Source organism: Mizugakiibacter sediminis (assembly GCF_000953855.2).
Lineage (GTDB): Bacteria > Pseudomonadota > Gammaproteobacteria > Xanthomonadales > Rhodanobacteraceae > Mizugakiibacter > Mizugakiibacter sediminis.
This window is the reverse complement of sequence record NZ_DF970155.1, coordinates 1-55,458: the sequence shown is the minus strand read 5'-3', so window position 1 is coordinate 55,458 and position 55,458 is coordinate 1. Positions and strand designations below refer to the sequence as shown.

Below are 55,458 nucleotides of genomic sequence, written 5' to 3'. Positions count from 1 at the left end.
GGGCATGGATGCGTTCTATATAAGAATGTAGGCGGATCGCAGCAGCTTCCGTGCCAGGCGTGGCGGCATCAGCCGTCCTCGTCGGACCACGGCGCCGCCGGCGGACGCTGCGTGCGCTCGTCGGCCTGCGCCTGCTCGCGGCGCTCGTCGGCGCGGCGGTCGGCGTCCTGGAAACGCCGCGCGACGCTCTCCAGCGCCTTGGCGCGGCTGCGCGCGGCCAGCCAGCGGATGCGCTCCTGCTCCAGCGCCTCGCGCTGGCGCTGCACGACGCCGCGCTGGTGTTCGATCGCCTCGTTGATGCGCTGCAGGAACTGGCGGTGGTTGAGCAGCGCGCGCACGTCGACGCCGCCCTGCAGGGTGCCGGCGTACTCGTCGCGGAAGTGCTCGAGCTCGCGCAGCTGCGCCTCGCCGCTGGCCAGCAGCCGCTGCTGCTCGGCCAGGCGGCGGCCGGCGCTGCCGGCGCGCTCGCCGGCCAGCTCGGCGGCCTTGCCCATGCTGTCGGCGCGGCGGCTCACGCGGCGGCTCCGTCGGGCTCGAGCGCCGCGCCCAGCGCGGCGATCGCCTCGCGCAGCGCGGTCGGTTCGTCGACGTCCTGCTGCAGGAACGCGCTCAGCCGCGGCCACAGCGCGATCGCCTCGTCGACGCGCGGGTCGCTGCCCTTCTGGTAGGCGCCCACCGCGATCAGGTCGCGCTGCTGGCGATAGGCCGAATAGACCTGGCGGAAGCGGCGCGCGGCGTCGAGGTGCGGCTTCGCCACCACCGCCGGCATCACGCGGCTGATCGAGGCTTCGATGTCGATGGCCGGATAGTGCCCCGCTTCGGCCAGATCGCGCGACAGCACGATGTGGCCGTCGAGGATCGCGCGCGCGGCGTCGGCGATCGGGTCGTGGCGGTAGTCGTCGCCCTCGGTCAGCACGGTGTAGAAGGCGGTGATCGAGCCGCCGCCGTCGGCGCCGTTGCCGGCGCGCTCGACCAGCGCCGGCAGGCGCGCGAACACGCTGGGCGGATAGCCTTTGGTCGCCGGCGGCTCGCCGATCGCCAGCGCGATCTCGCGCTGCGCCTGCGCGAAGCGCGTCAGCGAATCCATCAGCAGCAGCACCTTCAGGCCGCGGTCGCGGAAGTGCTCGGCGATCGCCGTGGCGAGCTGCGCGCCGCGCAGGCGGCTGAGCGGCGGGCTGTCGGCGGGCGCGGCCACCACCACGGCGCGGCGGCGGCCGGCGGCGCCGAGGATGTGGTCGACGAATTCCTTGACCTCGCGGCCGCGCTCGCCGATCAGGCCGACCACGATCACGTCGGCGTCGGTGAAGCGCGTCATCATGCCGAGCAGGGTCGACTTGCCGACGCCGGAGCCGGCGAACAGGCCCATGCGCTGGCCGCGGCCGACGGTCAGCAGCGCGTTGATCGCGCGCACGCCGACGTCCAGCGGTTCGTCGATCGGGTGGCGCGCCATCGGGTTGATCGGCGCGCCGTTCAGGCGCGCGTGTTCGCTGCAGCGCAGCGGGCCGCCGCCGTCCAGCGGCGTGCCGCCGGCGTCGATCACGCGGCCGAGCAGCGCGTCGCCGACCGGAATCTCCGAGGCGGCATCGCAGGGCACCACGCGCGCGTTCGGCAGGATGCCGTGCATCTCGCCGGTGGGCATCAGGAACAGGCGCTCGCCGGCGAAGCCGACCACTTCGGTCTCGATGCGCGCGCCGTCGGCGCCGTCGACCAGGCAGCGTCCGCCCAACGGCGCCTCGCAGCCGACCGCCTCCAGGGTCAGGCCGACCACGCGCCGCAGCATGCCCTCGGCGAGCAGCGGCCGCGGTTGTGCGGCGGCCTCGCGGCGCAGCGCCAGGCGCTCGCGCAGGCGCGCGGCGCGCGCCTGCTGCAGGCGGGCGAGGCGCGCGCTCACGCGCCGCCCTCCTGCGCCGCGCCGGCATCGAGGTCGCCGCTGCGGCCCTCGCCCAGCACCGCGCCGATCACCGCGCCGAGACGCGTCTCCAGGCGCGCGTCGACGCGCGAGACCTCGCTGGCGACGCGGCAGCCGCCGCGGGTCAGCAGCGGATCCTCGACGATCTCCCAGGCGCGCCCGCTTTCCGGCGCGGCCAGGTGCTCGCGCACCAGGCGCGCGTCGTCGGGATGGAGGTGCACGCGCACGTGCCGCGTCGACGACGGCAGCGCGGTCAGCGCCGCACGCACCACGCCGATCACCTCGTCGGGGTGCTGGCGCAGCTCGCGCCGCACCAGCTGGCGCGCGATCGCCACCGCGAGCTGCGCCAGCTCGCGCTCGGCGGCCTCGTCCAGCGGCGCGAACGCGGGCGCCAGCGCGTCCAGCAGCGCCTCCAGCTCGCGCACGCGCGCCTCCTGCTCGCGGCGCGCGGCGGCGCGGCCTTCCTCGAGGCCGCGCGCGTAGCCTTCGGCGCGCGCCTCCGCCTCCAGGCTTTCCAGCTTGCGCAGGGTCTGCGGCGGCTGCGCGCGCGCCGGCCCCATCTCCGGCAACTCCCAGCGCTGCGCGCAATCGACCTGCTCGCGGGCCAGCACGCCGCTCAAGTTCATCGCTACACTCCCCTGTCCGCGCACACGACGCGGCGCCGCTTACACATAGTCATCGCCGCCCGCGCCGAGGCTGATCTGGCCGGCGTCGGCCAGCCGCCGCGCCGCCGCCAGGATCTCCTTCTGCGCGGCGTCGACCTCGCTCAGCTTGACCGGCCCCTTCACCTCGAGGTCGTCGCGCAGCATGTCGGCGGCGCGCTTGGACATGTTGGCGAAGATCTTCTCGCGCACGTTCGGCTCGCTGCCCTTCAGCGCGATCACCAGGCGGTCGGTGGAGATCTCGCGCAGCAGCGTCTGCATGCTGCGGTCGTCCAGCCCGGCGAGGTCGTCGAACACGAACATCAGGTCCTGGATGCGCTGGGCGAGATTGGCGTCGACCTTGGTGATCGCCTCGATCAATTCGGTCTCGCGCGCCGTCTCCATCGCGTTGAGGATGTTGGCCGCGGCCTTGTGACCGCCCACCGTGGACGACTTGAACTTGGCGGTGTTGCCGGAGAACTGCTTCTCCATGATCTCGTCCAGCTCGTGCAGCGCGTGCGGCTGGATGCCGTCGAGGGTGGCGATGCGCATCACCACGTCGGCGCGCACGCGCTGCGGCAGGAAGCCCAGCACTTCCGCCGCCTGGTCGGGGTCGAGGTGCGCCAGCACGATGGCGATGATCTGCGGATGCTCCTGGCCGATCATCTCGGCGACCGCGCGGCTCTCCATCCACTTCAGCGATTCCAGGCCCTTGGTGCTGCGGCCGAGCAGGATGCGGTCGATCAGGCTGGAGGCCTTGTCCTCGCCGAGCGCGTTGACCAGGATCTTGCGGATGTATTCCTCGGTGCCGACGCCGATCGAGGTCTGCTGCTCGATGGTGCGCGTGAAGCTGTCCAGCACCGCGTCGGCCTGCTCGCGCGAGACGTTCTTCAGCGCCGCCATCGCGGTGCCGACGTTCTGCACGTCGCGCGCGCCGAGATGCTTCAGCACCTCGGCGGCATCCTGTTCGCCCAGCGTCAGCAGCAGCACGGCCGCGCGCTGCGCGCCGGAAAGCTTGCTCAGATGATCAGCCGCCATCCTCGGCCACCCAGCTCTTCACCACCTGCGCCACCTGCTTCGGGTCCTGGCTGACCATGCGCTTGGCCAGCGTCACCTTCTGGTCGTAGTCGAGCGGCGCCTGCGCCGCGGCCGGCGCCGCGCCCAGCGTCAGCCGGTCCGGCGCCGGTTCCGCCGCCGGCAGCGCCGGCGCCGGCGCGGCGCGGCGCGGCGCCGCCGGGCCGACCAGGCTGCGGAACAGCGGCCGCAGCACGCCGAACATCAGCACCAGCAGCACCAGCGCGCCGAGGCCCTGCTTGATCACGTCGCGCACGCCCGGCCGCGACAGCAGCGGCGTGCCCGGCACGTCCGCGGCCGGTTCGGTGTGGAACGGCACGTTGACCACGGACACGCTGTCGCCGCGCGCGGCGTCGAAGCCGACCGCGTTCTTCACCAGCTCCGTCATCTGCGCCAGCTCGGCCTTGCCGATCGGCACGCTCTTGCTGGCGCCCTGGGCGTCGACCGCCTGCTTGTTGTCCACCACCACCGCCACGCTCAGCCGGCGGATCGCGCCGACCGGCGCGCGCGTGTGGCTGATGGTGCGGTCGAGCTCGTAGTTGCGCGTGGCGGCGCTGGAACTTTCGGTGGGCGCGGCCGCCGCCTGCGTCGCCGCCGCGGCGGGCTGCGCGGCGGCGCCGGCCGCCGGGTTGGCCGCGGTCGGCTGCGCCGGGGTCGACGGCGGCTGGTTGCTCAACGCGCCGGGAATGCCCTGCGCCTCGCCGCCGCCGTCGCGGCGCTGCTCGCTGCTGACCTGCTCGCTGCGCAGCGCCGGCTTGTCGTGGTCGAAGGTCTCGCTGGTCTTCTCGGTCTCGGTGAAGTCCATGTCGGCGACCACCTGCGCGCGCACGCGGCCGGCGCCGACCAGCGGCGTCAGCAGCTCCTCGACGCGCGCGGCGTAGGCGTCCTCGACGCTCTGCATCAGGCGGAAGCGGGCGTCGGCGACGTCGGCCGCGCTGCCGCCGTCGCCGGCGGTGAGCAGCTGGCCCTGCTGGTCGATCACCGAGACCTGGCGCGGGTCGAGGTCGGGCACGCTGGAAGCGACCAGGTGCACGATCGCGCCGACCTGCGAGGGATCGAGGCGGCGGCCGGGATACAGCGTCACCACCACCGAGGCGCTGGCCGGCCGGCGGTCGCGGATGAAGGCCGAGGCCTTCGGCAGCGCGAGGTGCACGCGCGCGCTCTTCACCGACTGCAGGCTGGCGATGGTGTTGGCGAGGTCGTTTTCCAGGCCCTGCTGGTAGCGCGCCTTCTCGGCGAAGTCGCTCATGCCGAACGGCGAGTCGGCGGCGGCGGCCGCGCTCTCGGCGCTGCCGCGCGGCAGCCCCTGCGCGGCCAGCTTCAGGCGCAGCGAGGTGACGTCGGCGGACGGCACGAACACCGAACCGCCGCTGCCGCCGAGCTGGTACGGCTCGCCGGCGGCCTGCAGCGCCTGCACCACCTGCGCGGCGTCCTTCTCGTCGAGGTTGGCGTACAGCAGCGCGTAGCTCGGCGAGCGCGACCACAGCACGATCGCCACGCCGACCGCGACCGCGGCGGCGATGCCGACCAGCAGCAGCAGCTGGCGCGCGCCGGGCAGCTGCGCGAGGTTGATGCGCGCGGCGGCGCGCTGCGGAACGGCGTTGCTGGCGGTGGCGAGGTTGGTCATGGCGTGGGCGTCCCGGCGGCGGCGCTCACATCGGCATGTTCATGATGTCCTTGTAGGCATCGACCAGCTTGTTGCGCACCTCGGTCATGGCGCGGAACGAGAGGTCGGCCTTCTGCAGCGCGACCATCACCTGCCCGAGGTCGGCGCGCGGATCGCCGCGCTCGAAGGCGTCGGCGAGCCGGCCGGCGCTGCGTTGCGTCTCCTCGACGCCGCCGACCGCCTGCTTCAGCAGCGCGCCGAAGTCCTGGCGGCCCGGCGCGGCCGCGTCCGCCTGCGTCGTGCCGGCGGCGGCGAACGGGCCGCCCGCCTGCGCGGCCAGGCTGCGCATCTGCGCCAGCAGGCCGTTGATGTCGATCTGGCTCATCGTGGATGTCCTTTGCGGGCGCCGGCGTTCCGACGCTGCTCACAGGGATGCACAGGCCGTGCCGACCGGCAGCGCCACGCCCGATTCGCGCAGCCGCTGCAGCTTGTGGCGCAGCGTGCGCGGGCTGATGCCGAGCCGCTCTGCCGCGGCCTTGCGGCTGCCGTTGCCGGCGCGCAGGGCCTCGAAGATCAGCGCCTGCTCGGAACGGCGCAGCGTGCTGTCCAGCGCCGTGGCGCCGTCGGCCGCCGCCGCGGGCGTCGGTATTTCGTCGCTCTCGAAGCGCAGCGCGTCGACGCCGAGGGTGTCGCCGGCGGCGAGCACCAGCGCGCGCAGCAGCAGGTTGTCCAGCTCGCGCACGTTGCCCGGCCAGCGGTGCGCCAGCAGGCGCGCCTCGGCGGCGGCGTCCAGCGCGGGCCCGGCGCGGCCGCGGCAATGGCGTGCCAGCAGGCGGCGCGCCAGCGGCAGGATGTCGCCGGGACGCTCGCGCAACGGCGGCAGGTGCAGCGGAAACACGTTCAACCGGTAGAACAAGTCCTCGCGGAAGCGGCCGGCGGCCACCTCCTCGCGCAGGCGGCGGTTGCTGGTGGCGATCACGCGCACGTCCAGCGCGATCGGGGCCCGGCCGCCGAGGCGCTCGACCTCGCGCTCCTGCAGCACGCGCAGCAGCTTGGCCTGCAGGCCGAGGCCCATCTCGGAGATCTCGTCCAGCAGCAGCGTGCCGCCCTGCGCCTGCTCGAACTTGCCGGCATGCGCGGCCTGCGCGCCGGTGTAGGCGCCCTTCTCGTGGCCGAACAGCACGGCCTCCAGCATGTTCTCCGGGATCGCCGCGCAGTTGATCGCGACGAACGGCCCGGCGGCGCGCGGCGAGTGCGCGTGGATGGCGCGTGCGTACACCTCCTTGCCGGTGCCGCTGTCGCCGCCGATCAGCACGGTGGCCTCGCTGGCGGCGACGCGGCGCGCCAGTGCCAGCAGCTCGCGCGAGCGCGGATCGACGGCGACCGGATCCTCGGCGCTGCCGCCGGCGTCGTGCAGGTGACGGCGCGCCAGCCGCACCAGTTGCGCGGCGTCGAACGGCTTGACCAGGTAGTCGGCGGCGCCCTCGCGCATCGCCTCGACCGCCTGCGCCACCGTGGCGAACGCGGTCATCATCACCACCGGCACGTGCGGGTGCGCGTGGCGCAGCCGCTTCAGCAGCGCGCGCCCGTCCAGCGGCCACATCTGCACGTCGCTGACGACCAGGCCGACCGGGCGCTCCGCCAGCAGCGCCAGCGCCCGCTCGCCGTCGGCGGCCTCGGCGACCGGCACGGCGGCCAGCTCCAGCGTCTCGCGCAGCGCCTCGCGCAGGTCGGCGTCGTCCTCGACGATCAGCACGCAGGGTTCGTTCATGGCATCGGTGTCCTCGTGTTCGCGACGGCGGCGGCGGACAGCGCGCGTCCGGCGTCCGCTTCCGGCAGCGACACCGTGAAGGTGGCGCCGGCGCCGGGCGCGCCGTGCACGGCGATCTCGCCGTCGTGCGCGGCGACCACCGCGCGCGCGACGGCGAGGCCGAGGCCGGTGCCGCCGCTGCGCGTGGTGAAGAAGGGTTCGAAGATGCGCTCGGCCAGCTCCGCGGGGATGCCGGGGCCATCGTCGCGGATGGCGATGCGGACGCGCCCGTCGGCGCGCCCGGCCTCGATGCGCACGAAGCCGCCGGCGCCGGCGGCCTGCAGCGCGTTGACGACGAGGTTGGTCAGCGCGCTGGCCAGCAGCTCGCGCTGCCCGCGCAGCGCGGCGCCGCCGCTCGCGTCCGCGCATTCGAGGCGCGCGCCGGGCGCGCGCTGCGGCTCGGCCGCGCGCACGATCTCGTCGAGCAGCGCGTCCACCGCGATGCGCTCGGCGCCGGCGCCGTCGCCGCGCGCGAACGCCAGCATGTCGGCGATCAGCCGTTCCAGATGGCGCAGCCGGGCCTGGATCCTGCCGCCGAGGCGCTGCGCGGTGGTCGCGTCGAGGCCGCCCTCGGCGAGCCGCGAGGCGTACAGCAGCGCCGCCGCCAGCGGCGTGCGCAACTGGTGCGCCAGCCGCGCGCTCATCTCGCCCATCGCCGACAGCCGTTCACGGCGCTCCAGCTTCGCCTGCAACGCGCGCGCCTCGCTGACGTCGGTGAACAGCCGCACCTCGCCGCCGCCGGGCAGGCGCCGCGTCGACAGCGCCAGGCTGCGGCCGTCGGCGAGGCGCAACGTGCCGCCGTCGGCGCCGGCGCCGACGGCGCGCGCGGCGATCGCCGGCCAAGGCTCGCCCGGGGACATCGGCCCGAAGAGCTCGCGCGCGCCGGCGTTGCATTCCTGCACGCGGCCGTCGCCGTCCAGCACCACCACGCCGCCGGGCAGCGCCTCGAGCAGGCCGTGCAGGCGTTCGGCGAGGCGCGCGCGCGCCTGCGATTCGCGCTCGCGCGCCGCGTCGGCGGCGGCGAGCTGCGTGCGCAGCAGCGCGACCTGCTGCTCCAGCTCGCGGTAGGACTCGGCGAGCACGCGCGAGGTGTCGTTGAACAGGGCGAAGGCCCGCTCGAGTTCGCTGGCCCGCTGTTCGGCGCTGGCGTTCATGCATGCTCCGGGGAGACTTCCGCGCGGAGGCGTCGCAACGATCGTGCCAGGCGGCGGAACGCTGCCGCCTCAACGGGTTGCGCGCGCCGCCGCGCGGCGGCGTCAAGATCCCGACAGCTGCAGGCCGCCCTGCATCCCGTACTTGCGCAGCTTTTCCACCAGCGTGGTGCGCTGCAGGTGCAGCAGCTTGGCGGCCTGGGCGACGATGCCGTCGGAGGCCTGCAGCGCCTGGCGGATCAACGCCATCTCGATGCCGGCGAGATGATCCTTGAGGTCGATGCCGGAGCGCGGCAGCAGCATGCAGCTCTCCAGCGCGCTGACGCCGCCCGTCTGGCCCGCCGCCAGCGCGTCGATGTCGTGCTCGACCTCGACACCGCTGCGGTACTTGGCCGGCAGGTCGGCGGCCGCGACCGAGCCGCGCGGATACAGGATCGCCAGCCGCTCGATCAGGTTGGCCAGCTCGCGCACGTTGCCCGGCCAGGCGTAGCGCGCCAGCGCGCGCAGCGCGCTCTCCTGCAGCATCACGCTCTCCAGGCCGCGCCGCGCCATGCGCGCGCCGAACTCGGCGATCAGCTCGGGCAGGTCGCCGAGGCGCTCGCGCAGCGGCGGCATCTCGATCGGGAACACGCTCAGGCGGTAGTACAGATCCTCGCGGAACTGGCCGCGCGCGATCGCTTCCTCGAGGTTGCGGTGGGTGGCGGCGATGATGCGCACGTCGCAGCGCTGCGAGCGGTTGCTGCCGACGCGCTCGTAGACGCGCTCCTGCAGCACGCGCAACAGCTTGACCTGCATCGGCAGGCTCATGTCGCCGATCTCGTCGAGGAACAGCGTGCCGCCCTCGGCGATCTCGAAGCGCCCCTTGCGGGTGTTGATCGCGCCGGTGAAGGCGCCCTTCTCGTGGCCGAACAGCTCGCTCTCCAGCAGCTCGGCGGGGATCGCGCCGCAGTTGATCGGCACGAACGGCTTGTCGCGGCGCGGCGAGGATTCGTGGATGGTGCGCGCGACCAATTCCTTGCCGGTGCCGGACTCGCCGAGGATCAGCACGCTGGAATCGAACGGCGCGACCTGGCGGATCAGCGCGTTGACGCGGCGCATCGGCGCGCTGCTGCCGACGAAGCGCGTCGTCGGGGCCGCCGGCTCGCCGCGGCGGTGGCGCAGTTGCGCCAGCAGCTCGGAGAGCTGCGTCTCGCGCAGCGGCACGTCGACCAGGTGGTATTCGCGGCGCGCCTCGCGCGCCAGCCGCTCCACCGCCGGCGAGTCCGCCGCCACCAGCAGCGGCATCGCCTCGCTGCGCTTCTCGATCAGCGCCAGCTCGCGCTCCAGCGCCTCGCCGCTGACGCCGCCGACGTAGGCCGCGCGCGGGCGCGCGTCGCCGGCATCGTCAGGCTGTCTCCCCCCGGCTCCATGGATGCACGCGCGATAGCCGAGGCTGTCCAGGACCGCGGCGACCACCCGCGCGCGGTCCCGGTCCGGTTCGATCACGTAAATGGATGAGTACGGCACGGCCCTCTTGCCCCCTGTGGCAATGCGGAGCCATGGCGGCGCACACGAAACGGCGCCAAACCACGCTCCCGTTCCGGCGACCCCGTCGCCGCGCGCTCGACCGGCGGCGTGCGACCGGATGCCCGTGGTCGCCCGTCTTCGCCATCGTCTCGTCACGCATGCACGCACGTCGTGACGGACGATGATCGGACGGGCGATCGCAGCTTATCGATGCGCCATCGCGCCGCCAGAGCGGCGCGTCAAACAACTGTGAAGTCACTGTGACGCCGTTGGCATTTCGCTTCCCCACCTTCGGCGCATGTCGCGCAGTGTCAGTCGGACTGCCGCAAAGCGGCAGTTCGCGCATGGTGGAAATTGCGGCAATTTCATCCGGCGCCCGCGCGGCACGCTGCGCCGGCGCCGCGCAGTGTCGCGGCCGGCGCTACGGCGCGTCGCCGCGCGCGGCGTGGCGCGCCTCGGCGATGCGGCGGCGGTGATCGCGGAACACCAGGCGCTCCAGCGCTTCCCGCAGCGGCGCGGGCAGTTCGTGGAACAGCACGACGCAGCGGCGCTCGTGCGGCGCGCGCGGCGCCACCCGTCCCGGCAGGCGCAGCGGCACCGCCGGGCAGGCGTCGAGGTGCAGCGCGACGATGCCGTGCGCGCCGGACGGCGGCGGCGCGGCGTCCTCCCAGGCGACGCCGTGGGAGTTCAGGCGCAGCGCGCGCGGCGGCGGCGGCGTCCGCTCGCGCGCCAGCAACGCGCCGACCAGTTCCAGCAGCAGGTTGAGCTTGGCGTCGATCCATGCCAGCTCGGGCGAGGGCACACCGTCCTCGGCGGCTTCGGCGCGATGGCGCTCGTCGCGCGCCGCGACCACGCCGAGCACGGTGAGATCGGTCTCGAACAAGCGCGCCAGTTCGGCGCCGGCGGGCGCTTGCGCCTGCGGCGTCCAGGCGAGCGGCAGCGCGCCCTCGTAGGCGATGTGTTCCTCGAACCGGCGCAGCGCTTCGTGATCCATGCTTGCTCCCCCGCGGGCGCGGCACGCGCCTAGCGCGGCGGGCGCGCCGCCTGCAGGTAGGCGTCGGTGCCCTGCCGGCCGCGACGGGCGGCGTCCCACTCCCGCGCCGCGGCGTCGCGCGCCGCGCTGACGCAAGCGTCCAGTTCGGCGTTCACCGCCAACAGCTCGCGCAGCAGCGGCGCCGCCTCGGCGGGCAGCGCGCCGTCGTGGCGCAGCAGGCGCGCGCGCTCGGCCTGCAGCTCGGCGAGGCGCGCCCAGTCGCCGCCACGCGCCAGCGCCAGCATGGCGCGGCTGAGCCGCAGCCCGCCGTCGAGGTCGCGCAGCGCGTCCGCGCTCATGCGCCCGCTCCCGCCGCGCCGGGGCGCAGCGCCAGCGCCTGCGGCCGGATCGCGTCCCACGCCGACTTGATCTCGCGCAGCAGGCCGGCCACTTCCTCCAGCATGCCGGCGTCGTCGGCGGCGTTGGCCTGCAGCAGGCGCCGGCCCATGTACTCGTAGAGCGCCTCGAGATTGCCGGCCAGCGCGCCGCCGGCCTCGAAGTCGAGACTGCCGCGCAGGCCTTCGACGATGGCGATGGCGCGCGAGATGCATTCGCCCTTGCGCGCCACCTCGCCGCGCCGCATGTGGCCGATGGCGGCGGTGATGCGTTCCAGCGCGCCTTCCATCAGCATCGCGGTCAGGCGGTGCGGATCGGCCTGCTCGACGCTGCCGCGGGTACCGACCTGGCGGTATTGGGCAATGGCGCTGGAGCCGTTGGGAAATGCCATGGCGATGGTTCCTCGTTGTGGGCGCGCGCGCCCGCCTACTTGTTCGACTGGCCCGGCAGCGGCATGTTGGCGAGCTGCTGGGTCAGGAAGCTGCTGGTGGTCTTCATGCTGCTGAGCAGCGTGTCCAGCGCGGTGAACTGCGCGCGGTACATCGCTTCTTCCGCGCTCATGCGCGCGTCCAGCGCGGCCTGCTGGTCGTCGAGATCCTTGGAGCGGTCGTTCAGGCTCTGCGTGCGGCTGTCGAGGATGCCGTTGCTGTCGAGGTAGCCGTCGAGCAGGCTGTTCAACGAAGCGCCGTAACCGCCGCTGCCGGTGAACAGGCCGGCCACCTGCGCCGGATTGGCGGCAAGCGCGTTGTTCAGCGCCGTGCCGTCGAGCTTGAGCGTGCCGTCCACCTGGAAGCTGATGCCGATGTCGCCGAGCGCGCGATAGGTGTCGCCGCTCGCGCCCACCACCGCGCCGAGCCGCTGCGCGAGCTGGTTGGAAATGCTGAGCAGGGTCGAGTCGCCGAGCAGCGGTCCCGACTGCCCCGAGGCCGCGTCGTAGGACGCCAACTGCTTGGCGCCGGTGACGAAAGCGTTGTAGCTGGCGACGAATGCGTTGATCGTGCCGGTGATCGAGGCCGTATCCTGGGCGACGGTGAGGGTGTGCGTGTTGCCGACGTCGGCCGCGGCCAGGTTGAGGGTGACGCCGTCGATCGCGCCGGTCACGGTGTTGGTGGCGCTGGTCACGGCGAGCCCGTCGATCTTGAGGCTGGCGTCCTTGGCGGCGGTCACCACCGTCAGATTGTTGACGCCGTTGCCCGGATCGTAGCCCAGCGCGGCGAGGCCGCCATCGCCGCCGCCGGCGGTGACGGTGAAGGCGTTGGCGACGCCGGTCTTGGTCGCGGTCAGCACCAGGTGCGCGCCGTCGCTGCCGTTGACGATGGTGGCGCTGACGCCGGGATTGCCGCTCGCCTTGTTGATCGCGTCGCGGATGCCCGCGAGCGTGTTGTTCGTGCTGTCGATGTTGATGGCGACCGAACTGCCGCCGACGGCGAGCGTGAGCGTGCCCGTGCCGACGACGGTATCGCTGGCGGCGTACGCCCCCGACTGCAGCTTCTGCGCGGCGGCGAGGCCGTCGACTTCGACGGCGTAGCTGCCGGCGACCGCGGTCGAGGTGGCGCTGGCGGTGAAAGTCGAGGTGCTGTCGGAGCCGGCGACGCGCTTGCCGAACACGCTGCCGTCGGCCAGGGTGGACAGCGCGGTCTGCATCGACGACAGCAGCGACTTCAGCGTGCCGATCGCGGAGAGCTGCGACTGCACGCTGCCGCGCTGGCTGTCGATCTGGCCCTGCAGCGGCTGCTTGTCGGCGGCGACCAGCTGGCTGACCAGGCTGTTGACGTCGAGGCCGGAGCCGATGCCGGGGGAGGTGATGGCTGCCATGCGCTGTACCCTCGTCGGGGATGCCGTATGCGCACCGCGACGGTGCGCGCCTGCGCGTCGAGCAAGTTGCGTACCAAGACGCGCGGTCCGCGGCGGACGCCGCTCTGCGCGTTCTCGCCGCGATGCCGCCGCCCGGATTCCGCCGGCCGGCGGCAAGATCGTGCCGGCTTCCTTGCCGGGGTCCGGGCGGACGACCGTCCGCCCGGACCGTTACCGCGTGCGCCGGATCAGCCCAGCAGCTTCAGCACCGTCTGCGGCATCGAGTTGGCCTGCGCCAGCACCGAGACGCCGGCCTGCTGCAGGATCTGCGCGCGGCTCATGTTCGCCGTCTCCGCCGCGAAGTCCGCGTCCTGGATGCGCGAGCGCGAGGCCGACAGGTTCTGCGAAACCGCCTGCAGGTTGGAGATCGTCGACTGGAAGCGGTTCTGGATCGCGCCCAGCGTGCTGCGCAGGCTGCTGACCGTCTGCAGCGCCGAGTCGACGCGGTTGATCGCATCGTTGGCGTTGGCCACCGTGGTCACGTTGACGTTGCTCAGCGTGTTGCTGTCCTTGGCGATCGTCGCCGAGGAGAAACCGAGGTCGGCGTAGGCGCCGGTCATCGTGATGTTGTCGGCCGCGCTCAGCGTGACGGTGCCGCGATTGGTCGTGACCATGCCCGCGGCCAGGCCGCCGGTGGCGCCGCCGCCCAGCGTCTGGGTGACGGCGATGTCGCGGCCGTCGGCCGTGCTCAGCGTCATGTTGCCGCTGGTGCTGTCGAAGCTGGCCGAGACGCCGGTCTGGCTGGAGTACAGGTTGATCTGCGCGGCGACCTGGCCGCCGGTCAGCGCGGCGCCGCTGGTGTCGGCAGCGCTGTAGATGGACACGCCGTTGATGCTCAGGCTGTAGGTGTTGCCGGCGCCGCCGCCGGTCGCCGTGAACGCGCCGGTGACGGAGTTGGAGGCGGTCGCGGTCAGGCCGGCGACGCCGGAAGCATTGATCGCCGCGGCCTTGGCGTAGGCGCTGCTGGCGGTCTGGCCGGCGCCGCTGCCGGCGACGGACGCGCCGATCGCGACGGCCTGGCCGGAACCGACGGCGATCGTCACGCCGCCCGCGGTCAGCGCGTTGCTGGTGACGGCGCCGCTGGTGGCCTTGGCGATCTGGCCGATCTGCGAGGCGCCGACGCCGGTGGAGAGGTTGACGCTGATGGTGTCGCCGACGTTGGCGCCGACCTGGAACTGCGCGGTGCCGAAGGTGCCGTCGAGCACGTGCAGGCCGTTGAACGTGGTCTGCTTGGTGATGCGGTCGACCTCGGCGATGCGCTGCTGCACTTCCTGGTCGAGCGCCGCGCGGTCGGTGGCGGAGTTGGTGGCGTTCGCCGACTGCACGGCCAGCTCGCGGATGCGCTGCAGGTTGTTGGTCAGCTCGGACAGCGCCGACTCGGCGGTCTGCGCCAGCGACACGCCGTCGTTGGCGTTGCGCACCGCCTGGTTGAGGCCGTTGATCTGGGTGGTGAAGCGCGTCGCGATGGCGAGACCCGCGGCGTCGTCCTTGGCGCTGTTGATGCGCAGGCCGGAGGACAGGCGCTCGAGCGAGGTGGACAGCGCGTCCTGCGAAGACGACAGGTTGCGCTGCGCGTTCAGCGACATGATGTTGGTGTTGATGATCGCAGACATCTGAATTCTCCTGACGGAATCAGTGTGCCGGTATCGCACCGGCTTGGTTCGCATACCGGCGGCGCCATTCCGTGTCGGAACCGTCGCTCGCCTCGGTGTTCTGGATCGGCCCGCCCCGGCGAAACTTGAGCGCCGCCGCGGCGCAATCGGCCGGAAAATGCGGCGCAGTTCCGGATTCCGACACGGCCCCGCGCTAGGCGCGCGGCCGACGCGCCCTTGGCGGACGGTAGGCCGGGGGCGGCCGCTGCCAACCCGTCGTCTCGGCGCGGAGGAACGCGGATCGGAAGGGAGCTCTATCCGCGCTCGTCCGCGCGGATCCGCGTGCAACAAGTCTTCGCTTCGCCCCGCCGCTCGTCGAAGCGCCCGCGCGGCGCGGATCAGGAGGACAGGTAGTTGAACAGCGACAGGCCCTGCACCTTGACGAAGGCCTGCTGCGAGGCCTGCAGGCCGAGCAGTTGCAGGTTGAGCTTGCTGACGGCGCTGGCGTAGTCGAGGTCCTGGATGCCGGACAGCGTCGCCTTCACCTGCACGCCGATGCCGGCGTTGACGTTCTTCTGCTGTTCCAGCGCGTTCATGCGCGCGCCGACGCGCGCGCGCGTTTCGACCAGGCGCCCGGAGGCCTGATCGAGATTCTCCAGCGCGCGGTTGAGGCGTTCGTTCAACGCCGCGCGGTCGGTGGCATTGGCGACCGGCGCGTCGAGCGCGTCGGCGATGTCCTGGATGGTGGCGAACACGTCGCGCGTCGCGCTCGGCGCGACGCGGAAGCTGTCGCCCGCCGCGGGCGTGCCGCCGATCGACACCTGCACGCCCTTGAACGCGATGGTGTCGTTGCCGCCGTAGCTGCCGCTGGCGATCACCGCGCCGCCGCCGTCGACCACCTGCCAGGCGTCGGGCGCGGTGAAGCGGATGTCGTAGGTGCCGCCGTCCCAGGCCGCGTTGTCGGTCACCTGGTTGGCGCCGACCACCGCGGTGCCGGTGTTGCCCGCCGCTGCCGTCACCGCGAACGTGCCGTTGCCGGTGGGAATGCGCTGGAACACGTCGGAGCCGGGGTCGCCGGTGGCGGTGGTTTCGCCGGGCGCGGTGGCGACGCTGCGCTGGCCCTGGTCGCCGGCGTAGGCGACGCCGGCGGGCGAGCGCACGAACGGCTGTGTGCGCGTGGCGTTGCCGGCGAACAGGTATTCGCCGTTGGCGTCGCGGCTGTTGGCGATCTGCACCAGCTGGTCGAGACGCTGGCGCAGCTCGAGCGCGATGTCGTGACGCGTCTCGTTGGTCTGCGTGGCGTTGGCGCCCTGCACGGTCAGCTCGCGCACGCGCTGCAGCACGTCGCCGGCGGAAGACAACGCTTGCTCCTCCAGCGCCAGCCGGCTGCCGGCAGCGTCGATGTTGCGCGTGTACTGCGTGTTGGCGGCGTCGAAATGCGTGAGGTCCAGCGCGCGCGCGCTGCCGGCGGGATCGTCCGACGGCGCGAGGATGCGCCTGCCGGTGGCGATCTGCTGCTGCGTGACGGCGAGATCGGACTGGCGGTCGAGCATCGCGTTGACCGCCTGCTGCTGCATCCACGAGGTCGAAATGCGCATGACTATCTCCCGCCCACCGCGCCGAGCAGGGTCTGGAACAGCGTGTCGGCCACGGCGATCACCCGCGCCGAGGCCTGGTAGGACTGCTGGTAGCGCACCAGGTTCGACGCCTCTTCGTCGAGGTTGACGCCGGAGACGTTCGACTGCGCCTGCTGCGCCTGGTTGAGCAGGCCGGTCTGCGCGGCCAGCCCGGTCTTGACCTGTGCCACCGTGCTGCCCACCTGCGCCACGAGCTGGCCGTAGGCGGCGCCGACGCTGGTGTTGCCGCCGTCCAGCACGCCGGTGTCGGCCAGCCGGCCGAGCGCCAGCGCGTTGCCGTTGTCGCCGATGCCGCCGGTGTTCGCCGAAATGGTGAAGGTATCGCCCGCGGCCGGCGCGCCGTTCAGCGTGACGCTCCAGCCGTTGGCGCCGATCGTGCCGCTGGCCGGCAGCGTCTGCACGGCGCCGCCGTTGATCTGGTAGGTGGTGGCCGAGACGAAGGTGATCGTCGCCGTCGTCAGCAGGTTGGGATCGCCCGCATCGGTGATGCTGGGCGCGCCGAGCGTGGCGCTGCCGGCGTTGCCCGCGGCCGCCGCGGCGCGCACCGGCACCGCGGCGGCGATCGCGTCCGGATCGTCGATCGCCACCCGCAGGCTGGCGGCGGCGCCGCGCGTCGGCTGGATCGCGAAGCTGTCGCCGGCATTGGCGCTGCCGCCGACCACCAGGCTCAGGCCGTCGGCGACGAACGGGTCGGCGGCGGTGCCGCTGCCGGTCATCGCCACCGCGGTGCCGTCGCTGCGCTTCAGCGACCACGCGCTGCCGTCGTAGCTCAGCACGTAGTCGGACGCGGTCAGCCTGGACACGTCGGCGACGGCGGCGGCGACGGACGCGCTGCCGGCGTTGCCGCTGTTGCGCAGCACGCTGGGCGCGCCGAGGCTGAAGAAGTCGCCGCCCAGCCGGCCGTTGGCGTCCAGGCCGGCGCGGTGCTGCGCGTTGAACGCCGTGGCCAGCGCGGTCGCGGTGCGGCCGAGCTGGTTGCGCGCGGGATCGAGCAGCTGCGCGCGGAAATCCAGCAGGCCGCCCAGCATGCCGCCGCTGAGCTGGCCGCTGATCGGCACCGGCGGCGTGCCGGCGGCGATCTCGGCACGGGTCGGATCGTAGGCGTCACCGATCGTGCGCAGCGTCGAGGCCTGGTTGCCCAGCACCAGCGGCTGGCCGTTGCCGACGAAGACGTTGATCGTGTTGTCGTCCTGCGGCACCAGGCTGACGCCGACGTCGCCGGCGAGCTGCTTGACCAGCGCGTCGCGCCGGTCGAGCAGGTCGTTGGGCGCGGCGCCGGTGCTGGACGCCGCCTGGATCTGGTCGTTGAGCCTGGCGATGGCCTGGCCGATGCCGTTGATCTCGTCGACGGCGGCGCCGATGCGCTTGCTCGTTTCCTGGTCGAGCTGATCGAACTGCGCGGCGAGGCCGTGGAAACGCGAGGCCAGCGCGTTGGCCTGGCCGAGCAGCGCCTGCCGCGTCGGCGTGTCGGCCGGGAAGTCGGCCAGGTCCTGGACCGCGCCGTAGAACGCGTCCAGCGCCGGTTGCAGACCCGCGTTCTTGTCGGCCAGCAGGTTGTCGACGCGGTTGGCCAGGTCGCCGAACGTGCCGTAGCGGCTCTGCCCGGAAGTGGCGTTGCGCACCTGGTCGGTGAGGTACTGGTCGTACAGGCGCTGCACCGAACCGACGGTGGCGCCCTGGCCGACATAGAACGGGCCGGTCTGCAGCGGGTTGCGCGCGACGAAATTGACGCGCTGGCGGCTGTAGCCGTCGGTGTTGACGTTGGCGATGTTGTGGCTGGTGGTGTTCAGCGCGATCTGCGACGACAGCAGCCCGGAAATGCCGGTGGACAGCATGTCAGCCATGGCGGGAGGCGCTCCTGGCGGTCGGGGCGTGCATGCGCATCACCCTCGGGTTGACGGCAGCGCGGCGGATTCCTTGAACGCCGCCAGCGCTTCGTCCATCGGCGCGCTGTGCGCGATCGCGCGCAGCTTGGCCGCGTAATCGGGGTCGGTGGCGTAGCCGGCGGACTGCAGCGCCTGGGCGAAGCCGGCGATGTCGTCGCCGCGGCCGAGCGCGGCGGCGTAGCGCGGGCTGCCGTTGAGCAGGCGCGCGTAGTCGGCGAAGGCTTCGGCCGGCGAGGCGTAGGCGCGGAAGCTGTCCTGCCGGCGCACGGCGACGCCGTTCTCGAATTCGACGGTCGGCACGTTGACCCGCGCGCCGCTCCAGCGCTCGCCGGCCTTGATGCCGAACAGGTTGAAGCTGGCGCGGCCGTCGGCGTGCTGCGGCATGTGCCGGCCCCAGCCCGTCTCCAGCGCGGCCTGCGCCAGCAGCGCGCGCGCCGACACGCCGAGCTGCTTGGCCGCCGCCTGCGCGTACGGCGCCAGCGCCTGCACGAATTCCTTCGGCCCGCTCGGCAGCCAGTGCTCGGCGAAGCGCTGCGCGCGCGCGGCGAGGCCGCCGAGCGCGCTGCCCGCACGGTCGAGCAACGCGCCGAGCGGGTCGGCGGCCGCGGCATCGGCGGCCGGCGGCGCGGCGTCTGCCGCCGGCGCGGACGACGGTGCGGCATTTGCCGCCGGCGCGGCGGCGGCGTGGGCGCCGCCGAGCTGGCGCATCAGCATCGCGGCGATGCCGAGACCGTGGCCGCTGCTCGACAAGGACACGGCGAGCTGCTGATCGAACATCTGCTGGTAGGCGCGGGTCTGCTCGCTGTCGAACAAGCCGTCGCCGGGTGTGGCCTCGCGCATCGACTTCAACAGCATCTGCGTGAACAGCGCCTCGAACTGCTGCGCGGTCTTGGCCAGCGCGCCGCGGTCGTTGCGCTGCGCGGCCGCCTTCAGCCGGTCGAGACCGGCGAAGTCGGTGTAGGTGCCCAGCCCGCGCGCGTCGATCGCCATGGCCGCCTCAGATCACCACCAGCTGCGCGTGCAGCGCGCCGGCTTCCTTCAGCGCCTGCAGGATCGCCACCAGATCGCTGGGCGCGGCGCCCACCTGGTTCACCGCGCGCACGATGTCGTCGAGGCTGACGCCGGGCGCGAACTTGAACATGTGCCCGCCGTGCTCGGTGATCTGCACGCTGGACTGCGGCACCACCGCGGTCTGCCCGCGGCCGAACGGCGCCGGCTGGCTGACGTAGGGCTGCTCGCCGATGCTGACCTCGATCGCGCCGTGCGCCACCGCGGCCGGCGAGACGCGCACGTCGGAGCCGATCACCACGGTGCCGGTGCGCGAATTGATCACCACGCGCGCGGAAGTCTCGGCCGGCTGCACGTCGAGGTCCTGCAGCGCGCCGAGGAAGGCCACGCGCTGCGAGGCGTCGGCGGGCGCGCGCACCGCCACCGAGGTGGCGTCCAGCGCCTGCGCGGTGCCGGCGCCGAAGGTGCCGTTGATCGCCTGCACCAGGCGCGCGGCGGTGGTGAAGTCCGGCGTGTCGAGGTTCAGCACCAGCGGGCCGTCCGCGGCGAAGGCGTTCAGCACCGCGCGCTCGACGGTGGCGCCGTTGGGGATGCGCCCGCTGTTGGAGATGTTCACCTGCACGCTGGAGCCGCTCTGCCCCTGCGCGCTGACGCCGCCGATCACCAGGTTGCCCTGCGCGATCGCGTACACCTGGCCGTCGGCGCCGCGCAGCGGCGTCATCAGCAGGGCGCCGCCGCGCAGGCTCTTGGCGTTGCCGATCGAGGCCACCACCACGTCGATGCTCTGCCCCGGCTTGGCGAACGGCGGCAGCTCGGCGGTGACGGTGACCGCGGCGACGTTGCGCAGCTGCGGGCGCACGTTGTCCGGCACGGTGATGCCGAACTGCTGCAGCATGTTCTCGATGCTCTGCGTGGTGAACGGCGCCTGGCTGGTCTGGTCGCCGCTGCCGTCCAGGCCGACCACCAGGCCGTAGCCGATCAACTGGTTGCTGCGCACGCCCGCCACCTGCGCGATGTCGCGCACGCGCTCGGCATGCAGCGGCGCGGCGAGGCAGGCGCACAGGATCAGCAGCGCCAGTGCGACGAACGGCGTGCGCGCGTGCAGCCGACGGTGCGCGAAGTCCGCTCGCCCACCGCGCGGCGGTTCTTGTCCCCCTCTTCCCGGCGCGGAGAGGGTCGGGGCGAGGGGGACGCGCGCGGAGCGCGCGCGCCGGGCATCCATGGCATCGACGGTGGTCGTATTCATCGGTTCACGCTCTCTGTGTGCGAGCGGGAAGCACGGACGCTGCGCGTCTGCCCCCACCCTGCCCTCTCCCCGACGGGGAGAGGGGAAGAGCGAAGCCGCTGCGGCCACGGCTATCGCGCATGACCACACGCGCCGCACACATCGCCGCAGTCTGCTGCGCCCGCGTACCCATCAGAACGGCATCCACTTCGAGCTGAAGAAGCGCGACAGCCAGCCCTTGGTGTTGGCGTCGGCCAGCGTGCCCTTGCCGGTGTAGGCGATGCGCGCGTCGGCGACGCGCGTCGACGGCACGGTGTTGTCCGGGCCGATGTCCTGCGGGCGCACGATGCCGGCGATGCGCACCAGCTCCTGGCCCTGGTTGATGGTCAGCCACTTCTCGCCGCGCACCAGCAGGTTGCCGTTGGCGAGACGTTGCGCCACGGTGACGGTGATCTCGCCGCTCAACTGGTTGCTCTGGCTGCTGGAGCCGGAGCCGTCGAAAGCGCGCTCGCCACCGAGGCCGATCGACGCCGCCTTGCCGTGCAGCGACGCCGTCTGGCCGAGCAGGGTCGGCGCGGCGAGGTCGGTCTTGTCCTTCTTGCTGGTGGTGGTGCTGGCCTTCTTGCTGGCCTGCGTGTTCTCCACCAGCACGATGGTGAGGATGTCGCCGGCGCGGTGCGCCTTGGGATCGCTGAACAGCTCCATGTTCTGCGCGTCGTGCCAGATCGCTCCGTCCGCCGGCGCGGCGGCGACCGCGGGTTCCGGCATGGTCGGCGCGTAGGACGCGTCCTCGCGCGGCGGCGCGCTCATGCAACCGGCCAGCGCGGCGGCGGCGAGCAAGGCACAGGCGTACTTCGCGGGACTCGGGACTGGGGACCGGGGACTCGAGGAAAAGCCCCGCTGGCCGACGCCATTGCGCCGCGATCGGTTCGCGGCGAGACCGGGACACGGCGATCGTTGCATCGACGCGCGCTCCGCCAAATCCCGAGTCCCGAGCCCCGAGCCCCGAGCCCCGTCGCAAGAGTCCCGAGTCCCGAGTCCCGGCTCCCGATGACTGCCATGAACGCCGCTCATCGCGCTCCGTCCCTCACGTGTGCTGGTTGATGAACTGCAACATCTGGTCGCTGGCCGAGATCGCCTTCGAGTTCATCTCGTAGGCGCGCTGCGTCTCGATCATGTTGACCAGCTCCTCCACCACGTTGACGTTGGAGGTCTCGAGCGAGCCCTGCGCCAGCGTGCCGAGGCCGTTCAAACCCGGCGTGCCGGTCTGCGGCGTGCCGCTGGACGCGGTCTCGACGTACAGGTTCTGCCCGCGCGGCTCGAGGCCGGCGGGATTGGCGAAGTCGGCGAGCTGCAGCGTGCCGACCTGCACCGGCGCGGCCTGCCCCGGCACCTGCGCGGTGACGGTGCCGTCGGCGCCGATGGTGATCGCCTGCGCGTTGGTCGGCAGGGTGATCGACGGCTGCAGCGGATAGCCTTCGGCGGTGACGATCTGGCCCTGCGCATCGAGGTGCAGCGAGCCGTCGCGGCTGTAGGCCACGCTGCCGTCCGGCATCTGCACCTGCAGGAAGCCGCGGCCCTGGATCGCCACGTCCAGCGAATTGCCGGTCTGCACCAGGTTGCCCTGGGTGAACAGCTTCTCCGTGCCGACCACGCGCACGCCGGTGCCGAGCATCAGTCCGGACGGCGACTGCGTCTGCTCGGAGGTCTGCCCGCCGGCCTGGCGCACGTCCTGGTACAGCAGGTCCTCGAACTCCGCGCGCGAACGCTTGAAGCCGGTGGTGTTGACGTTGGCCAGGTTGTTGGAGGTGACCGCCATGCGCGTCTGCTGCGCGTCGAGGCCGGTCTTGGCGATCCACAGGGCGGAGAACATCGTCGTCTGCTCCTTGCGCCGGCGTCGGCCGCGCGCACGTGAAAAGGGAATCAGGTCGCCTGCAGCAACTGCGCGGCGACGCGGGCGTTGTCGTCGGCGGTGCGGATGCCGCGCACCTGCATCTCGAACTGGCGCGCCAGCTCGATCATGCGCACCAGCTGCTCCGACGGGTTGACGTTGCTGGACTCGATCACGCCGGAGGCGAGCCGCACGCCGGCGTCGGCCGGCGCATTGCCGCCGGCGAGGTGCATCAGACCGTCGCCGCCCTTGACGAGCTGCGCCGGCTCGGGATTCACCAGCTTGATGCGGCCGATTACGGCCAGCGTCGCCGGCCCCTGGCCCTGCGGCACCACCGACACCGTGCCGTCGCCGCCGATGCTGAGCTGCGTGTACGGCGGCACCGAGATCGGGCCGCCGTCGCCCAGCACCGGCTGGCCGGCGGCGGTGGTCAGCAGGCCGTCGGCGCTGATCTGCAGCCCGCCGGCGCGCGTGTAACCTTCGCTGCCGTCCGGCGCCTGCACGGCGATCCAGCCTTGTCCCTGCACGGCGACGTCGAGGTCGCGGCCGGTGGTGATCTGCGGGCCGGCGCCGAGATCCCAGCCGCTGCCCTGCGCCACCGCGTTGATGCGCGAACGCTCGCCGTCGCCCAGCACCGGCACGCTGCGGAACGCCGACAGCTCGGCCTTGAAGCCGGCGGTGCCGGCGTTGGCGAGGTTGTGCGCCACCTCGGCCTGCGCGCGCATGGTCTGCGCCGCCCCGGTCATCGCCACGTACAGCGAGCGGTCCATGGTTCAACCTCCCCGCTCAGCCGTGCATGTTGATCACCGTCTGGGTGATCTTGTCGTCGGTGGAGATCATCTGCGCGTTCGCCTGGTAGTTGCGCTGCGCCTTGATCATGTTGACCAGCTCGGCGGTGAGGTCGACGTTGGAGGCTTCCAGCGCGCCCGACTGGATCTCGCCGAGGTTGCCGGTGCCGGCGGTGCCGCGCACCGCCTGGCCGGACTGGAAGGTCTCGCCCCAACTGGTGTTGCCGAGCTGCTGCAGCGCCTGCGGATCGGCGAACGAGGCCAGCGCCACCTGGCCGAGCGCGCTCGACTGGCCGTTGGAGAAGCGCGCGGAGACCACGCCGTCGGAACCCACCTCGATGCCGCTCAGGCGGCCGGTGGCGTAGCCGTCCTGCTGGATGCCGGTGACCGAGAACGCGTTGCCGTACTGCGTGGCGTTGCTGAAGTTGAGGGTCAGCGCCAGCGGCGCCGCGCCGGGGTTGACCGTCTGCGCGGGAAACGCCACCTGCCCGTTCGCCGGCGACTGCAGCGCGCCGTTCTGGCTGAACACCACCTGCTGCGCCGGGCCGGCGGCGTTGCCGTCGAGGTAGAGGTGCGTGTCCCAGGTGTTGTTGGCGGCGTCCTTGACGAAGTACAGCGTGGCGGTGTGCGTCGCCCCCAGCGAGTCGTACACGGTGAATGCGGTGGACTGGTTGAAGCTGGTCGGATCGGCCGGGTTGAACGTCGCCGTCGCCGGCGGCGTGGCGTCGGCCGGCAGGTTGAGCTGCAGCTGCGCGCTGGTCGAGGCCTTCGGCGCGCTCTGCGAAGTGATCAGCTGCAGGTCCTTCAGGGTGCTGATGTCGAAGCCGCCGGCCGCGGTCGGCGGATACACCTGCAGGCGCTCGCCCTGCGGATTGACCACGAAGCCGTCGCGGTCGGGGTGGAACGTGCCGGCGCGCGTGTAGGCGAGACCGGAACTGCTGCGCACGGTGAAGAAGCCCTTGCCGGAGATCGCGAGGTCCAGGCTGTTGTTGGTGTACTCGATGTTGCCCTGGCCGAACTGCTGCGCCACCGCGGCGACGCGCACGCCGTTGCCGATGGCGGTGGCGCTGACGTCCTGCGCGGACACCGCGAACAGGTCGGCGAACTCCGCGCGCGACTGCTTGAAGCCGGTGGTGTTGACGTTGGCGATGTTGTTGGCGGTGACCTCGAGGTCGGACGACGCCGCGTTGAGGCCGCTGAGCGAAATGTTGAACGGCATGACTGTTCCCCCTTGGGATCACATGATCTGTTGGACCTTGTCCAGCGTGGTCGTGCCGACGCCGTCCACCTGCAGCACCGGCGCGCTGCCGGGAGCGCCCACGCTGACGCCGGACACCTTGCCGGCCAGCAGCGTGTCGGTCGCCTGCGGCTTGCCGCCGTTCCAAACTTCCGCGCTCACCTTGTAGGCGCCGGCGGGCGCCGCGGCGCCGCGGTCGTCCTTGCCGTCCCAGGCGAACGCGGCGAGGCCGGCGGGCTGCGCGCCGAGGTTCAAGGTGCGCACCAGCTGGCCGGAAGCGTCGGTGATCTTCACCACCACCGTGCCGCCGTCCTTGACGGCGACGCCGCCGCCGAGCGTGCCGCCGGCGGCAAGCGTCGCGCCGCCGGCGGGCACCATCACCTCGCGGCCGACCAGCGTCGCCGCCTGCAGCACCTGCGCGCCGGACAGCTGCTGCGCCAGCGCGCTGAACGAGGCCTGCATCTGCTGGATGCCGGCGACCGCGCTGAACTGCGACATCTGCGTGACGAACGCGGTGGGATCCTGCGGCTGCGTCGGATCCTGGTTCTGGAACTGCGTGATCATCAGCTTCAGGAAGTCGTCCTGGCCGAGCATGTTGTTGTTGGCAGTGGGCGTCGCCAGCGCGGCGTTCAGCGAGTTGCCGATCGTGGTCAAGTCGGTCACGGACGTCTCCTCACTTGCCGAGGTCGAGGGTCTTCAGCGCCAATTGCTTGGCGTTGTTCATCACCTCGACGTCGTTCTGGTAGGCGCGCGAGGCCGAGATCATGTTCACCAACTCGTCGACCGGGTTGACGTTCGGCGTGTAGACCATGCCGTCGGCGTCGGCCAGCGGATTGCCGGGCTCGTAGCGGCTGCCGATCGGCGCCTGGCTCTCGGTGACGCCGACGACGCGCACGCCGCTGGTTTCGGCGTCGCGGCCGAGGCCGTTCCGGATCGCGGCGAACACCGGCTCGCGCGCGCGGTAGGTGGTCGCCGGGCTGGAGCCGACGCTGTCGGCGTTGGCCAGGTTCGACGCGGTGGTGTTGAGGCGCACCGACTGCGCGGCCATGCCGCTGGCGGCGGTATCGAAGATGCGGAACAGCGAGGACATGTTCAGCCGCCTCCGCTGATGGCGGTGCGCAGCATGCGGATCTGCGCGGTGATGAAGGTCAGGCTGGCCTGGTAGCGCACGCTGTTCTCCGCGTACGCCGCCTGCTCCACCTGCGCGTCGACGGTGTTGCCGTCCAGCGACGGCTGCAGCGGCACGCGGTACTTCAGCGCGGCGCCGCCGACGGCCTCGCCGCCCGGCGAAGCGAGATGCCCGGCCTCGGTGGCGGCGAGCGCAAGCCCGCCGCCGGCTTCGCCGGATTGCGCGGCCAGCGCGCTGCGGAAATCGATGTCGCGCGCGCGGTAGCCCGGCGTGTCGGCATTGGCCAGGTTCGACGCCAGCACTTCCGCGCGCCGCTGCCACAGGCTCAAGGCCTGCGTGTGGATGCCGAACAGTGGATCGTTGCCGTTGCTCATCGCCCGCTCCCGCGAAAGGGATCGACGGGCTGCCGGCAGCAAGGAGCGTGCCACGCATGCCGCGCGCCGCGCGGCGCGGGCTGCAGGCCGCGCCGCGCAAGGCCTGGCGCGGCGCGCGGCAAGATCTTGCCGCCGCCGCCGGCAGCGCGCGGCCGCGCCAGCGTCGGAAAACCGACGCGCCGTTCAGTGCGCCGCGGCGCCGGCCCGCTGCAGCAGCTCCAGCACGCTCGCCGCCAGCAGGTCGGGCTGGAACTTGGCGATGAAGCGGTCGGCGCCGACGTTGCGCACCATGGCCTCGTTGAAGCCGCCGCTCAGCGAGGAATGCAACACCACCTTCAGCGGCGCCAGCGCCGCGTCCTCGCGGATCGCGCGCGTCAGCGCGTAGCCGTCCAGCGCCGGCATCTCGATGTCGGAGATCACCAGCGCGATGCGCTCGGCGGGCGGCAGCGCGGCCTGTTCGCGCAGCATCGCCAGCGCCTCGCGGCCGTCGTGCGCGACCACGCACTCGATCTCCATCTGCTTCAGCACTTCGACCAGCTGGCGCCGCGCCACCGCGGAGTCGTCGGCGACCAGCACGCGACCGCGCGCGCCGGCGCGCTGCGCGGCGTCGCGCAGCCGCGGCGACACCTCGGCCTGCGTGCCGTTGACCTCGGCGAGGATCTGCTCGACGTCGATCACCGCCACCAGCGCGCCGTCGATGCGCGTCACCGCGCTGACGCGCGCGCCATAGCCGAGGCCGTGGCCGGGAGCCTCCAGCGCGGCGCCGTCGCAGTGCACGATGCGCTCGACGTCGCGCACCAGGAACGCCTGCACCGAGCGGCTGAACTCGCTGACGATCAGGTGCGCCTCGGCGGGAGCAGCCAGCGGCGGATAGTTCATCGCCCGCACCAGGTCGATCACCGGAATGGTGCGGCCGCGATAGTCGAACGCGCCGGCGATCAGCTCGTGCATGGTCGGCAGCCGCGCCAGCGGCGGACAACGCAACACCTCGCGCACCTTGAACACGTTGATGGCGAAGCGCGGCCCGCCGTCGAGGCGGAACAGCAGCATCGCCGCGCGGTTGTGCCCGGCGAGACGGGTGAAACGGTCGACGCTGTCCAGCAGGGCAGTGGCCATGCGCATGCGGTTCGTGGCGGATGCCCGGTTATCGGCGGCGCGGCGACGGGCTTGAGCGGCGCGGAGGTGAATCGGGCCGGGGAATGGGAAGTGGGGCAAAGACGCCATCGTGGTCTGCGTCGCCGCGCATGGCTGCCGCATCGAGGCACGCGGCTGCGCACGGCTTCGCACCAGCCCTCTCCCGCCCGCGGCTCCCTACTTCCCGCCCCCAAAAAGTGGCACACGTCTTGCTTCCTCAAGTTTCGCCGCTTCGGCGCGATCTGTAAGTCCGAATCCCTGCCAGCACGAGCCCATCGATGAGCCTCCTGTTCAGTCAGCACGTCCACGCCCTCGCCGCCGCCGCCGCCGCCGGCGACCGCGAACGCGTCGCCGCGCTCGCCCGGCGGCATCCGGCCGCCGCACGCGCGCTGGCGCCGGCGCTGGCGGCACTGGCGGAAGGCGCGCCGCAGGCCGGCGCCGCCGTGCTGCACGGCGCGCGCGCGCTGGAGCAGCAGGGCATCGCGCTGAACACCGCGCGCGTGCTGGCGCGCGCGTTGAACGAGATGGGCGCGAGCCTGGAAAGCTGCCGGCAGGGCGTCGGCAATTTGACGGTCGCCGCGACCGCGGCCGCGCACGGCGCGCGCGAGGCCGAGGTCGCCGCCGCGCGCGTGCGCGGCGGCATCGCGCGCGGCGTCGAGGCGGTGTCGGCGCTGGACGGCCAGCATCGCCTGCTGCGCAGCGCGCTGTCCGGCATGAGCCAGGCGCACGCGCAGTTCGCCGATTTCTCCGCCGAGATCCGCCGCCTCACCGCGGCGGTGCAGGAAATCGCGCACCAGACCAACCTGGTGGCGCTGAACGCGGCGATCGAGGCGGCGCGCGCCGGCGAGGCCGGACGCGGCTTCGCCGTGGTCGCCGACGAGGTCAAGCAGCTCGCCGAGAAGACCGCGCAGGCGACCGCGGAAATCGAGGCGGTCACCACCACCATGGGCGAATTCTCCGGTCAGCTCGACCAGGCGGTCGACGACGGCCTGCGCCAGCTGGACCAGGCCGGCGCCAGCGCGAGCGCCGCCGCGGCGGCGCTGGGCGACGCCGACGCGGCCGCCTGCGAGGGCGGCGCCAAGCTCGCCGCCGTCGCCGAAGCCGCGGGCGGTGCGCGCCAGCGCACGGATGCCGCGGCGGAAGCGCTGGCCGCGCTGGCGCGCAGGCTCGAGGAAGCGCGCCGGCAGTCGGAGTCGCTGATCCGCAGCGTGCTGCTGGCGCATCGCCTGAACGTCACCCGCCTCGGCGCCGACGGCGCCGCCGACGCGGCCACCGTCAGCCACGCCATCCGCGAGGCCAGCCAGGGCCTGCGCTACGCGCTCGAGCTGGCCGCGCAGGATCCCGACACGCTCGACCTGCGCTGGCTGGAGACGGAACAGCCGGGCGAGCAGATCGCGCGCTGGATCGAGCGGCTGACGCGCACGCGCGGCCCGCATCCGGCGCTGCAGACGCTGACCGACGCCGGCCGCCGTTACGCCGCGCGCAGCGCGGAGCTGGCCGGCATGATCGCCGCCGGCCGCGCCGGCGAGGCGCGCAGCGCCCTGCACGAACTCGATCCCGAACTCGAACGCATCAGCCAGAGCCTCGCCACGCTGGCGATGGGAGAGGCGGCGTGACGCCGCGCGCGCGCCTCGCGCCGCTGCTGGCCGCGGCGATCGCCGTCGCGGCGCAGGCCGAAGGCGTGCAGCCGCTCGACAGCCTGCAGCGCGCGGCCGAAGCCTGCGTGCGCGAGCACGCCGCGCCGGCCGATGCCCGCGTCACGGTGCGCGCCGCCGCGCCGGACGCGCGCCTGCGCCTCGCCGCCTGCGGCGCGCCGCTCGAGGCCACGCTGCCGGGCGGCCGCATCAACGGCACGCGCGCCAGCGTCGCCGTGCGCTGCGCGGGGCCGCAGGCGTGGACGCTGTTCGTGCCGGTCGAGGTGCACGTCTACCGCAAGGTGCTGGTCGGCGCGCGCGCGCTGGCGCGCGGCGAGACCGTCGGCGCCGCCGACGTGCGCGCCGAGGAGCGCGACGTCGCCCTGCTCGGCTACGGCTATCTCACCGACCCGGCCGAGCTGGCCGGGCGGCAGTTGCTGCGGCCGCTGCGCGCCGGCAGCGTGCTGACGCCGGCCGCGCTGGCGGCGCCGACGCTGGTGCGCCGCGGCGAGCAGGTCACCCTGCTGGCCGGCGGCGGCGCGCTGGAGGTGCGCGCGAGCGGCACGGCGCTGGAAAACGGCGGCGCGGGCGCGCAGGTGCGCGTGCGCAACGCCGGTTCCGGCCGCATCGTGCAGGGCGTGGTGCAGGCGGCCGGCACGGTCGCGGTGCTGCCCTGAAGGGGGCGCGCGGCGGGGCCTAAAGTTTCCCGGCGGCGCGCCGATACAACCTGTGACAGATCGAAAAACGGGCGGAAGGCCACTCGCATGGACAACAAGATCGCTCCCCGGCTGCCCTTGCAGCCGCAGCCGCGCGACAACCGCCCCGGCGGCGGCGCCGGCAGCGCCGCCGCGACCGGCGCCGATGCCGCCCGCTCCGGCGCGGACAGCGTGCAGCTGACCGATTCGGCGCGCGCCCTGCAGCGCACCGAGCAGGCACGCGCCGACGGCGCCCCGGTGGACGCGGCGCGCGTCGAACGCCTGCGCCGGGCGGTGGCCGACGGCAACTACCAGGTCGACGCGACGCGCATCGCCGGCAAGCTGCTGGCGCTGGAGCAGCAGGTCGGCGGGAAGTCCTGACATGGACCTCTCCGCCGAGCTGACGCACACGCTCGCGCTGGTGGTCGAGGAGATCGCCGGCACCGCCGGCCGGCTGCTGGCCGAACTGGAGAGCGAGCGCGACGCGCTGCTGGCCGGCGACGACGCCGCGCTGGACGCCGCCGGCGCCGCCAAGGACGCGCACGTGCGCCAGCTCGAAATGCTGGAAGCCGAGCGCGTGCACCTCGCCGCGCAGATCACCGGCGGCGGCTTCGGCCTGGCGGCGATGCAGGCCGGTCTGGCCCGCGATCCGGCCACGCTGGCGCGCTGGCGGGACACGCTCGAGCTGCTGGCGCGCTGCCGCGAGCTGAATCGGCAGAACGGCGCGGTGGTGGACGTGAAGCTGCGCCAGGTGCGCCAGGCGCTGCACCTGCTGACCGGCGAATCGCCCGAGCCCGGGCTGTACGGCCCGCGCGGCGACAGCGCGGCGACGCGAAGCCCGCACACCCTCGCCAAGGCCTGAAGCGGCCGGCTGCCGGATGCCGCCGACCGTGATCACCGCCGGCCACGAAATCCAGGCGATGCTGACGAGACTGATCGCCGAACGCACGCCGCTGTCCGTGTTCCTGCCGGAAGCGGGCGCGCCGTTCGGCAGCCTGCTGCTCGGCCTCGACGCCGCGCGCCGGCAGCTGCTGGCGGATGCGCTGCACCCCGCCGACGGCCACCGCCGCGCCGCGCCCGGCCTGCCGCTGCACGTGGTCACGCGCCTGCAGGGCATCGAACTGCGCTTCCGCACGCGCATCGACGCGGTCGGGGACGACGCCTACCGCCTCGCGCTGCCGCGCGAGCTCGACTACCGCCAGCGCCGCCGCGCCTACCGCACGCGCGTGCCGGCCGCCTATGCGATCGGCGCGCGCCTGCACGCCGACGCGGGCGAGCCGCGCCGCGCCAGCCTGGTCGACATCTCCATCGAAGGCGTCGCGCTCGGCATGCGCACCGCGGACGCGCCCGCGCCCGGCGCCTGCATGCGCTGCGCGATCGATCTGCCGGTGGGCACGCTGGAAGCGATGCTGGAGATCCGCAGCGTGCGTTGCGAGCCGTCGGCGCCGGGCGCGTGCAGCGTCGGCGCCAGCTTCGCCGGCCTCGGCCACGAACAACAGCGTCTGCTCGGGCGCTTCACCGCGCTGCTGCAACGCCGCCTGCTGCGCGCGCGCCGCCAGACGTCCCCATGAACCCGCACCACGGAAGACCGCCGCCATGCCGCAACCGAACGCCGCCCCTGCCGCTCCCGCCGCCCCCGTCATGCTGGTCGCGCGCCAGCCGATCCTCGACCGCGAGCAGAAGCTGCTGGGTTACGAGCTGCTGTTCCGCGCGCAGGCGGAGGACCGGGAAGCGCGCATCACCAACCGCGACGCCGCCACCGCGCGCGTGCTGCTGCACGCGTTCGTCGACTTCGGCATCAAGCGCCTGGTCGGCGAAAGCCTGGCCTTCGTCAACCTCACCCGCAACCTGCTGCTGAATCACCAGCACCTGCCGAGTTCCGGCAAGCAGGTCGGGCTGGAGATCCTCGAGGGCCAGAAGTTCGACGCCGAGCTGGTCGAGGCGGTGCGCACGCTGGCCGGGCGCGGCTACACCATCGTGCTGGACGACTTCGCCTTCGGCGACGGCGGCCCGGCGTTGGAGGCGCTGCTGGGGCTGGCGCACATGGTCAAGCTCGACGTGCTGGCGCACGACGCCGAGAGCCTGGCGGCGACGGTGCAGCGGCTGCGCCGCCATCCGCTCAAGCTGGTCGCGGAGAAGGTGCAGACGCGCGAGCAGTACGAGCGCTGCCTGGCGCTCGGCTTCGACTACTTCCAGGGCTACTACCTGCTGCGCCCGGAGAACGTCGCCGAGGCCACGCTGGGCGAGAGCCGCATCAACGTGATGCGCCTGCTGGCGGCGATCGAGAACCCCGCCACCGGCCCGGACGAGCTGGACGCGGTGATCCGCAACGACGCCGTGCTGAGCTACAAGCTGCTGCGCCTGGTCAACTCGGCCTACTTCGCGCTGCCGATCAAGGTGAAGTCGATCCTGCACGCGATCGTCTATCTCGGTCTCGGCCGCGTGCGCGGCTGGGTGCGCATGCTGGCGCTGGCCGGTCTCGAGGACCGCCCGGCGGAGCTGCTGAAGACGGCGCTGGTGCGCGCGCGCATGTGCGAGCAGCTGGCCGCGCGCATGTCGCGCGAGCGCCAGGAGATGGCCTTCACCGTCGGCCTGTTCTCGCTGCTGGACGCGCTGATGAACGCGCCGATGGAGACGCTGTTCGACAAGCTGCCGCTGCCCGAGGAAGTGCGCGCGGCGGTGCAGCGCGGCGAAGGTCCGCTGGCGCCGCTGCTGGACGAAGCGCTGGCCTGCGAGCGCGCCGAATGGGACCGCCTCGCCGAGGGCGGCGCACACGCCGAGCGCCTGGCCCACGCCTACCTGTCCGCGGTGGAGTGGGCCGAGCAGGTCTACGGTTTCGCCGGCGCGCAGGCCGCCGCGGCCTGAGCCGGCGGGCGCCGCCGGGCCGCGCCCGCGCCGGCGCCGCTTTGTGCCGGCGCGGTGCCGGATTCCGCGCGCACGTCTCTGCTAGCATCGCGGCGTTTCGCCTGGAGCCGGCATGGACGGTCACCGCATTGTTCCCAGCGCGCGCCTCGCCGAGGTGCGCTATGAAATCCGCGGCGCGTTGGCGCTGCGCGCGCGCGAACTGGAGGCGCAGGGCCGCGCGATCCTCAAGCTCAACATCGGCAATCCGGCGCGCTTCGGATTCCGCACGCCGGCGCACCTCGCCGCGGCGGTCGCCGCGCATCTCGCCGACAGCGAAGGCTACGGCCACGAGCTGGGCCTGGAGGAAGCGCGCGAGGCGATCGCGGCGCAGCAGCGCGCGCGCGGCGTCGCCGGCATCGATGTCGAACGCGTGTTCGTCGGCAACGGCGTCAGCGAGCTGATCGACCTCTCGTTGCGCGCGCTGCTCGAACCCGGCGACGAGGTGCTGCTGCCCAGCCCGGATTATCCGCTATGGAGCGCGGCGACGATCCTCAACGGCGGCCGCCCGCGCTACTACGCCTGCCCGGCCGCGCGCGGCCATCTGCCGGACGCGGACGAGATCGCGGCGCTGGTCACGCCGCGCACGCGCGCGCTGGTGCTGATCAATCCGAACAATCCCACCGGCGCGGTGTACCCGCGCGCGCTGCTGCAGCGCATCGTCGAAGTGGCCGCGCGCCACCGCCTGCTGCTGCTCGGCGACGAGATCTACGACGGCATCCTCTACGACGGCCCCGCGTTCGCGCCGCTGGCGCCGCTGGCCGGCGAGTTGCCGTGCCTTTCCTTCGGCGGCCTGTCCAAGGTGCACCGCGCCTGCGGCTACCGCGTCGGCTGGATGACGCTGTCCGGCAGCGGCGCGCGCGTCGCCGCGCTGCACGACGCGCTGCGCCTGCTGGCCGCGCTGCGCCTGTGCGGCAACATGCCGGCGCAATGGGCGGTGCGGCCGGCGCTCGAGGGCCCCGACACCATCGGCGCGCTGACCGCAGCGGGCGGTCGCCTGCACGCGGCGCGGCAGGCCGTGCTGGACGGCGTCGCCGCCAGTCGTTTCCTCGAGCTGGTGGCGCCGCAGGGCGCGCTGTACGCGTTCCCGTCGGTGCGCGCGGACGCGCTGCCGGCGTTCGACGACGGCGCGTTCGCGCTGCGCCTGCTGGAAGAGGAAGGCGTGCTGCTGGTGCCGGGCTCGAGCTTCAACCTCGCCGGCAGCCGGCATCTGCGCCTGACCCTCTTGCCGCAGCCGCACGAACTCGCCGAGGTGTGCGTGCGCATCGAGCGCGTGCTGGCACGCGCGGCCGACGAGCAGGGGGCGCGGTCCGCGCGCCGCGCCGCGCATGGCTGAGCCGCGCCTGCTCGCGCTGGGCGACTCCTACACCATCGGCGAAGGCGTCGAGCCCGTCGGCCGCTGGCCGATGCAGCTCGCCGCGCGCCTGCGCGCAGAAGGTTTCGCCGTCGCCGACCCCGAGATCGTCGCCACCACCGGCTGGACCACCGACGAGCTGGCCGCGGCGATGGACGCCGCCGCGTTCGCCCCGCCCTACGCGCTGGTCACGCTGCTGATCGGCGTCAACAACCAGTACCGCGGCCGCGATCTCGACGCATACCGCGGCGAATTCCGCGCGCTGCTGGCGCGCGCGATCGCGCTGGCCGGCGGCGACGCGCGGCGCGCGCTGGTGGTGTCGATTCCCGACTGGGGCGTGACGCCGTTCGCGCGCGCGCAGGGCCGCGACGCCGCCGCGATCGCCGCGGCGATCGACGCCTTCAACGCGGTCAACCGCGCCGAGGCGGCGACGCAGGGCGCGGTCTGGCTCGACGTCACCGACCTCTCGCGCGACCGCGGCGACAGCGCGGCGATGCTCGCCGCCGACGGCCTGCATCCCTCGGCCGCGCAGTACGCGCGCTGGGTCGAGCGCATCCTGCCGGCGGCGCGGCGCGCGCTGGCGCAACCGCGCTGAAACCTGGCCGCCATCCGGCGGTGACCTGACGCGGCGACACTGGCGCCCCGGTCGAACCGGGGAAGCGCCGCATGGCTCCGTTCCGCTGCCGCAGCGTGTTCATCTCCGACGTGCATCTCGGCACGCCGGACTGCAAGGCCGGCTACCTGCTCGATTTCCTGCGCCGCCTGCGCTGCGAGCAGTTGTACCTGGTCGGCGACATCGTCGATCTGGAGGCGCTGGCGCGGCGGCCGTGGTGGCATCCCGACCACGGCGCCGTGCTGGCCGAGCTGCTCGATCTCGCCGCGCGCGGCACGCGCGTCGTCTACATTCCCGGCAACCACGACGCGCCGCTGCGCGGCCTCGCCGGCCAGCGCCTCGGCGGCATCGAGATCGCGCTGGACGCCGTGCACGTCGGCGCCGACGGCCGCCGCTACCGCGTCAGCCACGGCGACGAATACGACCCCGAGCACCTCGGCCGCGCCTGGGTGCTGCAACTCGGCGAGGCGATGCGACGCGCGCTGTGCTGGACCAATCGCGGCTTCAACGCGCTGCGCCGGCGCCTCGACCTGCCCTACCTGCCGCTGTCGATCGTGGTGAAGTCGCACGTCGGCAGGGCGCTGGCCTACATCCGCGCCTTCGAGGCGCGCGTCGCCGCCGCTGCGCGCGACGGCGGCTACGACGGCCACATCTGCGGCCACATCCACTTCGGCCACGTGCGCGCGATCGACGGCGCGCTCTACCTCAACGACGGCGACTGGGTCGAGCACTGCACGGCGCTGGTGGAGGACGCGGCCGGCGCGATGGAGCTGGTGCACTGGAGCGAGCAGCAGACCGCGCTCGGTCGCGCCAGCCGCGAGCTGGTGCTGCCCTCGCCCGCCGCCGCGCTCGCCTTCGCGCCGCTGGCGCGCGTGCGGCGCAGCCTCTCCGGGCTGCGGCCGGCGGCCTGAGCGCGGCGCGCGGGCCCGCGCGGTACAATGGCGGCCCTTCCGCCCCGGATTCCGCCATGTCCCTCGACCCCGCCGTCCGCGCCCGCATCGAGACCGTGCTCAAGCAGCACCGTGTCGTGTTGTTCATGAAGGGCACGCGCCTGCAGCCGCAGTGCGGCTTCTCCGCCGCCGCCGCCAACGTGCTGAACGAGGTGCTGGCGGACTACCACACGGTCAACGTGCTGGAGGATCCGGAGATCCGCGAGGGCATCAAGGCCTACGGCAACTGGCCGACGATCCCGCAGTTGTACGTCGAGGGCGAGCTGGTCGGCGGCGCCGACATCGTGCGCGCGATGTACGCCAGCGGCGAGCTGCACGCGCTGTTCGGCGCCGCGCCGCCGGACCGCACGCCGCCGGAAATCACCATCACCGACGCGGCCGCCGAAGCGATCCGCGCCGGCACCGCCGACGCCGACGGCCTGGCGCTGCATCTCGAGATCGGCCCCGACCACAGCGCCGGTTTCCAGCTGGCGCCGGCCGGCGAGCACGACATCGTGGTCGTCGCCAACGGCATCGAGGTGCACTTCGATCCGGGCAGCGCGCAGCGCGCGCGCGGCATCAGGATCGACTGGGTGGAGACGATGCAGGGCGCCGGCCTGTCGCTCAGCTTCCCCGGCGCCGGCGGCGTCAAGCCGATGGACGTGGCCGAGCTGCAGCGCCGCCTGAACGCGCGCAGCGTCACCCTGGTCGACGTGCGCCCGGCACCGGCGCGCGCCATCGCCGCGTTCCCGGCCGCCGGCGTGCGCATCCTCGAGGAGGAAGGCTACGAGGCGCTGGCCGCGCTGCCCAAGGACACGCCGCTGGCCTTCCTCTGCCACCACGGCAACTCCAGCCGCAGCGTCGCCGAGCGCTTCGCCGCGCACGGCTTCACCGAGGTCTACAACGTCGAAGGCGGCATCGACGCCTGGTCGGCGCGGATCGATCCGTCGGTGCCGCGGTATTGAGCGGGACTTGAAACCCGGGAAAAGCAGATACGGGCAATCGCGCAGGTCGGGTTGCGCGGAGCGAAAGCCGACGCACTCCGCGGGCATCGCCGCCCCGAATCAGCCGGGGCAGCGGTACGCCTTGCCGCGCACGGAAAGCGTCGAGGTGTTGTAGACGCCGGTCCAGACGACGTGGGTGGCGCCGAGCCGGGCGGCCTGCGCGCGCGCTTGCTGGCGCGCGTGCTGGTCGGCGAACGCGGCGGCGGCGCCGGTCCAGCGCGGCGTGCCGCCGACCTCGCCGAGGTAGCGGCACGCGCTCACCGCGGCGGCATCGGCATCGGTCACCGTGCCGGGAGCCTGCGGCGGCGCGCTGGCGCAGCCGGCGAGGGCGGCGCCGAGCGCGGTCGTCGTGATCCATCGCTTCATGTCCCCTCCCCCCGTCGCGTCGGCCGCCGCCGCGGCGCGGCGACGGCGGCTTGCTGCGGTTCCCTCAATCCGCGTCGAGGTCCTCCTCGAAGCGCAGGTGCTTGACGCTGCGCCCGTGCCGGCGCACCAGCTTCAGCGCCTCGATGCCGATCTTGATGTGCGCCTCGACGAAATTCTCGGTGACCGCGCGGTCGCTGGCCTCGGTCTTGACGCCTTCCGGGATCATCGGCTGGTCGGACACCAGCAGCAGCGCGCCGGACGGGATGCCGTTGGCGAAGCCGGCGGCGAAGATCGTCGCCGTCTCCATGTCGATCGCCATGCAGCGCGTCCTGCGCAGGTAGGCCTTGAACGCGTCGTCGTGCTCCCAGACGCGGCGGTTGGTGGTGTACACCGTGCCGGTCCAGTAGTCGTGGCCGAGGTCGCGGATCATGGTGGAGACCGCGCGCTGCAACTGGAACGCCGGCAGCGCCGGCACCTCCGGCAGCAGGTAGTCGTTGCTGGTGCCCTCGCCGCGGATCGCGGCGATCGGCAGGATCAGGTCGCCCAGCTTGTTCTTCTTCTTCAGGCCGCCGCATTTGCCGAGGAACAGGCAGGCGCGCGGGCACACCGCGCTCAGCAGGTCCATCACGGTGGCGGCGTTGGGGCTGCCCATGCCGTAGTGGATCATGGTGATGCCGTCGGCGGTGGCGTTCGGCATCGGCCGGTCGCGGCCGCGCACCTCGACGCCGTGCCAGGCGGCGAACAGTTCGACGTAATTGCCGAAGTTGGTCAGCAGCACGTGCTGGCCGAAGGCTTCCGCGGGGGTGCCGGTATAGCGCGGCAGCCAGTTGCTGACGATCTCGTGCTTGTCTTTCATGGACGGGACGCGAAGCGTGCGTCCGCGCGCCGGCGGACGCGTGACCGGCGACGCCACGCCGGCGGGATCCATGCACTGCAGGCGGCGCCAGTGTAGCGGGAACGGCCGCCGCGCGTGCGGCGTCCATCGCGGCCATGCACAATGTCCGCGGACCCCGCGCCAAGGAGAGGAACCATGCTGCTCGCCGCCGGTATCGTCCTCGCGCTCGTCGCCCTGCTCGCGCTCGGTTTCCTCGGCCGCGGCTACGCCGCCTGGGTGGTCGCCGTCGGCGTGCTGCTGCTGAGCTGGCTCTGGCGCGGCGTCGCCCATCCGCTGCTGTTCCACGCCGTCGCCGCCGTCTATCTGGCGCTGGCGCTGGTCGCCGGCTTCGCGCCGTTGCGCCGCCTGCTGGTGTCCGGCGCGCTGATGCGGCTGATGGCGCGCGTGCTGCCGCGGCTCGGCGACACCGAGCGCATCGCCCTCGAGGCCGGCACGGTGTGGTGGGACGGCGCGCTGTTCTCCGGCGCGCCGGACTGGCGCAAGCTGCTCGACTTCCCCTGCAAGCCGCCCGACGAACGCGAGCAGGCGTTCCTCGACGGCCCGGTCGCCGAGCTGTGCCGCCGCCTCGACGACTGGCAGATCGAGCAGGACCGCGACCTGCCGCCGGAGGTGTGGGACTTCCTCAAGCGCGAGCGCTTCTTCGGCATGATCATCCCGCAGCGCTACGGCGGGCTGGAGTTCTCCGAGATCGCGCACTCGCGCGTGGTCACGCGCATCGCCAGCCGTTCGATCGCCGCGGCGGTGACGGTGATGGTGCCGAACTCGCTGGGTCCGGCCGAGCTGCTGCTGCACTACGGCACCGAGCAGCAGAAGGACCGTTACCTGCCGCGCCTGGCCCGCGGCGAGGAGATCCCCTGCTTCGCGCTGACTGGCCCCGAAGCCGGCTCCGACGCCGCCGCCACGCAGTCGGAAGGCGTCGTCGAGCGCGGCGTGTGGGAAGGCCGGCAGGTGCTCGGCCTGCGCCTCAACTGGCACAAGCGCTACATCACGCTGGCGCCGGTGGCGACGCTGATCGGCCTCGCCTTCCGCATGAAGGACCCGCACGGCCTGCTCGGCGACAAGGAGGACCTCGGCATCACCTGCGCGCTGATTCCGCGCAACCTGCCGGGCATCGAGATCGGCCAGCGCCACGATCCGATGGGCGTGCCGTTCCAGAACGGCCCGATCGTCGGCCGCGACGTGTTCGTGCCGCTGGACGCGATCATCGGCGGCAAGGACGGCATCGGCCGCGGCTGGCGCATGCTGATGGAGTGCCTCGCCGCCGGCCGTTCGATCTCGCTGCCGGCGCTGGCGGTGGGCGCGGCGCAGATGTCGACGCGCATCTGCGGCGCCTACGCCACCGTGCGCGAGCAGTTCGACACGCCGATCGGCCGCTTCGAGGGCATCGAGGAGCCGCTGGCGCGCATCGCCGGCCTGACCTACCTGATGAGCGCCGCGCGCACGCTGACCTGCGGCGCGCTGGACGCCGGCGAAAAGCCGGCGGTGCTGGGCTCGATCGTCAAGGCCTATCTCACCGAAAGCATGCGCCAGGTGGTGGCGGACGCGATGGACATCCGCGCCGGCGCGGCGATCCAGCGCGGCCCGCGCAACAGCCTTTCGCGCATGTGGATGGCCGTGCCGATCGGCATCACCGTCGAGGGCGCCAACATCCTCACGCGCTCGATGATCGTCTACGGGCAGGGCGCGATCCGCTGCCATCCGTTCGTGCAGCACGAGATCGAGGCGGTGGCTGCGCGCGACCTCGGGCGCTTCGACCGCGCGATCTTCGGCCACGTCAACTTCGTGTTCACGCGCGCGCTGCGCGCCTGGCTGCTGGCGCTGACCGGCAGCCGGCTGGCGCCGCGGCCGGCGACGCCGGACCTCGGCCGCTTCTACCAGCACCTGACGCGGCTCTCCTCCGCGTTCGCCTTCGTCTCCGACCTGGCGATGGGCACGCTGGGCGGCGCGCTGAAGCGGCGCGAGAAGCTGTCCGGGCGGCTCGCCGACGCGCTCGCCTATCTGTATCTCGCCTCCGCCGCGCTGAAGCGCTACCACGACGAGCCGAAGATCGCCTCCAATTACGACCTGGCGCGCTGGGGCGTGGCGCTGTGCCTGTACCGCGTGCAGGAAGCGCTGACCGGCGTGCTGGACAACCTGCCGTCGCGGCCGGCGGCGTGGCTGGCGCGGCGCATCGTGTTCCCGCTGGGCGCGCGCTTCCGGCCGCCTTCGGACAAGCTCGGCCGGCGCGCCGCGCGCGCGATCCTGGAAGACCGCGAGGCGCGCCTGCACCTCACCGAGGACATCTTCGTGCCGCCGCCGGACGAGGTCGGCCTCGGCCAGCTCGAGGCCGCGCTGGACAAGGCGGTGCGCGCGCTGCCGATCGAGACCAAGCTGCGCGACGCCGTGCGCGTAGGCCGCCTGGAGCGCGCGCCCGGCCACATGCTCGACGATCTCGGCCTCGCCGCCGGCGTGATCACCGCCGAGGAATACGAGCTGCTGAACGAAGCCCGCGACGCGCGCGACCTGGTGGTGCAGGTCGACGCCTTCGATCCGCAGGTCTACCGGCAATTGCGCTGACCCCGCCAGGCAGGCGCCTGGCACGCCGAGGGCGGCGATATCTTTGCCGCGGATGAGCGCGGACATGCCTTCCTGTAGCCGCGTCGATCCGTGTCCACCCAATTGCCCTCGCCATCGTAGCGGACGCGCAGTGCGATGCGCGCAGAGATTCTTTGACACGGATTCGCGCGGACAAGACCTCAGGGATCCGCGTCCAACAATCCTTGCGCAGACGTCACGCGCTCAGCCGTGCCGCGCCAGCGTGGCGGCGTCGATCACCTCGCCGGGCAGGTACTGCACGACGCGGTTGCGGCCCTGCGCCTTGGCGCGGTAGAGCGCGATGTCGGCGTGCTCGATCAGCGCCTCCGGCGTCGGCGTGGCGTCGTCGAGCAGGGCGATGCCGATGCTCACGGTGAGATGCAGCTCCTCGCCGTCGGCGGCGACGCGCAGCTCCGTCGCGCGCAGGCGGATGCGTTCGGCGACGATGCGCGCGGTCAGCGCCGCCGCGTCCGGCAGCACCACCAGGAATTCCTCGCCGCCGTAGCGGCCCAGCCAGTCGAGCTCGCGCAGTTCCGCCTGGATCGCGCCGGCCACGGCGATCAGGCAGTCGTCGCCGGCGGCGTGGCCATGGGTGTCGTTGATGCGCTTGAAGTGGTCGAGGTCGAGGAACAGCAGGCCGAGCGGCCGCCGCGACTGGCGCGCGTCGGCGTAGGCGACGCGCAGGCGCGTCAGCACGGCGCGGCGGTTCAGCACGCCGGTCAGCGGGTCGTACTCGGCCAGGCGGTGCGCCTGGTCGCGCTCGCGCCGCGCCTGCAGCGTGCGGTCGGCGAGGCCGACGGTGATCACCACCGCCGCATAGGCCATGCTGAACGGGAAACCGTAGGCCAACCAGGCGGGCAGCGGCAGGCCGACGATCAGTTGCAGCACGCGCAGCACGGTCAGCGCCAGCAGCGGCAGCCAGGAGATCAGGAAGAAGCCGGCCTGGCGGCTGCCGCGCCGCCAGGCGCGCCACGCCGCCAGCAGCGCCAGCGGCGTGGTGATCGCCAGCAGGCCGTTGGCCGTGTTGGGCAGCCACGCGTCCGGATGCAGCGGCGGCAGCCACAGCGCCAGCGCCAGCGCGGCGTAGGGCCAGCGCGCCCAGCCGAGCAGGCGCGCCAGCCGCGGCACGGCGCGGCGCAGGTCGGCGAACTCGATGATGAAGTTGATCGACAGCAGCGCCGCCATCAGCGCGGCGAACTGTCCCGGGTGATAGCCCAGCGGCGCCAGCGCGCCGGCGCCGGGCAGCGCGTACAGTTCGCCGGAAGCGGCCATCTGGTAGACCACCTGGAAGCCGGCGTAGCCGAGGAAATACAGGAACACGCGGTCGCGCAGCACGATCCAGAAGCACAGGATCACCGCCAGCATCGCCGCCTGCGCGGCGGATATCGCCGTGCTGATGCGCACATGGTCGAGGTCCTCGGCCTGGTAGGTGTCGTAGTCGGCGATGCACACGCGCAGCGGCTGGCTCTGCGCCGGCGCGCCGACGCGCAGGTATATCGGTTGTTGCGCGCGCAGGTTGCGCGGCAGCTCGAATACCAGCGCCTGGCGCGAGAAGCGCGGATCGAGGCCGGCATCGTAGGGCGTCACCGCGCGCGCGACGTAACCCGGCGGCAGATACACGACCAGGCCGGTGCGCACGGCGCCGGAGACGACCAGCAGCGGCGCGCCGGCGGCGGACCAGTCGGCGCCGAGCTGCACGCGGTACCAGACCGCGCGCGCGTCGTCGCCGCGCAGCAACGGCTGCGCCAGCGGGCGGAAGGCGTCGGCGTAGGCGCCGGCGATCACCGCCGCCGCCGGCGGCGAACCGGCTTCCTTCGGCAGCGTCGCGATCGACGACGGCGGCGCAGGCGCCGCGCGCGCGGCCGCGGCCAGCAGCAGCATCAGCGCCGCCGCCGCGAATCGCCGTGTCCACGGATCGCCCATGTTCGCCCCCCGTCGACGGGATACTATGCGCCCTGGCTGCTGCGCGCACAGCATAGCCATTTCGCGCCGCCTGCGGCGATCCGTCGCCAGGCGGCCCGCGGCCCCGCCGCGCTTCCGGAGTTCAACGATGCAGGTCCGCTGGTACTTCGACTTCGTCTCGCCCTTCGCCTACCTGCAACTGGCGCGCCTCGGACCGCTGCGCGCGCGGCTGGCGATCGAGCCCGTGCCGGTGGTGCTGGGCGCCCTGCTCAAGGCCAACGCCATGCTGGGGCCGGCGGAAATCCCCGCCAAGCGCGCCTTCACCTATCGCTTCGTGCAATGGCAGGCCGAGCGCGCCGGGGTGCCGTTCGCGTTCCCGCCGGCGCACCCATTCAATCCGCTGGCGGCGCTGCGGCTGTGTCTCGCCGCGGGCGGCGGCTGGAACGCGGTGGAGACGATCTTCGCGCACCTGTGGGGCCGCGGGCAGGCGGGCGAGGATGCGGCGCAGCTCGCCGAACCCGCGCGCGCGCTCGGCATCGCGGACGCCGCCGCCGCGATCGCCGATCCGGCGGTCAAGGCCGCGCTGCGCGCCAACACCGAGGAGGCGGTCGCCGCCGGCGTGTTCGGCGTGCCGACCGTGCGCGCCGGCGACGAACTGTTCTGGGGCAACGACGCCACGCCGATGCTGGAGGACTGGCTGCAGCGGCCGCAGCGCTTCGAAGACGGGCCTTACCGCCGCCTGGCGACGCTGCCGGTCGGCGCGGAACGCGCGCGCTGAGACGCCTGCGCCGCGGCGATGTGAAAAATCGCATCGATGCGGCGCCGCAACCGGGTTTCGGCACGCGCAGTGCTAGATTCCCGGCGCAAAGCCACAAGGGGAGAGGGCGAGCATGCGCATCGGTGTCGTGGTGGATTCGACCTGCGACCTGCCGCACGCCTACTTCGAGGCGCGCGGCATCGGCATCCTGCCGATCGCCATCCAGGTCGGCGGACAGACGCTCAGCGACACGCGCGATCCGGACGAGACCGCGCGCTTCCTCCGCGAGCACCTCGCCGAACGCAGCCACGACGCGGAAACCGCGCCCTACAGCGTCGAGCAGATCCGCGAACTGTTCCTGTCGCGGCTGGTGATCGACTACGACTTCGTGTTCTGCCTGACCGTCACCTCGACGCGCAGCCCGATCTTCGACAACGCCACCCGCGCCAGCTTCGCGATCCTGAAGGACTACAAGGCGGTGCGCGCCGCGGCGGGCGTCGGCGGCCCGTTCCTGCTGCGCGTGATCGACACGCAGAACCTGTTCGCCGCGCAGGGCGTCACCGCGGTGGAGGCGGCGCGCATGATCGAGGCCGGCGACAGCCCGGCGAAGATCCGCGAACGACTGGAATCGCTGGCGCAGAACACCTACGGCTTCGCCATCCCCCGCGACCTCCACCACATGCGGGCGCGCGCGCAGAAGAAGGGCGACCGCAGCGTCGGCTGGCTGAGCGCGACGCTGGGCACCGCGCTGGACGTGAAGCCGCTGCTGCACTGCTACCGCGGCGAGACGCGCCCGCTGGCCAAGCCGCGCGGCTTCGAGCACGCCGCCGAGAAGCTGTTCGACTACGCCGCCGCGCGCGTGCGCGCGGGCCTGCTGACGCCGACGCTGTGCCTGAGCTACGGCGGCGACCTCGCCGAGCTGGAAGCGCTGCCGGGCTATGCCGGGCTGATGCACACCTGCGCCGAGTGCGGCGTGGAGACGTTCGTCAGTCCGATGAGCATCACCGGCATGGTCAACATCGGCGCCGGCGCGCTGTCGCTCGGCTTCGCCGCGCCGGAGCACACGCCGGCGTTCTGAGCGCCGGCGCGCGGCCTCAGCCGCGCAGCACGTCGGCGAGCGCGGCCAGCGCGGTGTCGATGTCCTGCGCGCCGACGTCGAGATGGGTCACCGCGCGCAGCAGGCGCGGGCCCATCGGGCACAGGCGCACGCCGCGCGCCAGCGTGGCGGCCGCCAGCGCGGCGGCGTCGAAGCGCGGATCGGCGACTTCGAAGTAGACCAGGTTGGTCTCCACCGTCGCCGGGTCGATGACGACGCCGGGCAGCGCCGCCAGCCCTTCCGCCAGCCGGCGCGCGTGGGCGTGGTCCTCGGCCAGGCGCTCGACGTGATGATCGAGCGCGTACAGGCAGGCCGCGGCGATGATGCCGCTCTGGCGCATCGCGCCGCCGATGCGGTACTGCCAGCGCCGCGCCTCGGCGACGAACGCGCGCGTGCCGACCAGCACCGCGCCGCCGGGCGCGCCGAGGCCCTTGCTGAAGTCCACCCACACGCTGTCGAAGTCGCGGGCGTACTCCGCCGCGGACACGCCGCAGGCGACGACCGCGTTGAACAGCCGCGCGCCGTCCATGTGCGCGGCGAGGCCGGCCGCGCGCGCGGTGGCGGCGACCGCGCGCAGCGTCGCCAGCGGCCACACCGCGCCGCCGCCGAGGTTGGAGGTCTGCTCGACCTCGAGCAGGCGCTGGCGCGGCGCCTGCGGGTTGTCCGCGCGCAGCTTCGCCTGCAACTGCGCGGCGTCGAAGATGCCGCGGCGGCCGGCGATCGTGTTCAGCATCACCCCGGCCAGCGCGGCCGGACCGCCGCCCTCGAAGCCGACGATGTGCGCGGTGGCGTCGCACAGCACCTCGTCGCCGGGCCGGCAGTGCACGGCCAGCGCGATCTCGTTGCACATCGTGCCGGACGGCAGGTACAGCGCCGCCTCCTTGCCGAGCAGCGCGGCGCAGCGCTCGACGAGCGCGTTGACGGTGGGGTCCTCGCCGGCGCGCTCGTCGCCGACCTCGGCGGCGGCCATCGCCGCGCGCATCGCCGCGGTCGGGCGGGTCTTGGTGTCGCTGAACAGATCGACGATGCGTGCGGACATGGCGCGTTCCCGGCGGCGAGACGCGCAAGCATGTGCACGGCCGCGCGCGGCACGCAAGGCCCGGACGTACAATGCCGGCGCCGCGGAGGTTGCCATGCGCCTTGCCCTGCACCGCTGCTTCGCCCTGCTGCTGCTCGCCGCGATCGGCAGCGCCGCGCACGCGCAGCAGGCCTATCGCTGCACCGACGCGCAGGGACGCGTCGCCTACCAGGATCGGCCGTGCGCGTCCGGTCAGCGGCAGCAGGCGCTGCGGCTGGAAGACGATGCCGGCGCGCCGGCGGCGACGACGCCCGCGCCGTCGGCCGAAGACGCCCCGAGCGCGCCGCCGGCGCCGGCGCGCGCGCAGCCGGCGCCGCTGCCGTCGCTGTACGTCTGCGCGCAGGCCAGCGATCCGCAGAAGACCTACCTCAGCGACACGCCGCAACCGGCGCCCTACCTCGCGCCGCTCGGCGTGCTCGGCTATCCGGGACGCGGGCTCGGCGCGATGGTGCAGCCCTCCGCGCCGGAAGCGAACCGCCATCCGCCGGTCGTGCGCTCGCCCCTCGCCGGCGGCTACACCTGGGTGCAGGACGCCTGCCGGCCGGCCACGCACGAGGAAATCTGCCGCGAAGTGCAGCGCCGCTACGACGACAACCATCGCAAGCTGCGCAGCGCCTTTCCCAGCGACAGGCCGCCGCTGGAGCGGCGCGAGGCGGAGCTGCGCGCGCAGCTCGACGGCTGCTGAGGCGGCCGGTCAAACTTTCGCCAAACTGCTGCAAGCGCAACGGCGACAAGGCTTGCGCGCGATCATGCACAGCGTTTTCCCAAGGGTTGTCCACAGGCGCTGTGGACAACCTCGCGTGCCGCCGCCTCTTGACTTCCGACGCGGAATTTTTCGCTCGCCGCGTCAGCCCTGCAGCACCAGCGGCGGCGCCGGCGCGTGGCGGCGTTCGTGCTCGAGCAGGAAGCGCTTCACCGGCAGGCCGCCGCCGTAGCCGGTCAGGCTGCCGTCGCTGCCGATCACGCGGTGGCAGGGCACGACGATCGCGATCGGGTTGGCGCCGTTCGCCGCGCCGACCGCGCGCACCGCGGCGGGGCGGCCGATGCGGCGCGCGATCTCGGCGTAGCCGACGATCGCGCCGTACGGCACCTCGCACAGCGCCGTCCACACCTGTCGCTGGAACGCGGTGCCGCGCGGCGCCAGCGGCAGCTCGAACACGGTCAGCGTGCCGGCGAAATAGGCCTCGAGCTGGCGCCGCGCCTCGGCCAAGCGCGGCGGCGCGCACCGCCACTCCGGCCGCGGCGCGGTCGGACGCCGCTCGTGCGGCAGGTCGACGTGGGTCAGCGCGCCGCGCTCGTCGGCGGCGAGCAGCAGCGGGCCGATCGGCGTCTCGCAATAGTCGAAGTACATCGCGCTCATCCCGCGCCGCGCCACAGCAGCATGGTCGCGTAGGCGCGCCACGGCCGCCAGTCCTCCGCCAGCGCCTGCAGCGCGCGCGTGGCGAGCGGCGCGCCGCCGCCGGCGACCTTGCGCAGCACCAGGTCGGCGGCGGGAAACGCGTCGGGATGGCCGAGCGCGCGCAGCGCGACGTAGTGCGCGGTCCAGGCGCCGATGCCGGGCAGCGCGCTCCACGCCTCGACGAACGCCGGCAGGCCCTGCTCGGCGCGGAAGTCCACTTCGCCGCTGGCGACCGCGCGCGCCAGCCGGCGGATCGTTTCGGCGCGCGCGCGCGTCACGCCGATCGCGGTCGGGTCGGCGTCGGCGAGCACGGCCGGCGACGGGAACAGCGCGTGCAGACCTTGCGCGGCGTCCGCGTCGAGCCGCGTGCCGTAGCGTTCGACCAGCCGCGACGCCAGCGTGCGCGCCGCCGCCACGCTGACCTGCTGGCCGAGCACGGCGCGCACCGCGACCTCGAAACCGTCCCAGCAGCCGGGCACGCGCACGCCCGCATGCCGGCGCAGCAGCGGGCGCAGCGTGGCACTGCGGCCGAGGTGGGCGGCGATCGCGCCGGCGTCGGCGTCGAGATCGAACATGCGGCGCACGCGCGTCGCCACGGCGAGCAGCGCGGCCGGCTGCGGATGGCGCACGCGCAGCAGCAGCGCCGGCGCGTCCGCCAGCGCGCTCACCTCGAACCAGCCGGGCACGCCGCCGTGCATGAACACGCGGCGGTAGGCCGTTTCGTCGACGGCCTCCACGCCGGGGATCGCGCGGCGCGCGAAGAACGCCTGCAGGCCGGCGAAATCGTACGGCGGCCGATACGGCAGGCGCAGGCGCAATTCGCCCGCATCCGCCGGCAGCGCGCGGCCGCGGCGCAACTCGCGCGGCGCGATGCCGTAGGCGTCGCGGAACGCGGCGTTGAACCGGCGCAGGCTGGCGTAGCCGGCGGCGTGCGCGACCGCGCCGACCGGCAGGCGCGTCTCGTGCAGCAGCTTCTTCGCGGCGAGCAGGCGCCGCGTCGCCGCGACCGCGAGCGGCCCCGCGCCGAGCTGTTCGGCGAACAGCCGGCGCAGATGGCGTTCGCCGACGCCGACGCGCGCAGCCAGCGCCGCGACCGGGGCTTCGTCCAGCAGACCGTCCTCGATCAGGCGCAGCGCGCTCGCCACCAGCGCGTCGCCGCCGCGCCAGGCGGACGCGCCGGGCGCCAGTTCCGGGCGGCAGCGCAGGCAGGGGCGGAAACCGGCCGCCGCCGCGGCCGCCGCGCTCGGGTAATAGACGACGTGGCGCGGTTTCGGCGACGGCGCCGGGCACACCGGCCGGCAGAAGATGCGCGTCGAGGTGACGGCGACGAAGAACAGGCCGTCGAAACGCGGATCGCGCGTCAGCCGCGCCTGCTCGCAGAGCTTCGCGTCGAGATGGGGCGGCAGGAAACGCGCGTCGGCCATGCGCGCAGCCTAGCAGCGCGACGGCGGCCGGACTCGCCGCTTTCGGCCATGGATGCGCGGCGCTCAGAAACCGTAGCGCAGGAAGCCGCCGTCGACGGCGATGATCTCGCCGGTGACGTAGGAGGACGCCGGCAGGCACAGGAAGGCGACGGCCGCGGCGACCTCGTGCGGTTCGCCGATGCGCCGCATCGGCGTGCGCTCCAGCACTTCCTCGAGGTAGTCGGGATCGGCGAGCGTCGGCTCGGTGCGCTGCGTGCGGATGTACCACGGCGCGACCGCGTTGACGCGGATGCCGTCCTCCGCCCATTCGCAGGCCAGGTTGCGCGTCAATTGATGCAGCGCGGCCTTGGTCATGCCGTACGGCGAGCCGGTGCGCACGTGCGTCGCGCCGGACACCGAACCGACGTTGACGATCGCCGCGTTCGCGTGCTGCACCAGGTGCGGATGCGCGAGCCGGCACATCTCGAACGCGGAGATCAGGTTCGTCTCGATCAGCGCGCGGTATTCCGCCTCGGCGTAGTCCAGCGTCGGCTTGCGCACGTTGCCGCCGACGTTGTTGACCAGCAGCGACAGCGACACGCCGAGGTCGGCGATCCAGTCGAACACGTCGAGGCGGTCTTCCTGCTGCGAGAGATCCGCGGCGAACGCGCGCGGCTCGCGCTGCGGGAATTCCTCGGCCAGCTCCTCGCACGCCGCTTCGAGGTGAGCTTCGTCGCGCGCGACCATCAGCACGTCCGCGCCGAGCGCGGTCAGCTCGCGCGCGCAGGCCAGGCCGATGCCCTTGCTCGCGCCGGTGACCAGCGCGACCTGCCCGTCCAGGCGCCAGCGATCCATCTGTGCGTGCATGCGTCACCTCCGCGGCGGCGAATTGCGGCGGAGCTTACACGATGCGCGCGCCGCGCTGGCGCAGGCCGCGCCGGCGCGCGACACTCGCGTGCAGGAGGTGACCCATGGCCCGCACCGTCGCCCTGGCCGTATGCGCATTGGCCGCGCTCGCGCTGGCCGCCTGCGACCGCCCGCCGAAGCCGGTCGCGCAGGACGCGCCGAAACCGGCGCGCGTCGCCACGCCGTTCGACGACGCGCTGAAGGCGCGCGACCGCGCCAAACAGGTGCAGCAGCAGCTCGAGCAGCAGAAAGCGCAGACGGACGCCGCCATCGACCAGCAGTCGCAGTAGGGCGGAAGCGCCGCTGCGCTTCCGCCGCGTACCGCCGCGCCCACGCATGCCACGGCGGGAGACCCGGCGCTCGCCGCGACCGCGGGAACAACCGCGCCGTTTCCGCCCTACGGCGTGCAGAAGCAGTACGCGTACACCTGCGGCATGCCGGCGCGCGCATGGCGGAACAGCGCCAGCTCCGGTGCCAGCCGCGGCGCCGCGACCAGCCAGTGCGGCAGCGCGACGCCGCTCGCGCGCACCCACGACGCCAGCGTGCTCTGGCTGAAGTCGAGCAGGAAGCGGTCGAGCGCGCCGAGCGGCCGTTCGACGTAGCTGACCGCGTAATCGCGGCCGAGCTTGGCGCGCTCGGCGGCCAGCCTTACCGCGTCGTCGAGGCCGCCCAGCTGGTCGACCAGGCCGCGCTGCAGCGCCTGCTTGCCGGTCCATACGCGGCCGCGCGCCACCGCGTCGATCGCCTCGACGGTGGTGCCGCGCGCCGCCGCCACCTTGCCGGTGAAGTCGCGGTAGCCCTTGTCGATCACGCTCTGGATCACCTGGCCGACCGCCGGATCCAGCGGCCGGCGCACGTCGAACGCGCCCGCCCACGGCGAGGTGCCGACGCCGTCGGTGTGCACGCCGATCTTGGCCAGCGTGTCCGGCACGTTGAAGAACAGGCCGAAGATGCCGATCGAGCCGGTGATCGTGTTCGGCTCGGCGAGGATGCGGTCGGCGTTCATCGCGATCCAGTAGCCGCCGCTGGCGGCGACGTCGCCCATCGAGACGATCACCGGCTTGCCGGCGGCGCGCGTCAGCGCGACCTCGCGGCGGATCTGCTCGGCGGCGTAGACCTCGCCGCCCGGCGAGTCGACGCGCAGCACCACCGCCTTGACGTTGCGGTCCTCGCGCGCCTGGCGCAGCAGCGCGGCGGTGGAATCGCCGCCGACCATGCCCGGCGGCTGCTTGCCGCCGACGATCTCGCCTTCCGCCACCACCACCGCCACGCGCGGCTTGCCGATCTCCAGCGCCTGCGCGCGCAGCGAGGCGAGATAGTCGTCGAAGGCGACGTGGCGGAAGCCGTGGCCGTCGCGGTCCGGCGCGCCCTCGCGGCGCAGCATCGCCGAAAGCTCCGCATGCGTGGCCAGGCCATCGACCAACTTCAGCCTCAATGCCAGCGCCGCGAGATCGCCCTGCGCCGCGGCGATCTCCTGCGGCAGTTGCGCGACCGTCGCGCGCAGCGCGGCCGGATCGAGCCTGCGCCGCTGCGCGACCTCGTCGAGATAGGTGTCCCACAGGCCGCCCAGCCAGTAGCTGTCCGCCTCCTTCGCCTCCGGCGAGGCCTGGTTGAGGATGAACGGCTCGGCGGCCGACTTGAACTCGCCGACGCGGAACAGGTGCACGTCGACGCCGAGCCGGTCGAGCAGCTCGCGGTAGTAGTTGCGGTAGCTGGCCAGGCCCTGCAGCAGCACGCCGCCTTCCGGATCCAGCAGCACGCGGTCGGCGTGCGCGGCGAGGTAGTACTGGCTCTGCGTGTAGCCGCCGGCCCAGGCGATCACCTGCTTGCCGCCGGCGCGGAAGCGGTCGAGCGCCGCGCCGACCTCGCGCAGCGCGGCGAAGCCGCCGGCGGCGAGTTCGTCCGGCTGCAACAGGATGCGCTTGATGCGCGGATCGCGCGCGGCGGCGTCGATCGCGCCGACCAGGTCGCGCACCTGCACCTGCTTCGGGGTGTCGCCGCCGAGGCGCGCCAGCGCGCGCTCCATGGGGTCGATGCTGTACTGCTCGACCAGCATGCCCTCCGGCTTCAGCACCAGCACGCTGTCCGGCTCGACGCGCGGCGCGCTGCGCATCACCACGGCAAGGAAGCCGAGCAGCAGCACGAAGAACACCAGGTTCAGCACCAGCCGCCGGGTGAAGTCGAGGCCGCGCCACAGCGCGCGCAGGACGCCGAGGAAACCGCTGGAGCCACGCTCCGTCATGACCGACCACTCCTGGGTAACGTTCGTTTGCCGACCGCGGCGCGCGCCGCCCGCATCGGACCGCGCGCCGCGCCGCGGGTTCAGGCGGGCGGCGGCACGGCCTTGCGCACGGCGCCGGCCGTCGCGTCGGCGGGCAGGCGACCAGCGTAGCCGCTCGCGCCGCGGGCGTCACGCGCGGCGGGCGGCGCCGGCAGCGCGTCCCAGGTGCGCGAGCGCGCCAGCCGGCGGAAGCGCGCGAACAGCATCAGCGCCGCCATGGTCAGGCCGGCGATCAGCCCGGTCCACATGCCGCGCGCGCCGTAGCCGGCGCGGAACGCCAGCCACCAGCCGACCGGCATGCCGATGCCCCAGTAGGCGATGCCGGTGATCAGCATCGGCACGCGCGTGTCCTTCAGGCCGCGCAGCGCGCCGTTGGAGGCCACCTGGATGCCGTCGGAGAACTGGAACAGCCCGGCCAGCGTCAGCAGTTGCACGGCGAGGCCGATCACCACCGGGTCGTTGGTGTACAGCCGGGCGATGCCGTGCGGCACGCCGAGCATCAGGCCGCAGGCGACCACCTGCACGGCCATCGCCAGCGCGATGCCGCAGAAGCCGGCATAGCGCATGCCGTCGCCGTCGCCGCGGCCGACCGCGTGGCCCACGCGCACGGTGATCGCCAGCGCCAGCCCCAGCGGCACCATGAACGCGACCGAGGCGACGTTCAGCGCGATCTGGTGCGCGGCCGTCACCGCCTCGCCCAGCGTGGCGATCGCCAGCGCGACGGCGACGAACAGGCCGCCTTCCATCATCAACGTCACCGCCATCGGCAGGCCGATGCCGAGCAGCTCGGCGATCACGCGCGGGCGCGGCCACTCGAAGTGCGCGAACAGGCCGAGCGCGCGATAGTTGCGGTGGCGCGCCACGTAGACGGCGAAGCCGAGCATCTCCAGCCACAGCACGGCGGCGGTGGCGATGCCGCTGCCGCGCGCGCCCAGCGCCGGCACGCCCAGCCGGCCGTACATCAGCACGTAGCCGAGCGGCACCAGCACGAGGAGGCCGCCGAAGCTGAAGTACATCGACGGCCGCGTCAGCGACAGGCCTTCGGACAGCCCGCGCAGCGCGAAGTAGGCGGCCAGCGCCGGCGCGCCCCAGCTGACGGCGTGCAGGAACGCGTCGACGTCGGCGCGCAGCGTCGGCACCACGCCGATCACTTCCAGCAGCGGCGAGGCGCTGCGCACGCCGAGCCACAGCAGCGCGCCGAGGCCGGCGGCGATCCACAGCGCCTGGCGGAACAGCGCGCCGATCTCGTGGCGGCGGCCGGCGCCGTCGAGCTGCGCCACCGACGGCGCCACCGCCATCATCGTGCCGATCGCGCTGATGATCGCCAGCGACCACACGCCGGCGCCGGTGGTCACCGCCGCCTGCGTGTGCGCGCCGAGATGGCCGGACAACACCGCGTCGACCACGTTCATGCCGACCGCGGAGAGCTGCGCGGCGATCAGCGGCAGCGCCAGGCGCACGGTCGCGCCGACCTCGCGCACGGCGCGTGCGCGGTCCACACGGATCAGGGGCATGCGGGCAGTTTCGGTTGCGGCTCTCCATTCTAGGAGACGTGCGGATCGCGGGGAATCCGCGCGGCCGCCCCTTGACGCGAGGGGGCCCGGCTCGGCTACCGTCGCCGCGCCGCCTGCACGCGACGGATCCCGCGCCGCGGGCAGCGCGGGACGGAGCGCGCGCGGCGCGACAATCACCAGGGGATGCGGAGCGACGGCAGATGCGGCGCGCGTTCGTCACCGGTGCGGGCGGTTTCCTCGGCGGCCACGTGGTGCGCGCGCTCGACGCCTCCGGCGTGTCCGTGCGCGCGCTGGCGCGTTCGCCGGTCAGCGTCGAGCGCCTGCGCGCCAGCGGCGTCGACGTGGTCGCAGGCGACCTGTGCGACACCAAGAGCCTGGCCGCGGCGCTGCGGCCGGCGCCGGACGTGATCTTCCACCTCGCCGCCGACACCACGCTGTGGCGGCGCCGCACCGCCGCGCAGCAGCGCACCAACGTGGAAGGCACGCGCACCCTGCTGCAGCTCGCGCGGCGCGCCGGCGTGAAGCGTTTCGTCTACACCTCCAGCGTCGCCGTCTACGGACAGGTGGAACGGCAGGCGATCTTCGAGGCGCTGCCGCGCGGCGCGCTGCGCGAACCGGTCGCCTATGCGCGCAGCAAGGCGCAGGCCGAGAAGCTGGTGCTGGAGGCGGCCGGCCATGGCGGCATCGAGGCGGTGGTGCTGCAACCGGCGCATGTCCTCGGCCCCGGCGACCGCCACAACTGGGCGCGGGTGGTGCTGCTGATCGACCAAGGCCGGCTGCCCGGCGTGCCGCCGGGCATCGGCTGCTTCGCCGACGTGCGCGCGGTGGCGCGCGCCCACCTCGCCGCGGCCGCCTATGGCGCCAGCGGCGAGTGCTACCTGCTCGGCGGCGTGCACGCCAGTTTCCTCGAACTGGCCACGCTGATCGCCCGCGAGCTGCGCCGCCCGCCGCCGAAGCGCACCCTGCCGCGCGGCCTGCTGATGGCCCATGCCTGCCTCGGCGAGGCGCTGGCGCTGATCAGCGGCCGCGAGCCGCCGATCAGCCGCGACGGCGTCGCCATCGCCTGCCAGCGCCTGCAGGTCGACGACCGCAAGGCGATCGCCGCCCTCGGTTACCATCACACGCCGCTGCCGGCGCTGGTGCGCGACACCGTCGCCTGGCTGCGCAGCCAGGGGCTCCTGCATCCGACATGAACACGCCGAACCCACCGCCCGCCACGCCCGCCGCGCACGGCTGCGCCAACTGCGGCACGCCGCTGAGCGGCCCATACTGCTACAGCTGCGGCCAGCCGGTGCGCGGCATGGTGCGGCCGCTGTCCGGCCTGCTCGCCGACCTGGTCGACACGGTCTTCAACATCGACTCGCGCATCCTGCGCACGATCGGACCGCTGCTGCTGCGCCCGGGTTACCTCACCCGCGAATACTTCGCCGGCCGCCGCCAGCGCTACGTCACGCCGGTACGCCTGTATTTCTTCCTCAGCATCCTCGCCTTCCTGGCGATCCAATGGACGCTGGCGGCCAGCGACATGGGCACCGTGAAGTTCGACGGCGCCGAGACCAAGCGCACCGACGCCATCGCCCAGGCGACCAGCCTGGAGGACCTCGATCGCGACGAGCAGGCGGCGCTGAAGGGCATCCGCGAAGCGCAGCGCACGGTGGGCAACGTGCCCGGCGCGACGGCGGGACTGGCCGCGGCGGAAGCGAAGGTGCGCGCCGAGGCCGAACAGCGCCGCGCCTACCTGCGCGCGGTCGCCGCGGCCAAGGCCAAGGGCGAGCCGCTGCCGCCCGAGCCGGCCGCGCCGGCTGCCGCGCCCCGGCCCCGCGACGACGAGCCGATCACCATCAGCTTCGGCGGCGGCCCCGCCTGGGATCCGGTCCGCAATCCCGTCCGCATCGGCTGGCTGCCGGATCTCGCCAACCAGCGCCTCAACGACGCGGTCGCGCACGCGCTGCGGAACGTGCAGCAGATGAAGCGCGGCGGCTGGGGCAACTGGAAGCCGGTGATGCTCGGCGTGATGAACGTGCTGCCGCAGACGCTGTTCGTGGTGATGCCGCTGTTCGCCGTGCTGCTGAAGTTCTTCTACCTCTTCAAGCGCCGGCTCTACATGGAGCACCTGATCGTGGCGCTGCACAGCCACGCCTTCATCTTCCTCGACATGCTGCTGCTGTTGCTGTTCGGCCTGCTGGGCGGCTGGGCGCAGGTGCACGCGGCCTGGCTGCGGGGACCGCTGCACGCGGCCTCGGTGGCGACCTGGATCTGGCTGTTCCTCTACCTGCTGCTGATGCAGAAGCGGGTGTACGGCCAGGGCTGGTTCATGACCGTGCTGAAGTATTGCGTGATCGGCGTCTGCTACTCGGTCCTGATCGGCTTCGGGCTGGCGGCGGCGTTCATCGTCAGCCTGGCCACGACCTGACGGCGGCCCGCCAGGCACCCCGGCGGTGGACGCGACGCCCGCCCCGCGACAGGCGGCCGCGGGGCGTTGTGCACAGCATCATCGGGCGCGGACGCGGGCGCGGCGCGTCCCTCGCGGCGATCGGCGGCGGCGCCGGGCGTACGGCCTATGTGTTTGATTCACGACAAATATTTCAGACTGGCTAAACTTTCGCCAAGCCGTGCCGCCGCGCGCAGTGGCGCGGTTTGGCACGCCCTCATCCGCCGTTCACTCACAGGTTTATCCACAGGCGCTGTGGATAAACGTGAATCATGCACGGTGACGGCCACTTACCGCGGCTTTTTCGGCGACGGGAAAAGTTGCGCCGGGAAGTCGCGCCGTGCCGTCCCGATCCGCGCCGACCGCCGGACGACGGGCCGTCCATGAGCGGAGCCTCCGTCATCCGCGTCGCCCTGCCGGTGCCGCTGCCCCGGCTGTTCGACTATCTGCCGCCCGCCGGCGGCGGCCCGGTGGCGGCGGGCAGCCGCGTGCTGGTGCCGTTCGGGCGCGGGCGGCGGGTCGGCGTGGTGGTCGAGACGGACACCGCCAGCACCCTGCCCCGCGAGCAGTTGAAGCGCGCGATCGCGGCGCTGGACACGGAACCGCTGCTGGACGCGGAGCTGCTGGGCAGCCTTCGCTGGGCCGCGGATTACTGGCTGGGCGCGCCCGGCGAGGTGTACCTGCACGCGCTGCCGCAGGCGCTGCGCGAAGCGAAGCCGCTGCCGCCGCTGGGCATCGAAACCTGGCGGCTGAGCGCGCGGGGACACGACGCGCTGGCCGCACGCAGCCGCCGTGGCGCCGGCGCGGCGCTGCTGCAGGCGCTGGCGGCCGCGCCGCTGACCGCGGCGGCGCTGGATGCGCGGCTCCCCGGCTGGCGCGCCGCCGCGCGCCGGCTGGCCGCCGCC

53 protein-coding genes are annotated in these 55,458 nt (G+C 73.3%); 18 read left to right on the top strand and 35 right to left on the bottom strand.

The window, feature by feature from the left end; translation table 11 throughout:
• Window positions 1-68: 68 nt before the first annotated feature.
• The 26 genes from fliJ to MBSD_RS02750 form a co-directional block, all read right to left on the bottom strand.
• Window positions 69-515, bottom strand: a complete 447-nt coding sequence (gene fliJ / locus MBSD_RS02875; protein WP_114693189.1) for a flagellar export protein FliJ — start codon at window positions 513-515, stop codon at window positions 69-71.
• Window positions 512-1,891, bottom strand: coding sequence for a flagellar protein export ATPase FliI (gene fliI / locus MBSD_RS02870; protein ID WP_425478088.1), 1,380 nt, complete (start codon window positions 1,889-1,891; stop codon window positions 512-514). The genes fliJ and fliI overlap by 4 nt, the downstream gene beginning before the upstream one ends.
• A complete protein-coding gene (locus tag MBSD_RS02865) occupies window positions 1,888-2,535 on the bottom strand; it encodes a FliH/SctL family protein (protein WP_062534876.1) in 648 nt (215 codons plus the stop codon). Before MBSD_RS02865 ends, fliI begins: the two co-directional genes overlap by 4 nt.
• Window positions 2,536-2,574: 39 nt before the next feature.
• Window positions 2,575-3,588 (bottom strand): flagellar motor switch protein FliG, encoded by a 1,014-nt coding sequence (gene fliG / locus MBSD_RS02860; RefSeq protein ID WP_062534874.1) that lies wholly within the window; start codon window positions 3,586-3,588, stop codon window positions 2,575-2,577.
• Window positions 3,578-5,251 carry a flagellar basal-body MS-ring/collar protein FliF gene (gene fliF, locus MBSD_RS02855; protein WP_062534872.1) on the bottom strand — a complete coding sequence of 558 codons (1,674 nt, stop codon included), beginning with the start codon at window positions 5,249-5,251 and terminating at the stop codon, window positions 3,578-3,580. The genes fliG and fliF overlap by 11 nt, the downstream gene beginning before the upstream one ends.
• Window positions 5,252-5,276: 25 nt before the next feature.
• The gene (fliE, locus tag MBSD_RS02850) at window positions 5,277-5,615 is read right to left on the bottom strand and encodes a flagellar hook-basal body complex protein FliE (protein ID WP_062534870.1); all 339 of its coding nucleotides are present in this window, start codon (window positions 5,613-5,615) and stop codon (window positions 5,277-5,279) included.
• A gap of 39 nt (window positions 5,616-5,654) precedes the next feature.
• A complete protein-coding gene (locus tag MBSD_RS02845) occupies window positions 5,655-7,001 on the bottom strand; it encodes a sigma-54-dependent transcriptional regulator (RefSeq protein ID WP_062534867.1) in 1,347 nt (448 codons plus the stop codon).
• Entirely contained in the window at window positions 6,998-8,194 is a 1,197-nt protein-coding gene (locus MBSD_RS02840; RefSeq protein ID WP_062534866.1) for a sensor histidine kinase, read from the bottom strand. The genes MBSD_RS02845 and MBSD_RS02840 overlap by 4 nt, the downstream gene beginning before the upstream one ends.
• A gap of 102 nt (window positions 8,195-8,296) precedes the next feature.
• On the bottom strand, window positions 8,297-9,697 hold the full coding sequence (locus MBSD_RS02835) for a sigma-54 interaction domain-containing protein (protein WP_062534864.1): 1,401 nt from the start codon (window positions 9,695-9,697) through the stop codon (window positions 8,297-8,299).
• Between the two features lie 421 nt (window positions 9,698-10,118).
• Window positions 10,119-10,691, bottom strand: a complete 573-nt coding sequence (locus MBSD_RS02830; RefSeq protein WP_062534862.1) for a PilZ domain-containing protein — start codon at window positions 10,689-10,691, stop codon at window positions 10,119-10,121.
• 29 nt (window positions 10,692-10,720) lie between these two features.
• A complete protein-coding gene (locus tag MBSD_RS02825; RefSeq protein ID WP_062534860.1) occupies window positions 10,721-11,029 on the bottom strand; it encodes a flagellar protein FliT in 309 nt (102 codons plus the stop codon).
• Complete coding sequence (gene fliS, locus MBSD_RS02820) at window positions 11,026-11,457, bottom strand: flagellar export chaperone FliS (protein ID WP_062534858.1); 432 nt, start codon at window positions 11,455-11,457, stop codon at window positions 11,026-11,028. The genes MBSD_RS02825 and fliS overlap by 4 nt, the downstream gene beginning before the upstream one ends.
• Window positions 11,458-11,492: 35 nt before the next feature.
• Window positions 11,493-12,881, bottom strand: coding sequence for a flagellar filament capping protein FliD (gene fliD / locus MBSD_RS02815; RefSeq protein WP_062534857.1), 1,389 nt, complete (start codon window positions 12,879-12,881; stop codon window positions 11,493-11,495).
• 227 nt (window positions 12,882-13,108) lie between these two features.
• Entirely contained in the window at window positions 13,109-14,533 is a 1,425-nt protein-coding gene (locus tag MBSD_RS02810) for a flagellin N-terminal helical domain-containing protein (RefSeq protein ID WP_062534855.1), read from the bottom strand.
• A gap of 377 nt (window positions 14,534-14,910) precedes the next feature.
• Window positions 14,911-16,110 (bottom strand): flagellar hook-associated protein FlgL, encoded by a 1,200-nt coding sequence (gene flgL, locus MBSD_RS02805; protein WP_062534853.1) that lies wholly within the window; start codon window positions 16,108-16,110, stop codon window positions 14,911-14,913.
• 2 nt (window positions 16,111-16,112) lie between these two features.
• Window positions 16,113-17,993, bottom strand: coding sequence for a flagellar hook-associated protein FlgK (flgK, locus tag MBSD_RS02800; protein ID WP_062534851.1), 1,881 nt, complete (start codon window positions 17,991-17,993; stop codon window positions 16,113-16,115).
• 39 nt (window positions 17,994-18,032) lie between these two features.
• Window positions 18,033-19,025, bottom strand: a complete 993-nt coding sequence (flgJ, locus tag MBSD_RS02795; RefSeq protein WP_062534849.1) for a flagellar assembly peptidoglycan hydrolase FlgJ — start codon at window positions 19,023-19,025, stop codon at window positions 18,033-18,035.
• Window positions 19,026-19,032: 7 nt separating this feature from the next.
• Window positions 19,033-20,289 carry a flagellar basal body P-ring protein FlgI gene (locus MBSD_RS02790; RefSeq protein ID WP_237071730.1) on the bottom strand — a complete coding sequence of 419 codons (1,257 nt, stop codon included), beginning with the start codon at window positions 20,287-20,289 and terminating at the stop codon, window positions 19,033-19,035.
• A gap of 171 nt (window positions 20,290-20,460) precedes the next feature.
• Complete coding sequence (flgH, locus tag MBSD_RS02785) at window positions 20,461-21,108, bottom strand: flagellar basal body L-ring protein FlgH (RefSeq protein ID WP_272898329.1); 648 nt, start codon at window positions 21,106-21,108, stop codon at window positions 20,461-20,463.
• Window positions 21,109-21,355: 247 nt separating this feature from the next.
• Window positions 21,356-22,141, bottom strand: coding sequence for a flagellar basal-body rod protein FlgG (gene flgG, locus MBSD_RS02780; RefSeq protein ID WP_062534846.1), 786 nt, complete (start codon window positions 22,139-22,141; stop codon window positions 21,356-21,358).
• 50 nt (window positions 22,142-22,191) lie between these two features.
• Window positions 22,192-22,929, bottom strand: coding sequence for a flagellar basal-body rod protein FlgF (gene flgF, locus MBSD_RS02775; protein WP_062534845.1), 738 nt, complete (start codon window positions 22,927-22,929; stop codon window positions 22,192-22,194).
• Window positions 22,930-22,945: 16 nt separating this feature from the next.
• Window positions 22,946-24,166: a flagellar hook protein FlgE gene (gene flgE, locus MBSD_RS02770; protein WP_062534843.1), complete on the bottom strand. Its 1,221-nt coding sequence runs from the start codon at window positions 24,164-24,166 to the stop codon at window positions 22,946-22,948.
• An 18-nt stretch (window positions 24,167-24,184) separates the two neighbouring features.
• A complete protein-coding gene (locus tag MBSD_RS02765; protein WP_062534841.1) occupies window positions 24,185-24,847 on the bottom strand; it encodes a flagellar hook assembly protein FlgD in 663 nt (220 codons plus the stop codon).
• Window positions 24,848-24,857: 10 nt separating this feature from the next.
• Entirely contained in the window at window positions 24,858-25,274 is a 417-nt protein-coding gene (gene flgC, locus MBSD_RS02760) for a flagellar basal body rod protein FlgC (protein WP_062534839.1), read from the bottom strand.
• A 2-nt stretch (window positions 25,275-25,276) separates the two neighbouring features.
• Window positions 25,277-25,687: a flagellar basal body rod protein FlgB gene (gene flgB / locus MBSD_RS02755; protein WP_062534837.1), complete on the bottom strand. Its 411-nt coding sequence runs from the start codon at window positions 25,685-25,687 to the stop codon at window positions 25,277-25,279.
• Between the two features lie 183 nt (window positions 25,688-25,870).
• A complete protein-coding gene (locus MBSD_RS02750) occupies window positions 25,871-26,803 on the bottom strand; it encodes a chemotaxis protein (RefSeq protein ID WP_062534884.1) in 933 nt (310 codons plus the stop codon).
• 296 nt (window positions 26,804-27,099) lie between these two features.
• Here MBSD_RS02750 and MBSD_RS15570 point away from each other — a divergent pair, with 296 nt between their 5' ends.
• The 10 genes from MBSD_RS15570 to grxD all read left to right on the top strand — a co-directional run bounded on the left by MBSD_RS15570 (window position 27,100) and on the right by grxD (window position 35,912).
• Window positions 27,100-28,437, top strand: coding sequence for a methyl-accepting chemotaxis protein (locus MBSD_RS15570; protein ID WP_062534835.1), 1,338 nt, complete (start codon window positions 27,100-27,102; stop codon window positions 28,435-28,437).
• On the top strand, window positions 28,434-29,132 hold the full coding sequence (gene flgA, locus MBSD_RS02740; protein ID WP_062534833.1) for a flagellar basal body P-ring formation chaperone FlgA: 699 nt from the start codon (window positions 28,434-28,436) through the stop codon (window positions 29,130-29,132). The genes MBSD_RS15570 and flgA overlap by 4 nt, the downstream gene beginning before the upstream one ends.
• Window positions 29,133-29,219: 87 nt before the next feature.
• The gene (gene flgM, locus MBSD_RS02735) at window positions 29,220-29,531 is read left to right on the top strand and encodes a flagellar biosynthesis anti-sigma factor FlgM (RefSeq protein ID WP_062534831.1); all 312 of its coding nucleotides are present in this window, start codon (window positions 29,220-29,222) and stop codon (window positions 29,529-29,531) included.
• A gap of 1 nt (window position 29,532) precedes the next feature.
• Entirely contained in the window at window positions 29,533-30,012 is a 480-nt protein-coding gene (locus tag MBSD_RS02730) for a flagella synthesis protein FlgN (protein ID WP_062534829.1), read from the top strand.
• A gap of 16 nt (window positions 30,013-30,028) precedes the next feature.
• Window positions 30,029-30,721 carry a flagellar regulator YcgR PilZN domain-containing protein gene (locus MBSD_RS02725; protein ID WP_062534827.1) on the top strand — a complete coding sequence of 231 codons (693 nt, stop codon included), beginning with the start codon at window positions 30,029-30,031 and terminating at the stop codon, window positions 30,719-30,721.
• Between the two features lie 25 nt (window positions 30,722-30,746).
• Window positions 30,747-32,015: an EAL and HDOD domain-containing protein gene (locus MBSD_RS02720; protein WP_082306439.1), complete on the top strand. Its 1,269-nt coding sequence runs from the start codon at window positions 30,747-30,749 to the stop codon at window positions 32,013-32,015.
• A 112-nt stretch (window positions 32,016-32,127) separates the two neighbouring features.
• Window positions 32,128-33,387 (top strand): aminotransferase class I/II-fold pyridoxal phosphate-dependent enzyme, encoded by a 1,260-nt coding sequence (locus MBSD_RS02715; protein ID WP_062534824.1) that lies wholly within the window; start codon window positions 32,128-32,130, stop codon window positions 33,385-33,387.
• Window positions 33,380-34,000, top strand: a complete 621-nt coding sequence (locus MBSD_RS02710) for an SGNH/GDSL hydrolase family protein (protein ID WP_062534822.1) — start codon at window positions 33,380-33,382, stop codon at window positions 33,998-34,000. Before MBSD_RS02715 ends, MBSD_RS02710 begins: the two co-directional genes overlap by 8 nt.
• Window positions 34,001-34,071: 71 nt before the next feature.
• Complete coding sequence (locus MBSD_RS02705; RefSeq protein WP_062534820.1) at window positions 34,072-34,929, top strand: UDP-2,3-diacylglucosamine diphosphatase; 858 nt, start codon at window positions 34,072-34,074, stop codon at window positions 34,927-34,929.
• Between the two features lie 56 nt (window positions 34,930-34,985).
• Entirely contained in the window at window positions 34,986-35,912 is a 927-nt protein-coding gene (gene grxD, locus MBSD_RS02700; RefSeq protein ID WP_062534818.1) for a Grx4 family monothiol glutaredoxin, read from the top strand.
• 99 nt (window positions 35,913-36,011) lie between these two features.
• Here grxD and MBSD_RS02695 read toward each other — a convergent pair whose 3' ends face one another.
• Both MBSD_RS02695 and MBSD_RS02690 read right to left on the bottom strand, forming a co-directional pair.
• Window positions 36,012-36,317: a hypothetical protein gene (locus MBSD_RS02695; protein ID WP_062534816.1), complete on the bottom strand. Its 306-nt coding sequence runs from the start codon at window positions 36,315-36,317 to the stop codon at window positions 36,012-36,014.
• Between the two features lie 64 nt (window positions 36,318-36,381).
• Window positions 36,382-37,173 (bottom strand): AMP nucleosidase, encoded by a 792-nt coding sequence (locus tag MBSD_RS02690; protein WP_062534882.1) that lies wholly within the window; start codon window positions 37,171-37,173, stop codon window positions 36,382-36,384.
• Between the two features lie 174 nt (window positions 37,174-37,347).
• On the opposite strand from MBSD_RS02690, the gene MBSD_RS02685 reads away from it, so the two are divergent.
• Complete coding sequence (locus MBSD_RS02685) at window positions 37,348-39,768, top strand: acyl-CoA dehydrogenase (protein WP_082306438.1); 2,421 nt, start codon at window positions 37,348-37,350, stop codon at window positions 39,766-39,768.
• 222 nt (window positions 39,769-39,990) lie between these two features.
• On the opposite strand, the gene MBSD_RS02680 is transcribed toward MBSD_RS02685, so the two are convergent.
• Entirely contained in the window at window positions 39,991-41,709 is a 1,719-nt protein-coding gene (locus tag MBSD_RS02680; protein ID WP_062534814.1) for a sensor domain-containing diguanylate cyclase, read from the bottom strand.
• Between the two features lie 127 nt (window positions 41,710-41,836).
• Between MBSD_RS02680 and MBSD_RS02675 the strand changes: the two genes are divergently transcribed.
• Both MBSD_RS02675 and MBSD_RS02670 read left to right on the top strand, forming a co-directional pair.
• Window positions 41,837-42,466, top strand: a complete 630-nt coding sequence (locus tag MBSD_RS02675) for a 2-hydroxychromene-2-carboxylate isomerase (RefSeq protein ID WP_062534812.1) — start codon at window positions 41,837-41,839, stop codon at window positions 42,464-42,466.
• Window positions 42,467-42,578: 112 nt separating this feature from the next.
• Window positions 42,579-43,523, top strand: a complete 945-nt coding sequence (locus MBSD_RS02670) for a DegV family protein (RefSeq protein ID WP_062534810.1) — start codon at window positions 42,579-42,581, stop codon at window positions 43,521-43,523.
• Between the two features lie 16 nt (window positions 43,524-43,539).
• Here MBSD_RS02670 and MBSD_RS02665 read toward each other — a convergent pair whose 3' ends face one another.
• Complete coding sequence (locus MBSD_RS02665; protein ID WP_062534808.1) at window positions 43,540-44,580, bottom strand: threonine aldolase family protein; 1,041 nt, start codon at window positions 44,578-44,580, stop codon at window positions 43,540-43,542.
• A gap of 94 nt (window positions 44,581-44,674) precedes the next feature.
• Here MBSD_RS02665 and MBSD_RS02660 point away from each other — a divergent pair, with 94 nt between their 5' ends.
• Entirely contained in the window at window positions 44,675-45,304 is a 630-nt protein-coding gene (locus tag MBSD_RS02660; protein ID WP_062534807.1) for a DUF4124 domain-containing protein, read from the top strand.
• Between the two features lie 162 nt (window positions 45,305-45,466).
• Here MBSD_RS02660 and MBSD_RS02655 read toward each other — a convergent pair whose 3' ends face one another.
• From MBSD_RS02655 to MBSD_RS02645, 3 genes are all read right to left on the bottom strand, one after another.
• Window positions 45,467-45,979 carry a methylated-DNA--[protein]-cysteine S-methyltransferase gene (locus tag MBSD_RS02655; protein ID WP_062534878.1) on the bottom strand — a complete coding sequence of 171 codons (513 nt, stop codon included), beginning with the start codon at window positions 45,977-45,979 and terminating at the stop codon, window positions 45,467-45,469.
• On the bottom strand, window positions 45,976-47,442 hold the full coding sequence (locus MBSD_RS02650) for a DNA-3-methyladenine glycosylase 2 (RefSeq protein ID WP_062534805.1): 1,467 nt from the start codon (window positions 47,440-47,442) through the stop codon (window positions 45,976-45,978). Before MBSD_RS02650 ends, MBSD_RS02655 begins: the two co-directional genes overlap by 4 nt.
• 63 nt (window positions 47,443-47,505) lie before the next feature.
• Window positions 47,506-48,288 carry an SDR family oxidoreductase gene (locus tag MBSD_RS02645; RefSeq protein WP_062534803.1) on the bottom strand — a complete coding sequence of 261 codons (783 nt, stop codon included), beginning with the start codon at window positions 48,286-48,288 and terminating at the stop codon, window positions 47,506-47,508.
• Between the two features lie 104 nt (window positions 48,289-48,392).
• Here MBSD_RS02645 and MBSD_RS02640 point away from each other — a divergent pair, with 104 nt between their 5' ends.
• A complete protein-coding gene (locus MBSD_RS02640) occupies window positions 48,393-48,617 on the top strand; it encodes a hypothetical protein (protein WP_148667794.1) in 225 nt (74 codons plus the stop codon).
• 107 nt (window positions 48,618-48,724) lie between these two features.
• On the opposite strand, the gene sppA is transcribed toward MBSD_RS02640, so the two are convergent.
• Together sppA and MBSD_RS02630 are read right to left on the bottom strand one after the other, a co-directional pair.
• Complete coding sequence (sppA, locus tag MBSD_RS02635) at window positions 48,725-50,569, bottom strand: signal peptide peptidase SppA (RefSeq protein WP_062534799.1); 1,845 nt, start codon at window positions 50,567-50,569, stop codon at window positions 48,725-48,727.
• A gap of 80 nt (window positions 50,570-50,649) precedes the next feature.
• On the bottom strand, window positions 50,650-52,122 hold the full coding sequence (locus MBSD_RS02630) for an MATE family efflux transporter (RefSeq protein WP_082306436.1): 1,473 nt from the start codon (window positions 52,120-52,122) through the stop codon (window positions 50,650-50,652).
• 200 nt (window positions 52,123-52,322) lie between these two features.
• On the opposite strand from MBSD_RS02630, the gene MBSD_RS02625 reads away from it, so the two are divergent.
• The 3 genes from MBSD_RS02625 to MBSD_RS02615 all read left to right on the top strand — a co-directional run.
• Window positions 52,323-53,315, top strand: coding sequence for an NAD-dependent epimerase/dehydratase family protein (locus tag MBSD_RS02625; protein ID WP_062534797.1), 993 nt, complete (start codon window positions 52,323-52,325; stop codon window positions 53,313-53,315).
• Window positions 53,312-54,535, top strand: coding sequence for a DUF3667 domain-containing protein (locus MBSD_RS02620; protein ID WP_062534795.1), 1,224 nt, complete (start codon window positions 53,312-53,314; stop codon window positions 54,533-54,535). Before MBSD_RS02625 ends, MBSD_RS02620 begins: the two co-directional genes overlap by 4 nt.
• 401 nt (window positions 54,536-54,936) lie before the next feature.
• A partial coding sequence (locus MBSD_RS02615; protein WP_484502472.1) for a primosomal protein N' family DNA-binding protein occupies window positions 54,937-55,458 on the top strand: 522 nt, incomplete at its 3' end.

Excerpts from the sequence above, each read along its gene's own strand:
- MBSD_RS02865 (WP_062534876.1), bottom strand. The coding sequence starts at position 2,535 with ATGAACTTGAGCGGCGTGCTGGCCCGCGAGCAGGTCGATTGCGCGCAG.
- fliG (WP_062534874.1), bottom strand. The coding sequence starts at position 3,588 with ATGGCGGCTGATCATCTGAGCAAGCTTTCCGGCGCGCAGCGCGCGGCC.
- fliF (WP_062534872.1), bottom strand. The coding sequence starts at position 5,251 with ATGACCAACCTCGCCACCGCCAGCAACGCCGTTCCGCAGCGCGCCGCC.
- fliE (WP_062534870.1), bottom strand. The coding sequence starts at position 5,615 with ATGAGCCAGATCGACATCAACGGCCTGCTGGCGCAGATGCGCAGCCTG.
- MBSD_RS02845 (WP_062534867.1), bottom strand. The coding sequence starts at position 7,001 with ATGAACGAACCCTGCGTGCTGATCGTCGAGGACGACGCCGACCTGCGC.
- MBSD_RS02840 (WP_062534866.1), bottom strand. The coding sequence starts at position 8,194 with ATGAACGCCAGCGCCGAACAGCGGGCCAGCGAACTCGAGCGGGCCTTC.
- MBSD_RS02830 (WP_062534862.1), bottom strand. The coding sequence starts at position 10,691 with ATGGATCACGAAGCGCTGCGCCGGTTCGAGGAACACATCGCCTACGAG.
- MBSD_RS02825 (WP_062534860.1), bottom strand. The coding sequence starts at position 11,029 with ATGAGCGCGGACGCGCTGCGCGACCTCGACGGCGGGCTGCGGCTCAGC.
- fliS (WP_062534858.1), bottom strand. The coding sequence starts at position 11,457 with ATGGCATTTCCCAACGGCTCCAGCGCCATTGCCCAATACCGCCAGGTC.
- fliD (WP_062534857.1), bottom strand. The coding sequence starts at position 12,881 with ATGGCAGCCATCACCTCCCCCGGCATCGGCTCCGGCCTCGACGTCAAC.
- MBSD_RS02810 (WP_062534855.1), bottom strand. The coding sequence starts at position 14,533 with ATGTCTGCGATCATCAACACCAACATCATGTCGCTGAACGCGCAGCGC.
- flgL (WP_062534853.1), bottom strand. The coding sequence starts at position 16,110 with ATGCGCATTTCGACCTCGTGGATGCAGCAGCAGGCGGTCAACGCGATG.
- flgK (WP_062534851.1), bottom strand. The coding sequence starts at position 17,993 with ATGGCTGACATGCTGTCCACCGGCATTTCCGGGCTGCTGTCGTCGCAG.
- flgJ (WP_062534849.1), bottom strand. The coding sequence starts at position 19,025 with ATGGCGATCGACGCGCGCGGGCTGGGCACCTACACCGACTTCGCCGGT.
- MBSD_RS02790 (WP_237071730.1), bottom strand. The coding sequence starts at position 20,289 with ATGAATACGACCACCGTCGATGCCATGGATGCCCGGCGCGCGCGCTCC.
- flgG (WP_062534846.1), bottom strand. The coding sequence starts at position 22,141 with ATGTTCTCCGCCCTGTGGATCGCCAAGACCGGCCTCGACGCGCAGCAG.
- flgF (WP_062534845.1), bottom strand. The coding sequence starts at position 22,929 with ATGGACCGCTCGCTGTACGTGGCGATGACCGGGGCGGCGCAGACCATG.
- flgE (WP_062534843.1), bottom strand. The coding sequence starts at position 24,166 with ATGCCGTTCAACATTTCGCTCAGCGGCCTCAACGCGGCGTCGTCCGAC.
- flgC (WP_062534839.1), bottom strand. The coding sequence starts at position 25,274 with ATGTCCTCGCTGTTCCGCATCTTCGATACCGCCGCCAGCGGCATGGCC.
- flgB (WP_062534837.1), bottom strand. The coding sequence starts at position 25,687 with ATGAGCAACGGCAACGATCCACTGTTCGGCATCCACACGCAGGCCTTG.
- MBSD_RS02750 (WP_062534884.1), bottom strand. The coding sequence starts at position 26,803 with ATGGCCACTGCCCTGCTGGACAGCGTCGACCGTTTCACCCGTCTCGCC.
- MBSD_RS15570 (WP_062534835.1), top strand. The coding sequence starts at position 27,100 with ATGAGCCTCCTGTTCAGTCAGCACGTCCACGCCCTCGCCGCCGCCGCC.
- flgM (WP_062534831.1), top strand. The coding sequence starts at position 29,220 with ATGGACAACAAGATCGCTCCCCGGCTGCCCTTGCAGCCGCAGCCGCGC.
- MBSD_RS02730 (WP_062534829.1), top strand. The coding sequence starts at position 29,533 with ATGGACCTCTCCGCCGAGCTGACGCACACGCTCGCGCTGGTGGTCGAG.
- MBSD_RS02725 (WP_062534827.1), top strand. The coding sequence starts at position 30,029 with ATGCCGCCGACCGTGATCACCGCCGGCCACGAAATCCAGGCGATGCTG.
- MBSD_RS02720 (WP_082306439.1), top strand. The coding sequence starts at position 30,747 with ATGCCGCAACCGAACGCCGCCCCTGCCGCTCCCGCCGCCCCCGTCATG.
- MBSD_RS02715 (WP_062534824.1), top strand. The coding sequence starts at position 32,128 with ATGGACGGTCACCGCATTGTTCCCAGCGCGCGCCTCGCCGAGGTGCGC.
- MBSD_RS02710 (WP_062534822.1), top strand. The coding sequence starts at position 33,380 with ATGGCTGAGCCGCGCCTGCTCGCGCTGGGCGACTCCTACACCATCGGC.
- MBSD_RS02705 (WP_062534820.1), top strand. The coding sequence starts at position 34,072 with ATGGCTCCGTTCCGCTGCCGCAGCGTGTTCATCTCCGACGTGCATCTC.
- grxD (WP_062534818.1), top strand. The coding sequence starts at position 34,986 with ATGTCCCTCGACCCCGCCGTCCGCGCCCGCATCGAGACCGTGCTCAAG.
- MBSD_RS02695 (WP_062534816.1), bottom strand. The coding sequence starts at position 36,317 with ATGAAGCGATGGATCACGACGACCGCGCTCGGCGCCGCCCTCGCCGGC.
- MBSD_RS02690 (WP_062534882.1), bottom strand. The coding sequence starts at position 37,173 with ATGAAAGACAAGCACGAGATCGTCAGCAACTGGCTGCCGCGCTATACC.
- MBSD_RS02685 (WP_082306438.1), top strand. The coding sequence starts at position 37,348 with ATGCTGCTCGCCGCCGGTATCGTCCTCGCGCTCGTCGCCCTGCTCGCG.
- MBSD_RS02680 (WP_062534814.1), bottom strand. The coding sequence starts at position 41,709 with ATGGGCGATCCGTGGACACGGCGATTCGCGGCGGCGGCGCTGATGCTG.
- MBSD_RS02675 (WP_062534812.1), top strand. The coding sequence starts at position 41,837 with ATGCAGGTCCGCTGGTACTTCGACTTCGTCTCGCCCTTCGCCTACCTG.
- MBSD_RS02670 (WP_062534810.1), top strand. The coding sequence starts at position 42,579 with ATGCGCATCGGTGTCGTGGTGGATTCGACCTGCGACCTGCCGCACGCC.
- MBSD_RS02665 (WP_062534808.1), bottom strand. The coding sequence starts at position 44,580 with ATGTCCGCACGCATCGTCGATCTGTTCAGCGACACCAAGACCCGCCCG.
- MBSD_RS02660 (WP_062534807.1), top strand. The coding sequence starts at position 44,675 with ATGCGCCTTGCCCTGCACCGCTGCTTCGCCCTGCTGCTGCTCGCCGCG.
- MBSD_RS02655 (WP_062534878.1), bottom strand. The coding sequence starts at position 45,979 with ATGAGCGCGATGTACTTCGACTATTGCGAGACGCCGATCGGCCCGCTG.
- MBSD_RS02650 (WP_062534805.1), bottom strand. The coding sequence starts at position 47,442 with ATGGCCGACGCGCGTTTCCTGCCGCCCCATCTCGACGCGAAGCTCTGC.
- MBSD_RS02645 (WP_062534803.1), bottom strand. The coding sequence starts at position 48,288 with ATGCACGCACAGATGGATCGCTGGCGCCTGGACGGGCAGGTCGCGCTG.
- MBSD_RS02640 (WP_148667794.1), top strand. The coding sequence starts at position 48,393 with ATGGCCCGCACCGTCGCCCTGGCCGTATGCGCATTGGCCGCGCTCGCG.
- sppA (WP_062534799.1), bottom strand. The coding sequence starts at position 50,569 with ATGACGGAGCGTGGCTCCAGCGGTTTCCTCGGCGTCCTGCGCGCGCTG.
- MBSD_RS02630 (WP_082306436.1), bottom strand. The coding sequence starts at position 52,122 with ATGCCCCTGATCCGTGTGGACCGCGCACGCGCCGTGCGCGAGGTCGGC.
- MBSD_RS02625 (WP_062534797.1), top strand. The coding sequence starts at position 52,323 with ATGCGGCGCGCGTTCGTCACCGGTGCGGGCGGTTTCCTCGGCGGCCAC.
- MBSD_RS02620 (WP_062534795.1), top strand. The coding sequence starts at position 53,312 with ATGAACACGCCGAACCCACCGCCCGCCACGCCCGCCGCGCACGGCTGC.